Origin of the sequence: Bradyrhizobium sp. USDA 241, from assembly GCF_049739505.1 — a bacterium.
GTDB classification, from domain to species: domain Bacteria; phylum Pseudomonadota; class Alphaproteobacteria; order Rhizobiales; family Xanthobacteraceae; genus Bradyrhizobium; species Bradyrhizobium liaoningense.
This window is the reverse complement of sequence record NZ_JBMGPZ010000005.1, coordinates 965131-1019622: the sequence shown is the minus strand read 5'-3', so window position 1 is coordinate 1019622 and position 54492 is coordinate 965131. Positions and strand designations below refer to the sequence as shown.

General features: G+C 64.3%; 54 protein-coding genes and 5 pseudogenes (2 of these 59 cut by a window edge). 27 read left to right on the top strand and 32 right to left on the bottom strand.

Annotation, left to right across the window (positions count from 1 at the left end; genetic code table 11):
• Positions 1-776 carry the 3' portion of a Ku protein gene (locus ABIF91_RS26730; protein ID WP_028177493.1) on the top strand. 109 nt of this gene lie to the left of the window's left edge, so the window shows 776 of its 885 coding nt (coding positions 110-885); the start codon falls outside the window, past its left edge; the stop codon is at positions 774-776.
• Positions 777-1081: 305 nt separating this feature from the next.
• Here the strand turns inward: ABIF91_RS26730 and ABIF91_RS26725 are convergent, their stop codons facing one another.
• The 7 genes from ABIF91_RS26725 to ABIF91_RS26695 form a co-directional block, all read right to left on the bottom strand.
• Positions 1082-2425, bottom strand: coding sequence for an IS1380-like element ISBdi2 family transposase (locus ABIF91_RS26725; protein WP_208086440.1), 1344 nt, complete (start codon positions 2423-2425; stop codon positions 1082-1084).
• Between the two features lie 91 nt (positions 2426-2516).
• On the bottom strand, positions 2517-3221 hold the full coding sequence (locus tag ABIF91_RS26720; protein ID WP_424579477.1) for a response regulator: 705 nt from the start codon (positions 3219-3221) through the stop codon (positions 2517-2519).
• Entirely contained in the window at positions 3218-5941 is a 2724-nt protein-coding gene (locus ABIF91_RS26715; protein ID WP_424579476.1) for a DUF4118 domain-containing protein, read from the bottom strand. The genes ABIF91_RS26720 and ABIF91_RS26715 overlap by 4 nt, the downstream gene beginning before the upstream one ends.
• A 40-nt stretch (positions 5942-5981) precedes the next feature.
• The gene (locus ABIF91_RS26710) at positions 5982-6587 is read right to left on the bottom strand and encodes a K(+)-transporting ATPase subunit C (RefSeq protein WP_028181272.1); all 606 of its coding nucleotides are present in this window, start codon (positions 6585-6587) and stop codon (positions 5982-5984) included.
• 183 nt (positions 6588-6770) lie between these two features.
• The gene (kdpB, locus tag ABIF91_RS26705; RefSeq protein ID WP_028181271.1) at positions 6771-8888 is read right to left on the bottom strand and encodes a potassium-transporting ATPase subunit KdpB; all 2118 of its coding nucleotides are present in this window, start codon (positions 8886-8888) and stop codon (positions 6771-6773) included.
• Positions 8889-8912: 24 nt separating this feature from the next.
• On the bottom strand, positions 8913-10616 hold the full coding sequence (gene kdpA, locus ABIF91_RS26700; RefSeq protein ID WP_028181270.1) for a potassium-transporting ATPase subunit KdpA: 1704 nt from the start codon (positions 10614-10616) through the stop codon (positions 8913-8915).
• Positions 10617-10729: 113 nt separating this feature from the next.
• Positions 10730-10819, bottom strand: a complete 90-nt coding sequence (locus ABIF91_RS26695; protein ID WP_035677463.1) for a K(+)-transporting ATPase subunit F — start codon at positions 10817-10819, stop codon at positions 10730-10732.
• Between the two features lie 595 nt (positions 10820-11414).
• On the opposite strand from ABIF91_RS26695, the gene ABIF91_RS26690 reads away from it, so the two are divergent.
• The 4 genes from ABIF91_RS26690 to dapA all read left to right on the top strand — a co-directional run bounded on the left by ABIF91_RS26690 (position 11415) and on the right by dapA (position 13532).
• Positions 11415-11894 carry a hypothetical protein gene (locus ABIF91_RS26690; RefSeq protein WP_028181269.1) on the top strand — a complete coding sequence of 160 codons (480 nt, stop codon included), beginning with the start codon at positions 11415-11417 and terminating at the stop codon, positions 11892-11894.
• A gap of 40 nt (positions 11895-11934) precedes the next feature.
• Positions 11935-12231, top strand: a complete 297-nt coding sequence (locus tag ABIF91_RS26685; RefSeq protein WP_424579475.1) for a hypothetical protein — start codon at positions 11935-11937, stop codon at positions 12229-12231.
• A 104-nt stretch (positions 12232-12335) separates the two neighbouring features.
• Positions 12336-12590 (top strand): hypothetical protein, encoded by a 255-nt coding sequence (locus ABIF91_RS26680; RefSeq protein WP_284279097.1) that lies wholly within the window; start codon positions 12336-12338, stop codon positions 12588-12590.
• A 24-nt stretch (positions 12591-12614) separates the two neighbouring features.
• Entirely contained in the window at positions 12615-13532 is a 918-nt protein-coding gene (dapA, locus tag ABIF91_RS26675; protein ID WP_028181266.1) for a 4-hydroxy-tetrahydrodipicolinate synthase, read from the top strand.
• A 114-nt stretch (positions 13533-13646) separates the two neighbouring features.
• Here the strand turns inward: dapA and ABIF91_RS26670 are convergent, their stop codons facing one another.
• Both ABIF91_RS26670 and ABIF91_RS26665 read right to left on the bottom strand, forming a co-directional pair.
• Positions 13647-14711, bottom strand: coding sequence for an IS630-like element ISRj1 family transposase (locus tag ABIF91_RS26670; protein WP_026192128.1), 1065 nt, complete (start codon positions 14709-14711; stop codon positions 13647-13649).
• Between the two features lie 164 nt (positions 14712-14875).
• Positions 14876-16606 (bottom strand): cation:proton antiporter, encoded by a 1731-nt coding sequence (locus ABIF91_RS26665; RefSeq protein WP_028176984.1) that lies wholly within the window; start codon positions 16604-16606, stop codon positions 14876-14878.
• A 143-nt stretch (positions 16607-16749) separates the two neighbouring features.
• Here ABIF91_RS26665 and ABIF91_RS26660 point away from each other — a divergent pair, with 143 nt between their 5' ends.
• The 3 genes and pseudogenes from ABIF91_RS26660 (at position 16750) to ABIF91_RS26650 (ending at position 19802) form a co-directional block, all read left to right on the top strand.
• Entirely contained in the window at positions 16750-17814 is a 1065-nt protein-coding gene (locus tag ABIF91_RS26660; protein ID WP_026192128.1) for an IS630-like element ISRj1 family transposase, read from the top strand.
• A 6-nt stretch (positions 17815-17820) separates the two neighbouring features.
• Positions 17821-18318, top strand: a pseudogene (locus tag ABIF91_RS26655) (DUF3124 domain-containing protein); the annotation flags it as partial.
• 252 nt (positions 18319-18570) lie between these two features.
• A pseudogene (locus ABIF91_RS26650) lies at positions 18571-19802 on the top strand (PLP-dependent aminotransferase family protein).
• Between the two features lie 10 nt (positions 19803-19812).
• On the opposite strand, the gene hpaD reads toward ABIF91_RS26650, so the two are convergent.
• Positions 19813-20619 carry a 3,4-dihydroxyphenylacetate 2,3-dioxygenase gene (gene hpaD, locus ABIF91_RS26645; protein ID WP_245285414.1) on the bottom strand — a complete coding sequence of 269 codons (807 nt, stop codon included), beginning with the start codon at positions 20617-20619 and terminating at the stop codon, positions 19813-19815.
• Positions 20620-20685: 66 nt separating this feature from the next.
• Positions 20686-20958, bottom strand: coding sequence for a helix-turn-helix domain-containing protein (locus ABIF91_RS26640; protein ID WP_028176981.1), 273 nt, complete (start codon positions 20956-20958; stop codon positions 20686-20688).
• 158 nt (positions 20959-21116) lie between these two features.
• On the opposite strand from ABIF91_RS26640, the gene ABIF91_RS26635 reads away from it, so the two are divergent.
• On the top strand, positions 21117-21569 hold the full coding sequence (locus ABIF91_RS26635; RefSeq protein ID WP_035675868.1) for a hypothetical protein: 453 nt from the start codon (positions 21117-21119) through the stop codon (positions 21567-21569).
• Between the two features lie 173 nt (positions 21570-21742).
• A complete protein-coding gene (locus tag ABIF91_RS26630; RefSeq protein ID WP_028176979.1) occupies positions 21743-21973 on the top strand; it encodes a hypothetical protein in 231 nt (76 codons plus the stop codon).
• Between the two features lie 60 nt (positions 21974-22033).
• On the opposite strand, the gene ABIF91_RS26625 is transcribed toward ABIF91_RS26630, so the two are convergent.
• The 5 genes from ABIF91_RS26625 to ABIF91_RS26605 form a co-directional block, all read right to left on the bottom strand.
• Positions 22034-22852, bottom strand: a complete 819-nt coding sequence (locus ABIF91_RS26625) for an aldo/keto reductase (protein ID WP_028176978.1) — start codon at positions 22850-22852, stop codon at positions 22034-22036.
• A 146-nt stretch (positions 22853-22998) separates the two neighbouring features.
• Complete coding sequence (locus ABIF91_RS26620; protein WP_028176977.1) at positions 22999-24564, bottom strand: alkaline phosphatase D family protein; 1566 nt, start codon at positions 24562-24564, stop codon at positions 22999-23001.
• A gap of 118 nt (positions 24565-24682) precedes the next feature.
• A complete protein-coding gene (locus ABIF91_RS26615; RefSeq protein WP_028176976.1) occupies positions 24683-25102 on the bottom strand; it encodes a hypothetical protein in 420 nt (139 codons plus the stop codon).
• 103 nt (positions 25103-25205) lie between these two features.
• A complete protein-coding gene (locus tag ABIF91_RS26610) occupies positions 25206-26207 on the bottom strand; it encodes an NAD(P)H-dependent flavin oxidoreductase (RefSeq protein WP_284281272.1) in 1002 nt (333 codons plus the stop codon).
• Between the two features lie 62 nt (positions 26208-26269).
• Positions 26270-27007 (bottom strand): SDR family oxidoreductase, encoded by a 738-nt coding sequence (locus tag ABIF91_RS26605; protein WP_028176974.1) that lies wholly within the window; start codon positions 27005-27007, stop codon positions 26270-26272.
• 172 nt (positions 27008-27179) lie between these two features.
• Between ABIF91_RS26605 and ABIF91_RS26600 the strand changes: the two are divergent.
• Positions 27180-27645, top strand: a pseudogene (locus tag ABIF91_RS26600) (winged helix-turn-helix transcriptional regulator).
• 132 nt (positions 27646-27777) lie between these two features.
• Here ABIF91_RS26600 and ABIF91_RS26595 read toward each other — a convergent pair.
• Positions 27778-27936, bottom strand: a complete 159-nt coding sequence (locus ABIF91_RS26595) for a hypothetical protein (protein ID WP_018321727.1) — start codon at positions 27934-27936, stop codon at positions 27778-27780.
• 21 nt (positions 27937-27957) lie between these two features.
• Positions 27958-28332, bottom strand: coding sequence for a PRC-barrel domain-containing protein (locus tag ABIF91_RS26590; protein WP_028176972.1), 375 nt, complete (start codon positions 28330-28332; stop codon positions 27958-27960).
• Between the two features lie 145 nt (positions 28333-28477).
• Here ABIF91_RS26590 and ABIF91_RS26585 point away from each other — a divergent pair.
• From ABIF91_RS26585 to ABIF91_RS26550, 8 genes and pseudogenes are all read left to right on the top strand, one after another.
• Positions 28478-30265, top strand: a pseudogene (locus tag ABIF91_RS26585) (thiamine pyrophosphate-requiring protein).
• Between the two features lie 8 nt (positions 30266-30273).
• Positions 30274-30501, top strand: a complete 228-nt coding sequence (locus ABIF91_RS26580) for a hypothetical protein (protein WP_028176971.1) — start codon at positions 30274-30276, stop codon at positions 30499-30501.
• An 86-nt stretch (positions 30502-30587) separates the two neighbouring features.
• Positions 30588-31139, top strand: coding sequence for a DUF4142 domain-containing protein (locus ABIF91_RS26575; RefSeq protein ID WP_028176970.1), 552 nt, complete (start codon positions 30588-30590; stop codon positions 31137-31139).
• 230 nt (positions 31140-31369) lie between these two features.
• Positions 31370-31531: pseudogene (locus tag ABIF91_RS26570) on the top strand (SDR family oxidoreductase); the annotation flags it as partial.
• Positions 31532-31629: 98 nt separating this feature from the next.
• Complete coding sequence (locus ABIF91_RS26565; RefSeq protein ID WP_028176969.1) at positions 31630-32217, top strand: phosphatase PAP2 family protein; 588 nt, start codon at positions 31630-31632, stop codon at positions 32215-32217.
• Entirely contained in the window at positions 32214-32561 is a 348-nt protein-coding gene (locus ABIF91_RS26560) for a DUF3147 family protein (RefSeq protein ID WP_028176968.1), read from the top strand. Before ABIF91_RS26565 ends, ABIF91_RS26560 begins: the two co-directional genes overlap by 4 nt.
• Entirely contained in the window at positions 32561-33043 is a 483-nt protein-coding gene (locus ABIF91_RS26555; protein ID WP_284281283.1) for a hypothetical protein, read from the top strand. Before ABIF91_RS26560 ends, ABIF91_RS26555 begins: the two co-directional genes overlap by 1 nt.
• Positions 33044-33385: 342 nt before the next feature.
• Positions 33386-33634 (top strand): hypothetical protein, encoded by a 249-nt coding sequence (locus ABIF91_RS26550; RefSeq protein WP_028176966.1) that lies wholly within the window; start codon positions 33386-33388, stop codon positions 33632-33634.
• A gap of 132 nt (positions 33635-33766) precedes the next feature.
• Here the strand turns inward: ABIF91_RS26550 and ABIF91_RS26545 are convergent, their stop codons facing one another.
• From ABIF91_RS26545 to ABIF91_RS26535, 3 genes are all read right to left on the bottom strand, one after another.
• On the bottom strand, positions 33767-33970 hold the full coding sequence (locus ABIF91_RS26545) for a hypothetical protein (protein ID WP_028176965.1): 204 nt from the start codon (positions 33968-33970) through the stop codon (positions 33767-33769).
• A 71-nt stretch (positions 33971-34041) separates the two neighbouring features.
• Complete coding sequence (locus ABIF91_RS26540; protein WP_424579474.1) at positions 34042-34266, bottom strand: hypothetical protein; 225 nt, start codon at positions 34264-34266, stop codon at positions 34042-34044.
• Positions 34267-34291: 25 nt separating this feature from the next.
• Positions 34292-34486, bottom strand: a complete 195-nt coding sequence (locus ABIF91_RS26535) for a hypothetical protein (protein WP_424579473.1) — start codon at positions 34484-34486, stop codon at positions 34292-34294.
• Between the two features lie 93 nt (positions 34487-34579).
• On the opposite strand from ABIF91_RS26535, the gene ABIF91_RS26530 reads away from it, so the two are divergent.
• The 3 genes from ABIF91_RS26530 (at position 34580) to ABIF91_RS26520 (ending at position 43382) form a co-directional block, all read left to right on the top strand.
• Positions 34580-35092, top strand: a complete 513-nt coding sequence (locus ABIF91_RS26530) for a DUF4142 domain-containing protein (RefSeq protein WP_028176963.1) — start codon at positions 34580-34582, stop codon at positions 35090-35092.
• 492 nt (positions 35093-35584) lie between these two features.
• On the top strand, positions 35585-41881 hold the full coding sequence (locus tag ABIF91_RS26525) for a HAMP domain-containing protein (RefSeq protein WP_028176962.1): 6297 nt from the start codon (positions 35585-35587) through the stop codon (positions 41879-41881).
• Positions 41882-41894: 13 nt separating this feature from the next.
• The gene (locus ABIF91_RS26520; RefSeq protein WP_028176961.1) at positions 41895-43382 is read left to right on the top strand and encodes an HWE histidine kinase domain-containing protein; all 1488 of its coding nucleotides are present in this window, start codon (positions 41895-41897) and stop codon (positions 43380-43382) included.
• On the opposite strand, the gene ABIF91_RS26515 is transcribed toward ABIF91_RS26520, so the two are convergent.
• Entirely contained in the window at positions 43379-43600 is a 222-nt protein-coding gene (locus ABIF91_RS26515) for a hypothetical protein (protein WP_028176960.1), read from the bottom strand. The two genes, ABIF91_RS26520 and ABIF91_RS26515, sit on opposite strands and share 4 nt — an antisense overlap.
• A gap of 140 nt (positions 43601-43740) precedes the next feature.
• Here ABIF91_RS26515 and ABIF91_RS26510 point away from each other — a divergent pair, with 140 nt between their 5' ends.
• A complete protein-coding gene (locus ABIF91_RS26510) occupies positions 43741-43998 on the top strand; it encodes a hypothetical protein (protein WP_028176959.1) in 258 nt (85 codons plus the stop codon).
• 94 nt (positions 43999-44092) lie between these two features.
• Complete coding sequence (locus tag ABIF91_RS26505; RefSeq protein WP_028176958.1) at positions 44093-44335, top strand: hypothetical protein; 243 nt, start codon at positions 44093-44095, stop codon at positions 44333-44335.
• A 117-nt stretch (positions 44336-44452) separates the two neighbouring features.
• Here ABIF91_RS26505 and ABIF91_RS26500 read toward each other — a convergent pair whose 3' ends face one another.
• Entirely contained in the window at positions 44453-44674 is a 222-nt protein-coding gene (locus ABIF91_RS26500) for a hypothetical protein (RefSeq protein WP_028176957.1), read from the bottom strand.
• A 115-nt stretch (positions 44675-44789) separates the two neighbouring features.
• Here ABIF91_RS26500 and ABIF91_RS26495 point away from each other — a divergent pair, with 115 nt between their 5' ends.
• Positions 44790-44984: a DUF3072 domain-containing protein gene (locus ABIF91_RS26495; protein ID WP_028176956.1), complete on the top strand. Its 195-nt coding sequence runs from the start codon at positions 44790-44792 to the stop codon at positions 44982-44984.
• Between the two features lie 89 nt (positions 44985-45073).
• Complete coding sequence (locus ABIF91_RS26490) at positions 45074-45367, top strand: DUF6496 domain-containing protein (protein WP_028176955.1); 294 nt, start codon at positions 45074-45076, stop codon at positions 45365-45367.
• 11 nt (positions 45368-45378) lie between these two features.
• On the opposite strand, the gene ABIF91_RS26485 is transcribed toward ABIF91_RS26490, so the two are convergent.
• Positions 45379-45741, bottom strand: a complete 363-nt coding sequence (locus ABIF91_RS26485) for a hypothetical protein (RefSeq protein ID WP_028176954.1) — start codon at positions 45739-45741, stop codon at positions 45379-45381.
• Between the two features lie 259 nt (positions 45742-46000).
• Positions 46001-47548 carry a Do family serine endopeptidase gene (locus ABIF91_RS26480; RefSeq protein ID WP_028176953.1) on the bottom strand — a complete coding sequence of 516 codons (1548 nt, stop codon included), beginning with the start codon at positions 47546-47548 and terminating at the stop codon, positions 46001-46003.
• A gap of 206 nt (positions 47549-47754) precedes the next feature.
• Between ABIF91_RS26480 and ABIF91_RS26475 the strand changes: the two genes are divergently transcribed.
• The gene (locus tag ABIF91_RS26475) at positions 47755-48591 is read left to right on the top strand and encodes a universal stress protein (RefSeq protein ID WP_028176952.1); all 837 of its coding nucleotides are present in this window, start codon (positions 47755-47757) and stop codon (positions 48589-48591) included.
• A gap of 20 nt (positions 48592-48611) precedes the next feature.
• Here the strand turns inward: ABIF91_RS26475 and ABIF91_RS26470 are convergent, their stop codons facing one another.
• From ABIF91_RS26470 to tkt, 7 genes are all read right to left on the bottom strand, one after another.
• Positions 48612-48824 carry a hypothetical protein gene (locus ABIF91_RS26470; RefSeq protein WP_028176951.1) on the bottom strand — a complete coding sequence of 71 codons (213 nt, stop codon included), beginning with the start codon at positions 48822-48824 and terminating at the stop codon, positions 48612-48614.
• A gap of 172 nt (positions 48825-48996) precedes the next feature.
• Complete coding sequence (gene rpe / locus ABIF91_RS26465; protein WP_028176950.1) at positions 48997-49734, bottom strand: ribulose-phosphate 3-epimerase; 738 nt, start codon at positions 49732-49734, stop codon at positions 48997-48999.
• Entirely contained in the window at positions 49731-50663 is a 933-nt protein-coding gene (cbbX, locus tag ABIF91_RS26460) for a CbbX protein (protein WP_035675038.1), read from the bottom strand. The genes rpe and cbbX overlap by 4 nt, the downstream gene beginning before the upstream one ends.
• A gap of 96 nt (positions 50664-50759) precedes the next feature.
• On the bottom strand, positions 50760-51167 hold the full coding sequence (locus ABIF91_RS26455) for a ribulose bisphosphate carboxylase small subunit (RefSeq protein WP_028176948.1): 408 nt from the start codon (positions 51165-51167) through the stop codon (positions 50760-50762).
• 11 nt (positions 51168-51178) lie between these two features.
• Positions 51179-52639, bottom strand: a complete 1461-nt coding sequence (locus tag ABIF91_RS26450) for a form I ribulose bisphosphate carboxylase large subunit (RefSeq protein WP_028176947.1) — start codon at positions 52637-52639, stop codon at positions 51179-51181.
• A gap of 30 nt (positions 52640-52669) precedes the next feature.
• On the bottom strand, positions 52670-53755 hold the full coding sequence (fba, locus tag ABIF91_RS26445; protein ID WP_284281303.1) for a class II fructose-bisphosphate aldolase: 1086 nt from the start codon (positions 53753-53755) through the stop codon (positions 52670-52672).
• A 12-nt stretch (positions 53756-53767) separates the two neighbouring features.
• Positions 53768-54492 carry the 3' portion of a transketolase gene (gene tkt, locus ABIF91_RS26440; protein ID WP_028176945.1) on the bottom strand. 1294 nt of this gene lie beyond the right edge of the window, so the window shows 725 of its 2019 coding nt (coding positions 1295-2019); its start codon lies beyond the right edge, outside the window — the gene reads right to left on this strand; its stop codon occupies positions 53768-53770.

Genomic DNA, 54492 nt, shown 5'->3' with positions numbered 1-54492 from the left:
TCAACCGCGAGACCGGAAACCGGCTCAAGCAGCAGATGATCGATTCCGAGACCGGAGACGTCGTCGAGAGCGACCAGAAGGGCCGCGGCTACGAGCTGCGCAAGGGCAAATACGTCGAGATCGAGCCGGAGGAGCTCGAAGCGGTCCAGATCGAGAGCAATCACACCATCGACATCGAGAGCTTCGTGCCGCGCGATGAGATCGATCAGCGCTATCTCAACCATCCCTATTACATCGCACCCGACGGCAAGGCCGCGGTCGACGCCTTCGCCGTGATCCGCGACGCCATGAAGGACGAGGAACGCGTCGCGCTCGCCAAGATCGTGCTGACCAACCGCGAGCATGTGATGGCGATCGAGCCGCTCGGCAAGGGCCTGCTCGGCACCACGCTGCGTTTCCCATACGAGCTGCGCGAGGAGGACCAGTTCTTCGACGACATCAAGAGCCCGAAGATCACCAAGGACATGGTCGAGCTCGCCGGCCATATCCTGCGCACCAAGGCGGCGCATTTCGATCCCGGCAAGTTCAAGGACGAGTACGAGGACGCGCTGAAGGCGCTGGTGAAGCGCAAGGCCAGCGGCAAGAAGATCGAGCTGCCGGAGCCCGAGCAGCGGCCGAGCAACGTCGTCAGCCTGATGGACGCGCTGAAGCAGAGCCTGAAGGGACGCGGCGGGAAGAAGACGGCGACGAAGTCGCATCCGCGGCGTGCGACCGGACGGCATCGCGCCGCAAAGAAGACCCACCGGTCGACGGCGCGGCACAGGAAGGCGGGCTAATCCGACTCGACGTGAGCTCGCGCCTCAACCTCCGTCGTCATGCCCGGGCTTGACCCGGGCATCCACGTCGATCCCGTGCGCTGATGCACGTGGATGGCCGGGACAAGCCCGGCCATGACGGCTCGCTTGACGGTGCTAACCCGTCCTATTCGTGAGAGTGCGGCTTTTGGGCCCGATTGATGCGGCCGCACATCTTGTCTGACGAGGCGCACAGGATTGCCTTCGGCTTTTCGCCGCCTGACGACCGGTACTTTGCAACGCGCTTGAGGGATGGGTTGGGCGAACGGGGGCGGACGCCCCGCCGGTCAAGGACCGAGCGGCAGCAGCGCGCCGGGCAAGCCGCAGATCAGGTCGGCTTCGGGACATGCCGCGGCAAACGCAAGGCGAATGCGGCTCGTGGTCTCGACGACACGGGCGGCGATTTTCAAGAGCCGAAGACGCAGCGTCGCGAACTCGGCAGCGGCCAATTCCCGGGCTTTGGGAATGGCGTCGCGCACGGTCAGCATCAGCCAATAAGCGGCCGTATGGAGCACGAGACGGACCTGGTTGGCGAGCGCCGAACGGCAGCTGGTGCGATCGGAGGCGAGCTGCGTCTTATGCAGCTTGATCAGATTCTCGGCTTGGCCGCGCGCGCAATACAGGCTGTCGTAGATCCACTCGGCCGAGCCGACATCGAGGCTGGTGACGACGAAGCGGATGTCGAGGCCGAGCATCGTCGCCTCAATACGGGCGACAGTGCGCCGTTCGCGATCCCAGGACTTTGCCTTGTGGCGCGTCTCGGTATAGCCACGCAGAACCGGCAGGTTCTCGATGGCGCGTCGCGTGCGGATGTCGTCGGCGACCTCGTCGACTTTTCTGGCGAGAGGCTTGGTGCCGGACAGACCGAAGATGTAGTCGATGCCGTTGGTCTCGCACCACGCCATTGCCTCCGGCCGGGCATAGTGCCCGTCGCCACGGAACGTAATTTGCGTGTTGTGCCATCGCGTCCGGATATGCCGTACCAGGCGGCGCAGATGGGCACGCACCTCGACGCCGCCCGGCGTCTTGCCGGGCCGCAGCACGACGGCCACGGGCCGGCTCTTCTCCGTGTCGTAGACGTGGATCGGCAGGAAGCAGCGTTCGTCATAATGAGCGTTGAACAGCGAGAGCTGCTGATGGCCGTGGACGACGTCGCAGGTATCATCGATGTCGAGCGTGACGGATGCCGGCTCGCGCGGGTAGCTATCCATCCATGCGTCGACCAAAGTGTAGGTCAGCCGGATCACGTCGCGCAGGCGCGGAGCATTCTCCAGCCGCGACAGCGTCGGCTGGGAACACAAATCCCGGCCCGTGTCCGGTAGGCGACCGCAGGCCAGCTTGAATGCCGGATCGGACCTCAGATGATCGAGGTCGTCGGCGTCCTCGTAGCCGCAGCAGATCGCGAACATGCGAGCGCGGAACATATCGACCAGGCTGTGCACGACCCGCGTCGGATCGCGCCGATCCGGGAACACCCGGGCCAGATTGTTGGCCAAACCGAGACGCCGCTCGGCCATCGCCAGAAGCATCACGCCCCCGTTCGAGGTTAGGCGCCCACCATCGAAGGCAGCTGTGACTTTCTTGGCGTGAACGGCTGGAAACGAGAAGGGCGGAATCGTATCGTCGGTCATGGCGGGCGTGGCGTTCGCGGTTGGAGGTGATGGGGTTGGCTTCGCAACCGAATCCTACGCCGCATCAGCGCTTTACCCCTCAGGCGCACTCTTACGAATAAGACGGGCTAATCCCCGCCTTCAGCCTGTACCCGATCCCCGTTTCCGTCAGCACATATTGCGGCCGTTCCGGATCGGCTTCGATCTTCTGCCGGAGCTGGCGGACATAGACGCGCAGATATTGCGCGTCGGTCAGTTCGTCCCACAGCTCTTTCAGCAGGAAGCGGTGGGTGAGCACCTTGCCGGCGTGCTGCACCAGCACGCGCAACAGGTCATACTCCTTCGGCGAGAGCTTCACTTCGCGCTCGCCGACCTTGACGATGCGGCGGACCAGATCGACCGAGAGATCGCCGGTGCGGAACACAGGGCGTTCGCCCTTGACCTGAAGCTGGTGGCGCAGCGCGGCGCGCAGGCGCGCCAAAAGCTCCTCCATGCCGAACGGCTTGGTCAGATAATCGTCGGCGCCGAGATCGAGCGCCTGCACCTTGCCGGCTTCGTCGCCGCGGCTCGACAGCACGACGATCGGCACGGCTTCGTTGCGGGCGCGAATGGTGCGGAGCAGTTCGTGCCCCTGAACGTCGGGAAGGCCGAGATCGAGGATGATCAGCGCCGGCCCCTCGTCAAGCTTCTCCAGCGCAGTCCTGCCGTTCGACGCCTCCAGGATCTCATAGCCCTGCGTGGTCAGCCCCATCCGCAGCAATTTGCGGATCGGCGGCTCGTCGTCGATGACCAGGACCTTGATCGGAGCAGCGCTCATGCGGCGGTATCCAATGCGTGGCTCGCTGCCGGGATGGGCAGGCGAATGGTGAGGATCGCGCCGCTCCGCTCGCTGCGATTGGCAGCGGCGATCGTACCGCGCATCGCCTCGACGAAGCCGCGGGAGATGGCGAGCCCGAGCCCGGTGCCGGGACGGACGTGATCGCCTTTCTGCGCGCGATAGAACTTGTCGAACACGCTCTCGAGCTCGTCAGGCGGAATGCCGGCTCCCTCGTCGGCGATCTCGAGCACGACATGACCGCTCTCGCGCCGGCCGCGGATCGAGATCGTGGTCTCGGACGGCGAATATTTTGCAGCATTGTCGAGCAGATTGAACAGCACCTGCTCGAACAGCACGGCATCGAGCTGAAGCATCGGCAGATCGGCGGCCAGCACCAGCTCGACCTTGTGCGCCTTGAGAATCTTGCTGGCGCGCCGCAGCGCGCTGCCCACGATTTCGCCGAGATCGTGCAGCGCCGTATTGGGCACGATAGCGCCGGATTCGAGCTTGGTCATGTCGAGCAGATTGGCAATGAAGCGGTTGAGCCGCTCGGATTCGTCGATCACGGTGGCGAGCAGGTCGCGCTTCTCGGTGTCGGAGAGGGCGCCGGCGAGATCGCGCATGGTGGAAGCCGCCCCCAACACGGAGGCGAGCGGCGTCTTCAGATCATGCGAGATCGAGGTCAACAGCGCCGAGCGCAGCCGCTCGGACTCGACGGTGCGCTTGACGCGGTCCATGTCCTCGACCAGCAGCACGCGCTCGATCGCGAGCGCGCCCTGGTCGACCAGCGCATCGAGCAACCGGCGCTGGTCCGGCGTCAGCAGCGGGCCGGTGCGATCGTTGTCGATGCCGATGACGCCGATCGGGCCGCGCCCGGTGCGCATCGGCAGGAACAGCCGCTTTGCGCCCGGCAACGTGTCCGAGCCGCGGCCGGCGGGGCGATCGTTGCTCCAGGCCCAATTGGCGGCGGCAAGATCGGCCTGGTCGAGTTCGTCTTCGGGCGGATAGCCGGACTTCACCGTGAGCAGGCCCTCGTCCGGCAGCAGCAGCACCACGCGCACCTTCAGCATCAACGCGATCTGGTAGGCGGTCGCCCACAGCACGTCGTCGAGCGTGGCGGTGCCGGCGAGCTTGCGGCTGAAGGCATGGAGCTGCTCGGTCATCCTGATCCGGCCGATGGCGGTGTCGGCTTGGATGCGCACGCGCGCCGCGACATTGGAGACGATCATCGCCACCACCAGGAACAGCAGGAAGGCGGCGACATTGGTCGGGTCGGTGATCGTGAAGGTGTAGAGTGGCGGCAGGAAGAAGAAATTATAGCACAGGGAAGCCGCGACGGTCGCCAGCAGCGACGGCCACAAGCCATAGCGCACGGCAACCACGACCACCGCCGTCAGCAGTACGAGGTCGACGTTCTCGATGCCGAACCGGGGCTGGATCAGCTCCGCGGCGCCGAGGCCGATCAGCACGATCCCGAGCGCCTTCAGATAGGGCAGCGGGTTGAACGGCTCCGACCGCGCGGCGGTCTGCACCGCGGTCTTGGGCGCGGCCTCGCCGGGCATCTCGTCACCGGCGATGACGTGGACCGTGATGTTGCCGGCGCGGCGCACCAGGTCGTGCACGACGGAGCCGCGCGTCATCTCGAACCAGCGCGAGCGCGTCGACTTGCCGATCACGATCTGGGTGACGTTGTTGCCTTGCGCGAAATTGACGACGTCATCGGCGATACAGCGGCCGACGGCGGGAATGGTCAGCGCTTCGCCGCCGAGAGCTTCCGCCAGCCGCAACGTGTCGGCCAGCCGATCGCGCTCCTCGTCGGACAATTGCAGGGATCGCCGCGTCTCGATCGAAATCGCGGTGAATGGCGCATGCAGCCGGTCGGCCAGCCGCTTGGTGTAACGCACGAGGCCAGCGGCGCGTGGATCCTCGCTGACGCAGACCAGGATGCGCTCACCCGCGGCCCAGGGCCCGGCAATGGCATTGGCCTGCATGTGGGTGAGAAGCTGCTCGTCGACCCGCTCGGCGGTGCGCCGCAGTGCGAGCTCACGCAGCGCGGTGAGATTGCCCGGCGAGAAATAATGCTCCAGTGCCCGCTCGGCCTGCTTGGGCACATAGACCTTGCCCTCCTTCAGCCGCTGGATCAGATCGTCTGGCGTCAGGTCGATCAGCTCGATCGCGTCGGCGCGGTCGAATACCGAATCCGGCACGGTCTCGCGGACCCTGACATGGGTGATCTGGGCAACGACGTCGTTCAGGCTCTCGATGTGCTGGATGTTGACGGCGGTGTAGACGTCGATGCCGTGGGACAGCAGCTCCTCGACGTCGAGATAGCGCTTGGGATGGCGGCAAAGGGGCGTGTTGGTGTGGGCGAGCTCATCGACCAAAGCAATCTGCGGCCGCCGCGCGATCACCGCATCGAGATCCATCTCCTCGACAATCTGGCCGCGGTACTCCAGCCTCTTGCGCGGGACCACTTCGAGGCCGCGCACCAGCGCCTCGGTCTCGGCGCGGCCATGGGTTTCGACGAACCCGACCACGACATCGATGCCGGCCTTGCGCTTGGCATGGGCGCTTTGCAGCATCTCGTAGGTCTTGCCGACGCCGGGAGCGGCGCCGACGAAGATCTTCAGCTTGCCGCTCGCACTCTCCTCCCGGCGCGCGGCTTCCAGCAGCGCTTCGGGAGAGGGACGTTGTTCGGGATCGCGGCGCTCTCGGACCATCTCGCCAATATAATCATCTGCGCGCTGCGAGCCTAGACTGCTACTTCGCGGCCATGCGATCGAGCGCAAGATTCAGCGCCAGAACGTTAACCCTGGGTTCGCCGAGCAGGCCGAGCAGACGGCCTTCGGTGTTGGCGGTCACAAGCTGCTTGACCTGATCCTCAGGCAGATTCCTCGCCTTTGCCACGCGCGGCACCTGGAATTGCGCCGCTTCCGGCGAGATGTTCGGGTCGAGGCCGCTGGCCGAGGTCGTCACCAGATCGACCGGCACGGCCGCGTTCGGATTCTCGCTCCTGAGCTTGTCCACATCTTCCTTGAGCCGGTCGGCCAGCGCCTTGCTGGTCGGGCCGAGGTTGGAGCCGCCCGAATTGGCGGCGTTGTAGGGGGCCGACACCGTCTTGGTCGAATCATTCGGGTCCGGCGCAAGCGTCGCCGAGGGACGGCCATGGAAGTACTTGTCGTCCTTGAACTCCTGCCCGATCAGGGCGGAGCCGATCACCTTGCCGTCCTTCTCGATGAGGCTGCCCTGCGCCTGCACGGGAAACAACGTGCCGGCAATGGCGGTCATCGCGAGCGGATAGGCAAGGCCGGTGATGGCGGTGAGCGCGAGCAAGAGGACGATCGCGGGGCGGATTTCTCTGAGCATGTTGAGTCTCCAATTATTCTGTCACTGCGAGCTGGGAAGCCGGACCCTCACCCTGAGGAGCCGCGCCTGCGCGGCGTCTCGAAGCGCGAGGCCATCAGCCGGGCCTTCATCCTTCGAGACGCGCGTTCCGCGCTCCTCAGGATGAGGGTCTGGCAGAATCGCCTCGTCGCTCGCGATGACATGTCAGGCCAGATGCAAGGCGGTCACCAGGAGGTCGATCGCCTTGATTCCGATGAAGGGGATGACGATTCCGCCCAGGCCATAGATCAAGAGGTTGCGCCGGAGCAACGCACCGGCGCCGACCGCGCGATAGGCGACGCCCTTCAGCGCGAGCGGGATCAGCGCAATGATGATCAACGCGTTGAAGATGATCGCCGACAGGATGGCGCTCTGCGGGCTCGACAGGTTCATGACGTTGAGCACGTTGAGCTGGGGGTAGAACGCCAGGAACATCGCCGGGATGATCGCAAAGTACTTGGCCACGTCGTTGGCGATCGAGAACGTCGTCAGCGCGCCGCGCGTCATCAAGAGCTGCTTGCCGATCTCGACCACCTCGATGAGCTTGGTCGGGTTGGAGTCGAGGTCGACCATGTTGCCGGCCTCGCGGGCGGCCTGGGTGCCGGTGTTCATGGCGACACCGACGTCGGCCTGGGCGAGCGCCGGAGCGTCGTTGGTGCCGTCGCCGCACATGGCGACCAGCTTGCCCTTGGCCTGCTCGTCGCGGATCAGCTTGAGTTTGTCCTCGGGAGTTGCCTGCGCCAGGAAGTCGTCGACGCCGGCCTCGGCCGCGATGGCGGCAGCCGTCATCGGATTGTCGCCGGTGATCATGATGGTGCGGATGCCCATGCGACGCAGCTCCGCGAAGCGCTCGCGAATGCCGCCCTTGACGATGTCCTTGAGCTGGACGATCCCGAGCAGCTTGCCATCCTTGGCGACAGCCAGCGGGGTGCCGCCGGACTTCGACACGTCGTCGGCAATGGCCTGGATCTCGCGGCCGAGCTCGGAAAGAGCGGCAGACTGCATCGCCCGCGCCGTGTTGCCGGAAGCGACCGCGGTCGGAGCGCCGCCGCCGACATAGTTCAGCATGGCATCGACCGCACCCTTGCGCACCGACGAGCCGCCGGCATCGACGCCGCTCATGCGGGTCTGCGCCGTGAACGGGATGAAGGTGGCCCCCAACTCCGCCATGTCGCGGCCGCGGATGCCGTACTTCTCCTTGGCCAGCACGACGATGGAGCGACCTTCCGGGGTCTCGTCCGCCAGCGAGGCAAGCTGGGCGGCGTCGGCCAACTCCTGCTCGGTCACACCGCGCACGGGACGGAACGCGGTCGCCTGCCGGTTGCCGAGCGTGATGGTGCCGGTCTTGTCGAGCAGCAGCGTGTCGACGTCTCCGGCGGCCTCGACCGCGCGGCCAGACATTGCCAGCACGTTGAAGCGGACCAGGCGGTCCATTCCGGCGATGCCGATCGCCGACAGCAGCGCCCCGATCGTGGTCGGGATCAGCGTCACGAACAGCGCCACCAGCACGATGACCGAGATCGAGCCGCCGGCATAGGCCGCGTAGCTCGGGATCGTCACGGTGGCGAACACGAAGATGATGGTGAGGCCGGCGAGCAGAATGTTGAGCGCGATCTCGTTCGGCGTCTTCTGCCGCTCGGCGCCCTCGACCAGCCTGATCATGCGGTCGATGAAGGTCGAGCCCTGGGCTGCCGTGATGCGGACGCGGATCCAGTCCGACAGCACCTGCGTGCCGCCGGTCACCGCCGAACGGTCGCCGCCGGATTCGCGGATCACGGGTGCCGATTCGCCGGTGATGGCGGCTTCGTTGACGGAGGCGACGCCCTCGATCACCTCACCGTCCGAGGGGATCGTGTCGCCCGCCTCGACCAGCACGAGATCGCCGACCTTCAGGCTGGTGCCGGGCACGAGCTTGTAATCGCGGCTCGCGCCGCTCAGGAGCTTGGCCTGGCTCTCGGTGCGGGTCTTGCGCAGCGTCTCGGCCTGCGCCTTGCCCCGGCCCTCGGCCACTGCTTCGGCAAGGTTGGCGAACAGCACGGTGAACCACAGCCAGAGGATGATCTGGAAGGTGAATCCGAGATTTTCCCCGCCGGTCAGGAGATCGCGCAGGAAGATCACGGTGGTGAGCGCGGCAACGATCTCGACCACGAACATGACCGGGTTCTTGATCATGGCGCGTGGATCGAGCTTGGCGAAAGCCGCGCCGATCGCCGGCATCACGATCCTGGGATCCAGCATCGCCGACACCGGCATGCGCTTGTTGGGTTTATGGACGGGTTCCATGGAGGTCACTCCGAAAGAGCTGGATCAGAACAGGTTGCCGGCGTTCATCGCGAGGTGCTCGACGATGGGGCCGAGCGCGAGCGCCGGGAAGAAAGTCAGGCCGCCCATGATCAGGATGACGCCGACGACGAGACCGACGAACAGGCCTCCGGTGGTCGGGAACGTGCCCATCGACGGCGGGATCGATTTCTTCGCCGCGAGCGATCCCGCGATCGCCATCGCCGGCACGATCATGAAGAAGCGGCCGACGAACATCGCGCTGGCGAGCGTGAGATTGTAGAAGAAGGTGTTGCCGGTGAGGCCCGCGAAGGCCGAGCCGTTGTTACCCGTCCCCGAGGTGAAGGCGTACAGCACTTCGGTGAAGCCGTGCGGTCCGGCATTCGCCATGGAGGCGACCGCCGCCGGATAGACCACGCCGACGGCGGTCCAGCCGAGAATCATCAGCGGCAGGACGAGAATGGCGAGCATCGCCATCTTGACCTCGCGCGCCTCGATCTTCTTGCCGACATATTCCGGCGTGCGGCCGACCATCAGGCCCGCGACGAAGATCGCGAGGATGACGAACAGCAGCATGCCGTACATGCCGGCGCCGACGCCGCCGACGATGATCTCGCCGAGCTGCATGTTGATCAGCGGGATCATGCCGCCGAGCGCCGTGAAGCTGTCGTGCATGGCGTTGACGGCACCGCAGGAGGCGGCCGTGGTGATCACGGCGAACAGCGAGGACGCGACGATGCCGAAGCGGACCTCCTTGCCTTCCATGTTGCCGCCGGTCAGGCCCAGCGCATGCATGGTCGAGGTGCCGTTGGCTTCCGCCCAATAGCAGACGCCAACGCCGGCGACGAACAGCACGCCCATCACGGCGAGGATCGCCCAGCCCTGGCGCTGGTTGCCGACCATGCGGCCGAACACGTTGGTCAGCGCCGCGCCGAGCACGAAGATCGACAGCATCTGCACGAAATTCGACAGCGCGGTCGGATTCTCGAAGGGATGCGCGGCGTTGGCATTGAAGAAGCCGCCGCCATTGGTGCCGAGCATCTTGATCGCGACCTGCGAGGCGACCGGGCCGACCGCAATGGTCTGCTTGGCGCCTTCGAGCGTGGTCGCCTCGACATAGGCGCCGAGCGTCTGCGGCATGCCCTGCCAGACCAGGAACAGCGTGTAGACGATGCAGATCGGCAGCAGGACATAGAGCGTGCAGCGGGTCACATCGACCCAGAAATTGCCGACGGTGCGAACCGAGGCGCGGGCAAAGCCGCGGATCAGCGCGACCGCGAGCACGATGCCGGTCGCCGCCGACAGGAAATTCTGGTGCGTGAGGCCGACCATCTGGGTCAGATAGGACAGCGTGCTCTCGCCGCCGTAGTTCTGCCAGTTGGTGTTGGTGATGAAGGAAATCGCGGTGTTGAACGACAGATCTTCGGCGACCGCGGACTGCCCAGCCGGATTGAACGGCAGCATGGCCTGGAGCCGCATCAGGCCGTAGATGATGAGGAAGCCGCCGACATGAAACAACAGCATGGCGACCGTGTAGGTCAGCCAGTGCTGCTCCCGCCTCTCGTCGACACCGGAGATCCAATAGATGCCGGCCTCGATCGGGCGCAGGACGGGCGACAGGAACGTGCGCTCGCCGTTGAACACGCGCGTCATGTACCAGCCGAGCGGCTTGGTCAGCGCGACGACGATCGCACAATAAAGAATGATCTGGAACCAACCGATGACAGTCATGACATCAACCCTTCAGGCTTCGGGTCCGGCGCAATAGCGGCAGGAGCAGCGCAAGCAGGCCCGCGACGAGCGCAGCATCGGCCAGCAGCAATTCGACGAGCAGCAGCACGGCGTCAGAACCGTTCGGGCCGCAGCAGTGCGTAGGTGAGATAGATCAGGAGGCCGAACGAGACGGCGCCGGCGAGCGTATAATCGAAGATCATGGTCCGCTCCGTCACAGCCGTTCGCAGGCGTAGGTGTAGCCGATCGCGAGGGCGAAGAAGCCGAAGCCCAGCGCCAGCATCAGAAGGTCCATCATGACGATACTCCTCGGTTGAGACGTTTTCGGCATAGCCCGTCTCTGGATTCCGGCGGGCCGCTTGCTGCGATCGAACGCGTCGCGGCCGGGAACTTCACCGCGCTGACATGCCACCGCGCACATAGGTTTTCGAGATGAGGCCTATGGCGACGTTATAGGAATCTCATAAAGGCCGGCACGCCATGACCGGCGGCGACGTGACGCCGGCAACGCTTTCCAGGCGGTCGTTCCGGGCCGGCAGCGCAGCGGCGCGGCCCACCATCGCTCTCGCAATCGTGGTTACAGCAAGCCGTGGTCAAGGTCTTTTCAAAAAGCCCTGCTTCTATAAGCCGCCACCTTCGGCGGAGATGACAGTCGAAGATCCGGCGCCTGGACGGAAGACTCCATGCACTTATGAAATCCCTATATCTCTCGCCCGATCCCTATCTCGTTTTCAAATGCCCTCCGGGCCATCTTGGTGAAGCCGGCCGACTGACCGACGCCAACTCCAGGAGGCTGACATGACCGCTGCTCTCCGACGCTACGATCCGCCTTCCCTCAGCCGGCGGCTTCACACTGCACCAGCGGTGACACGGCCGTTGATGCTCGACATCATCGAGCATGCCTGCCGGCGCTTTCCGTCCCTCGAGCAAAGCGAACGCACCGCACGCCTCACGCGCCTGATCGACGCCGAGGCATGGGCGGACGCGGCGCTGCTGCTGATGGAGCTGGAGCTGCCGATCTGGCAGGTCCGCCGCATCGCCTATGACGAGGGCGAGTGGCATTGCGCGCTCTCGCGCGAGCGCGAGCTGCCGGACTGGCTGGATGCCGCGGTCGAGGCGCGCCATGCCGACCTCGCGCTCGCCCTGCTGTCGGCGTTCCTCGATGTGCGGGCGCTGGCGGCGGATGTATCGCGGCCGAGCGTTCCTTCCGTTCGTCCTGCCGTCCGTCCTGTGCCGGATCCGCTCTGCGAGCCGGTGGTCTGCGACAATTTCGGCTAGACTCGCCCGACGGATCGACGCCATGCCGCAAGCTCCGGACATGCCGCGCACGTTGAGCCCGTCGCGCGTGATCGCGCGTTTCGCCGTCCGCCTCGTGCTGCTCATGGGCTTTGCCGCATTCGGCAGCGTCGGCTTCGGCCGGAGCCTTGCCGTCCTGCTCTGGATGTCGATCGTCCTGTGCGCACTCGCCAGCCTCGTCAGGCGGGAGCCGCTGTTCGGGGCTGCGCTCAATCATTGGGACGAAGCCGTCGCGTTCGGCGCGCTGTTCGCGCTGGTATCCACGTCGTCATTGATCCGGCCTGATCGGCACAGTTCCGGCTTTATGACCTTCCTATGAGATCGCGGCTCACCCGCCCTCGAAATCATATTCGCGACTGAGGATATTGAGCACGCCGGCAAGGACCTCGTCCGAAGCCGGCCTCGTTCAGAAGGATCAAACCCGTGAAACTCGTCGAACCTCCCTCGTGCAGCTCGCCCTCGACCATCGTCTTCATCGGCCGCAATCACCGGGGACAATGGGTCGCTCAGGAGCAGAACGGCCTCTATGGCGGCCTGTTCGTCAGCCGCGCCCAGGCGATCAAATATGCGGTGTTCGAGAACGGACAGCATCCCGAAACCATCGTCGAGCTGCCGCGCGAGATCGAGCTCGACATGGGCAGGCGCCCCAACGCCACCGTCGCGCAGCGCGCCGCCTGAGCCAGCGCCAACAGGGGAAAACCAATGCTCATCCCTCCCGCCGCCTGGTTCACCGGATTCATTCCTGACCTGCCGACGCCGTTCGATGCGGCAGATGCGATCGATCTCAAGGCATTTGCCGCTCTGTGCGAGCGACAAGTCGCGGCCGGCGTACCGGCCATCGTGGTCTGCGAGACGGCCGGGGAAGCGCCGACGCTCTCGCCGGCCGAGCAGGAGCTCGTCATTCGCACCGCGGTCGACGTCGCTCGCGGCCGCGTGCGGATCATCGCAGGCGCGGTATCCAACGCAACCAGCCACGCTATCGAGCTTGCGCGGCGCGCGGAGGCGGCCGGCGCCGATGCCGTCATGTCGGTCGTGCCCGCCTACAACAAGCCGATGCAGGAAGGAATGCTCGCGCATTTCCGCACCATCGCCGGTGCGATCGGACTGCCCGTGATCCTGCACGACAATCCCTCCCGCACGCTGCGCCCGCTCGCCGACGAGACGCTTCTGCGTCTGGTCGAGTCCCGCCAGTTCGTCGGCCTGCGCGATGGGAGCGGTAACATCACCCGTCCGATGCGGCTGTCCCGCAACCTGCCGGCAAGTTTTCGCTTTCTCTCCGGCGACGACACCACCGCATTCGGCTTCATCGCGGATGGCGGCGACGGCGCGATCTCGGAAGTCGCCAACATCGCGCCGGATCTTTGTCGCACGATCTTCTCGCATGTCAGGCAAGGCCGGCTGCAATCCGCCCGTTATCTGCACAAGCGCCTGATCCCGCTCATCGCCTGCCTGTCCAGGGAAAGTCCGGCCGCGCTCAAATACGGTCTCAACATCCTTGGCTTGATGTCCGCCGCGACCAGGCTTCCGATCGTGCCGCTGGACGCAGCCGCGCAGAGAGGCGTCGTGCGCGCATTCGCTGCGATCGCCGACGAAGAATTGATCGACAGCGTCGGAGCCTGACGCGCCTATGGCGCGATGAGATCGGGATGAATCGTCACCGCGCTCTAGATTTTTGTTTGAGCATGATCGGAAAACCGCTGCACACCTTTCCGGATCATGCTCTAGTACCCGGAATCAGAGCTGAGTGATACGGCGGCCTTTGAAACGGCGTTGACGGACCTTTTTCTTGGTCCAGACGAAGGGCTCGGCTCTGTCGTTGTATGCGTTGACGTAGGCATCGATGTGTTCCTGAAGCTGCTTGAGGCTCGTGAAGGAGGTGCCGCTGAGCGACTGCCCCTGCAAGATGGAAAACCATACTTCGACCTGATTGAGCCATGACGCACTTGTCGGCGTGAAATGAAATTGCACGTTGGGGTGGGCCTTGAGCCAGTCCTCGTTCTTTTTATGGGTGTTGAGGTTGTCGAGGATGACGTGAAGCTTGCGGTTCGGAAAAGCCGCGGTGACGCTGTTCATGAAATCGAGAAACTCGACGCGGCGCCGGCGTTTTGAATGGGTCGCGATGATCTTTCCGGTGGCGACTTCGAGCGCCGCAAACAATGTTGTGGTGCCATGCCGCTTGTAATCGTGGCTTTGGCCGGTCAAGGCGCGGCCATTGGGCAACTTCAGATAACCCTGCGCTCGCTCCAAAGCCTGGATCGAGGGCTTCTCGTCCACGCACAGCACAATGGCCTTCGCCGGCGGCGCGACATAGAGGCCGACAACATCGGCGGCTTTGGCCGTAAAGTTCGGGTCGTTGCTCTCGCACCAGGACTTGCGAGCCACCAGGTCAATCTTGTGGCTGCGCAGGAACCGCCAGACATATTGGACATCGACATCGCCCAGCGCCTCGGCCAGCAGGGGGCCGGTCCAGCGCGCAAACCCTTGCGGTGGCGGCTTATCCAGCAGCTTCAGAATCCGCTTGTCGGTCGTCTTCGTATAGATCGGCTGCTTGCCAGGCCGCGGCTTGTCTTGCAGCCCTTCAAGGCCATGGTCGGCATAGCGATGCCGCCAAAGGCTGACAATCCGCGGCTGGACCCCAACTTCCTTGGCGATCGACCGGGTGCTGCGCCCATCCGCCGCCAACAGAACTATCCGCGCCCGCTTCAAATCGCGCTGCAACGTCACCGGTGAGCGACAGCACGCCTCAAGCACCTTGCGATCTTTCCTCGAAAGGTGGACTTCTCTTGCTTCGGGTATCATCCCGACCTTGAATCACGACTCACGTTCCAAGAAAAGTGGGTACTAGTGTCCTGAACGCAACCGCATATGCCCCGGGGCAAGCCCGTCCACGCGGTTTCAGGCTTGCACCGAAGATACCAGGGATATAGGCGCGCAGGGCCCGCAAGGAAGGCGGCCGGACGCCGTCAGGGCAGCACCTCGCGCCGCTCGCCGAGCCGCTGATCGAGTTCGGCACGCTTGTCGGCAAGCAGGCCGGCCTGGGCGGCTTCGATCACGGTAAACAACTCATGGGCGTCGCTGAGCCGGGTCACGGTGACGTAGCTGGCGCCGGCCTCGTAGAGCGCCCCGACGTCGGCCAGGAGGTCGGCCGTGGCGACGATCAGCGCGGTCGGATTGAGCGCGCGCACGTGGCGGACCAGCTTCTCGTTGGTGGCGCCCTTCAGCAGCGAATCCGGCACGCTGAGGATGATCATCTCGGACTTGCCGATGCCGGCATGGAGCAGCGTATCGACATTGCTGATGTCGCCGTAGATCACGTGCAGGCCGCGCGAAAGCAGGGTCTGGTACACATTGGGGTTGAAGTCGACCACCGTGATCTGCTCCAGCAGCACCGGCGCCTGCCGCTCGATCTCGGCCAGCAACGCGCTCGCGGCACGGAAAAAGCCGAGTATGACGACGCGGCGGGCTTCGCCATGGCCGCCCTCGTGCCCGTCCTCGGCATGGCCGTTGCCATGGTCGAGGTCGCGCAGGCCGATCCGCTTCAGGGGGCCGATCGCCCAGCGGGTGATCTCGTCGCTGCGGGTCATCACGAAGGTCGAGAGCACCGCCAGCACCACGAAGGCGAAGGAGACGGCATTTGCCGTCTCCGCGGCGATATGGTGGTCGGCGATACCGGTCTGGATCACCACCAGCGAGAACTCGGAGATCTGCGCGAGGTTCAGCGCCGGCAACAGGCTGGCTCGCAGGCCCTGCTTCATCAGGTAGAGCGGGGTGAAGGTGGTGACGAGGCGGCTCACCACGGTGAACGCCGCGATCATCAAGGCAAGTCCGATCACCGAGAGGCCGGGCACGGGGATGGTCATCCCCAGCGCGACGAAGAACAGCGTGATGAAGAAGTCGCGCAGCGTGGTGACCTTGGCGGTCACGTCGAGGGCGTAAGGGAAGGTCGAGAGCGACACGCCGGCAATAAGTGCACCCATCTCGCGCGACAGCGAGAGCCGCTCGGCGGTCTCGGCAACGAGGAAGCACCAGGCCAGCGCGCCGAGCAGGATCAACTCGGGCCGCCGGGCGATCTGGTGGAACAGGCGCGGCAGCACGTAGCGGCTGACCAGAAGCGCGGCCGCAACAAGCACAGCGACGCGGCCGATCGAGAGCAGGATGACGGTGACCTGCAGATTGGCCAGGCTCGGCTGCACTGCCAGGAACAGAATCGCGAAGATGTCCTGGAGCACCAGGACGCCGAGGGTGATGCGGCCCGGCAGCGTATCGAGCTCGCGTTTCTCATAGAGCACCTTGACGATGATGACGGTGCTGGACAGCGCGCAGGCGACGCAGAGATAGACGGCATCGAAATGCCCCCCGCCAAGCGACAGGCCGATGCCGACGAAGAACAGAACTCCGAGCAGACAGCCGCCGAGCAGCTGACTGCCCGCCGCGAACAGGATCACCCGCCCTGCCCGCACGATCTTCTTCAGGTCGATTTCGAGCCCAATCATGAACAGCATGAAAATCAGGCCGAGCTCGGAGATGACGCTGATCGATTCCTGCGAATGGACCCAGCCGGCCCCGAATGGACCTATGCAGAAGCCGGCGATAAGGTAGGCCAGGATCAGCGGTTGCCGGGAGAAATGGGCGAGCAGGCCCAGCATCCAGGCAAACAGGATTGAGAGAGTGATGTCGCGAATGAGTTCGTGCATGCCATATTGGTCCGTTTTGCCGCACCCTAGAGGCGGGTTGCGGTGCGGCAAGCGAGCAATTCGTCACATGCGGAGAGGGCTCGTCGCAGCCATACTGCTAGTACCCACTTTTCTTGGAACGTGAGTCGTGATTCAAGGTCGGGATGATACCCGAAGCAAGAGAAGTCCACCTTTCGAGGAAAGATCGCAAGGTGCTTGAGGCGTGCTGTCGCTCACCGGTGACGTTGCAGCGCGATTTGAAGCGGGCGCGGATAGTTCTGTTGGCGGCGGATGGGCGCAGCACCCGGTCGATCGCCAAGGAAGTTGGGGTCCAGCCGCGGATTGTCAGCCTTTGGCGGCATCGCTATGCCGACCATGGCCTTGAAGGGCTGCAAGACAAGCCGCGGCCTGGCAAGCAGCCGATCTATACGAAGACGACCGACAAGCGGATTCTGAAGCTGCTGGATAAGCCGCCACCGCAAGGGTTTGCGCGCTGGACCGGCCCCCTGCTGGCCGAGGCGCTGGGCGATGTCGATGTCCAATATGTCTGGCGGTTCCTGCGCAGCCACAAGATTGACCTGGTGGCTCGCAAGTCCTGGTGCGAGAGCAACGACCCGAACTTTACGGCCAAAGCCGCCGATGTTGTCGGCCTCTATGTCGCGCCGCCGGCGAAGGCCATTGTGCTGTGCGTGGACGAGAAGCCCTCGATCCAGGCTTTGGAGCGAGCGCAGGGTTATCTGAAGTTGCCCAATGGCCGCGCCTTGACCGGCCAAAGCCACGATTACAAGCGGCATGGCACCACAACATTGTTTGCGGCGCTCGAAGTCGCCACCGGAAAGATCATCGCGACCCATTCAAAACGCCGGCGCCGCGTCGAGTTTCTCGATTTCATGAACAGCGTCACCGCGGCTTTTCCGAACCGCAAGCTTCACGTCATCCTCGACAACCTCAACACCCATAAAAAGAACGAGGACTGGCTCAAGGCCCACCCCAACGTGCAATTTCATTTCACGCCGACAAGTGCGTCATGGCTCAATCAGGTCGAAGTATGGTTTTCCATCTTGCAGGGGCAGTCGCTCAGCGGCACCTCCTTCACGAGCCTCAAGCAGCTTCAGGAACACATCGATGCCTACGTCAACGCATACAACGACAGAGCCGAGCCCTTCGTCTGGACCAAGAAAAAGGTCCGTCAACGCCGTTTCAAAGGCCGCCGTATCACTCAGCTCTGATTCCGGGTACTAGGTCCCCTCGCCTTTGCCGATTCGCTCACAGCGCAATCCAAGGTCAATATCGAACAAAACTTTGCCGATTCGCTCACTGCTCTGCCGAAGGAGGACCTCGCCGTTTCCGGTGGGTTCTACGTGCCCGCATATTCCAGCGTCGCGATGAGCCAGGGCAAGCTGCGCGTCGACTTCTCGGTGACCTTGAGCGTGCACAACGCCTCCGAGACCCAGCCGCTGGTCGTCAAACGCATCGCCTATTTCGACACCGCAGGCAAGCAGGTTGAGAGCTATCTGAAGGCGCCGGTCGCGCTGAAACCGCTCGCCACCATCTCGATCTTCATTCCGACCGATGACGTGCGCGGCGGGACCGGGGCCAACTTCCTGGTCGACTGGGCCGCCACGGGCGAGGTCGCCGAGCCGGTGGTCGAGGCCCTCATGGTTGGCGGCATCGCCAATGCGCATTACGCTTTCATCAGCCAGGGCCGCCCGACCCGGACGGCCGGCAAGTAGGTGAGGCAAACCACAGTGACGCGCCACGCTGCGCAGGTGCTGGCGCGAGCACGGATCGAAAACGCGAAAACAACCCCATGCACAGTAGGCCACATCTGCAAAATCAATGGCTTGTCGAAGACGCGCGATCCGATGCGGATTTTACGAATTCCCTTTGACCCGTCGGGCAAAACACTGGCATGATGTCACGATCGAAATAGCATGGTCGGCGCCAAGGCCGGCCGCCAAAAAAGAACAAAACGAGGAAAGCCCATGACGTCCAGCTTCAGTTTCGCGCCCCTGTTTCCGGCAGGGCTGCCGGCCCCCTCTGCGCGCTGGACGGGGCTTGCCAAGTACAGCTTCGTCGGCGGCAACAATGATTCCGAACAGGTGCCGCTCGACGAGCTGATCGAAGCGACCAACACGGTGCTGCGGCGCGAGGGCCGCTCGCTCGCCACTTACGGTCTGGCACACGGTCCGCAGGGCTACCTCCCATTGCGCGAATTCCTGGTGACGAAACTCAAGCGCGATGCCGGTATCACCTGCACGGTGGACGATCTCTTGATCGTCTCGGGCTCCCTCCAGGCGCTCGATCTCGTCAACGCCACGCTGCTGACGCGCGGCGACACCGTGATCTTCGAGCAGGACAGCTATCAGGGGTCGTTGAACCGCCTGACGCGGCTCGGGGTCAATGTCGTCGGCATTCCCCTCGACAAGGACGGCATGCGCATGGACGTGCTGGCGACGACGCTGGCCGACCTGAAGAGCCGCGGCATCCGCCCGAAATACATCTACACCATCCCGACCGTGCAGAACCCGACCGGCAGCATCATGCCCGAGAGCCGCCGCGCCGAACTGGTGCGGCTCGCGACGGAGTATGGCGTGCCTATCTTCGAAGACGATTGTTACGCCGACCTCGTCTGGTCGGGGCAGCGGCCGCCGGCGATCTACGCCATGAGTCCGAACGGCGGCGTAATCCATATCGGCTCGTTCTCGAAGTCGATCGCGCCGGCGCTGCGCGTCGGCTTCGTCGTGGCGCCCTGGGAGGTGATGTCGCGGATGCTGTCGCTGAAGACCGATGCCGGGTCCGGTGCGCTCGAGCAGATGGTACTCGCCACCTATTGCAAGCCGCATTTCGCAAGCCATGTGCCGGCCCTGACGAAGGCGCTGCGCACCAAGCTCGACACGCTGATGGAAGCGCTCAACGAGCAGTTCGGGACGGCCGCCGAATTCGAGGAGCCCAAGGGCGGCATCTTCCTCTGGGTGAAGCTGCCCGACCAGGTCGATACGCTGAAGCTGTACCAGGCCGCGCTCGCCGCCGGCGTCTCGATCAATCCGGGGCCGGAATGGTCGACCAACAAGGGCCATTCCAGCTCGCGGCTGCGCTGTGCTTTGCGAGCCCCACGCATCAGCAGATCCGCGACGGCATCGCCGTGCTGGCCGAGGTCTGCCGCAAGGAGTTCGGCGTGCCGGCCCGCAGCGCCAATGTGGAGAAGCGGGCCTGAAGCTGCTGCCTCACGCCCCGACGTGAAACTCCACGTTGACCTGGCCGCTCCCGGAGGATGGAAAATAGTCGCAAAGCTGCTCGGCGGTGCCGCAGTAGTCATACCAGCCCAGCGCGGCGAACAGCATGATGGTGTCGGCCATGCCGCCTTCGCCGTTGCACTTGGTGGCATAGTCCGGAAGCATGTCGAGGAATTCGCGATAGCGGCGGCTCTGCCACAGCTCGAGCACGCGCAGGTCGACCTGACGATTGAACTCGCTGGCGACCGACGTCCACGCCTCGGGGCCGAGCTTCTTGTTCGGCCAGAGCCGGTGCGAGAGCGACCCGCTGGCGAGGACTGCGACCCGTTCATCGGATTCATCGATTGCGCGGCGAGTGGCTTCACCGAGGATCCGGCTCTCCTCGAACGAGGTGAACAGGGGCGAGGCGACCGAGACCACCTTCGCAAAACCGTCCGGGTTCATGTAGTGCATCGGCACGATGGTGCCGTATTCGAGCCCGAGGCTGGCCACCTGGTGGGCGGTGACGTTGAGACCCGCGTCTGCCGCCCTGCCCGCGATAGCCTCGGCGAGGCGCGTATCACCCGGCAGATCGTAGCGCAGATCCTGGATCATCTGCGGCGCCTCGTGGCTCGTGAACGAGCCGCGATGCCGCGCATTGGCGTTGACGTGGTAGCCGAAATTGGAGAGCCAGTGGGTATCGAACACCACGAAGCTGGTGACGCCGCGCTCTTTCGCTCGCCGGCGCAGCTCGCGCAAGGAGCTGACCGCCGGCTCTCGCGCGGCACGCAGCGGGCTGCCGGGCTGCTCCGACAACATCAGTGATGGAACATGGGTGACCTTGGCCGCGAGTACGAGCTGCCCCATGGCCGTCACCTCGAAGCGTCAGGCCACCTGTGGCTGACTGCCGTGGATCGCGGAGGCGAGCCTCAGCAACAGGACGATCGAGACGTTGCCCTTGCCAGCCTCGATCTGGGCGATATAGCGCTCGGAGATTCCGGAGCGGCGGGCGAGCTCGCGGCGCGAGAGGTCGCAACGCATGCGCGAGGACCGCAAGCGATCGCCCAGTTCGGTCAGAAACGCCGCCTCCGAGTAAGGCGGTACGGCACAGCTCCCCGGCAGCACTTCGCCCGCAAAATCCACGACTTGATTCAGCATTGGTCTATCCACGTTCGCCTTCGGGAATGCCATCCTACCCTCGAAATGCGCTGCCTCATTGACGCGGATCAAATTCACGAGTGATCGCCGGCCGCCGTGGAACGGCCGCGGGCGCGATGGTACACTTTGGAAGTCTTCGAGGCGGGGTTTTTCAGGACATGATGCGACGTTTGAACCGCTGGATCGCGGCTGTAGTGCTGTGGGTTGCGTTCACCTCCATGGCCGGTGCCGAGACGCTGGCCGCGACCGTCGAGCAATGGGGCCTGCTCGGCTCGTGGGCGGTCGACTGCGCGGCCCGGCCAGACCGCGACAAGGGGGCGCTCCTGACCTACGAGATCAGGAAGGATGGCCGGGTGATGTACCGGCGCAATTTCGGCGAAGCCAAAGACGAGAACGAGGTGGTGTCGGCCACAGTCAATGCCGAGGGCCTGCTCGACGTGATGGTGTTCTTCCCGGCGCTGCATCAGACTCGCGAATTCGGACTCCTACTGCAGAAGGACGGCAGCCTGCGCGCGATCTACAATCGCAGCGAGCGCGGCGAGTACACGATCAAAGACGGCAAGTACGTCGCGACCGGCGCACCAACGCCCGCGCAGCTACGCTGCGATTAGCCGTCATCCCCAAGCATGATCCAATCGGAAACCGCCGCACACTTTGCGCTGACGCGGCTCTTTGAGTCCGGATCATGCTCACCTGAACATCCATTCAGAATTCTCTTCCCGTTGCTCCGGAACGTTCGCGCCGATCTGCGGTTTAGATGTGCATTCGTTTGGAGGAGGACATCATGAAGAAACTTGGTTATGTGGTTGCGGCTCTGGGTGCGCTCGTGATCGCGGCGCCGACGCTGGCAAGCGCAGAGACGGTGGTGATCAAGCGCGGTCATCATCATCACGGTCCGTACGGCGCCCGCGCCGAATATCGCATGCACCATCAGGACCGCGGCTGGCACCGCCACCATCGCGGAGACCGAGTGGTCGTGATCAAGCGCAGCCACCGCCACCATCACTGGGACTAATGCGCAACGCGAATGAAAATGGCCCCTCACGGGGCCATTTCTATTGCCTGAGCACTCGAGCTAATCCCACGCCGGCGCGAAGCCGGGATTGACGCAGCGCCTGTCCTTCGACAGCGCGGCGATTTTCTTGCGGTCGGAATCGTCGAGCGTGATCTTCAGCGCGTCGAGATTGGCCTGTTGGCTCTCGCGGCGCGAGGCCTTCGGGATTGCGGCGACGCCGTCCTGGTCGAGCAGCCATTTCAACGCGACCTGCGCGGCGGTCGCGCCGTGCCTGGCGCCGATCTCGGCCAGCACCGGGTCCGAGGCGATGCGCCCCTGCGCCAGAGGACAATAAGCGACGAGCGGAATCGACTTGGCCTGGAGATAGCCGAGCACCTTCGATTGATCGAGCATGGCATGATATTCGACCTGGTTGCAGGCGATCGGCGCCTTGATGTCCTCGACCGCGACCTTGAGCAGCGCCGTGGTGAAATTGGCAACGCCAATGGCTCGCGTGCGCCCCTCCTCCTTGAGCTTCATCAGGGTCTCGAACACCGCACCCCAGTTCGCAGCCTTCGACGGCCAGTGCACGAGATAGAGATCGACATGGTCGAGCCTGAGCTTCTTCAGGCTGGCATCGAAGGCGCGCCGGATCGCGTCAGGGGCGAGGTTCTCGTGCCAGACTTTTGTGGTGACGTGCAGCTCGTCGCGCGGCACGCGCGACGACGCGACGGCCGAGCCGATCGGCTCCTCATTGGCATACATCTCGGCAGTATCGAGGTGGCGATAGCCGATCGACAGCGCGCTCTCGACTGCGGCGCGGCAGGCATCGCCCTGCATGCGGAAGGTACCGAGGCCGAGCTTGGGCAAGCTGATGCCCTGTGTTTTCAGATGGTCCATGAAACAGGCTCCTGAGAGATCGCAGCCGCCGATGCCCGCGGCAATGCCGCGTGAGCAGACTCTTCGCTGATGGAAACGAGGCGGCGAGAGTAGCGACTATAGCGCGCGAGTCGCCGGCCAGCCAATCATCAAGATCGGGTTCGCAGCTAGGAATGCTGCGCCACCACGGCCGGCCGCCCCTGCGGCTGCGGCACGATATCAACCGACCAGAGGTGACGATTGTCCACATCCTTCAAGGTCACGGTCATCACACCGCTGCGGCCATCGATGTCGACCCTGCCGAAGAACTGCAGTCCGAAACATGGCGCGAGGTTCTCGCCCTGCGCTGCGCTGCAGCCCTGCTGATACATCGCGACCGGGCCAAAGGTGTCGTCGAGCTCGCCAGGCGCCCAGCTGCCGGCATGCAACGGGCCGGAGACGAACTCCCAGAACGGCTCGAAATCCTGGAATTGCGCCTTGTTCGGGTCGTAGTAGTGCGCGGCGGTGTAGTGCATATCGGCGGTGAGCCAGACGATGTTGCGGATGCCGGAGCGCTTGATGGAGGAGAGCAGATCGGCGATCTCGTGCTCGCGCCGATCGGGCGGCCCGTTGCCGAGGGCGACGGCGTCCAGGCTGATCAGGCCGATCGGCAGGTCGGCCGCGATCACCTTCCAGGTTGCGCGCGAGGCGGCGAGCTCCCGCTTGAGCCAGGCGAGCTGCTCGGTTCCGAGGATCCAGCCGCGATGGTCGGCGCCCTTGTTCCAGGTCTCATCGCGAAAGCTGCGCATGTCGATCATGAAGACGTCGAGCAGCGGGCCGTAGGCGATCTTGCGATAGACCCGGCCCTGCCGCGCGCCGATGTCGCGGATCGGCATGAAGTCGAAGAAGGCGCGGCGGGCGCGCGCGACCAGGCGCGGGGTGCCGTCATCGGCGTAACCGGCATCATCATGGCTTCCGATCGGTGACCAGTCGTTGGTGACCTCGTGATCGTCCCATTGCGCGAACATCGGCACCTCAGCGTGGAAGGCACGGAAGTGCTGGTCGAGGTGGTTGTATTTGTAGTTGCCGCGGAACTGCGCCAGGGTATGCGCGACTTCGGACTTTTCTTCGGTCACGACATTGCGCCAGGTCTCGCCGTTCGGCAGTTTCAACTCGGAAGGAATCGGGCAGTCGGCATAGATGTGGTCGCCGGAGTGGATGAAGAAGTCCGGACGGTTGTCGAGCATGGTCCGATAGCTGCGATAGCCGCCGCGCGAGACGTCGATGCCCCAGCCCTGCCCCGCGGTATCGCCGGACCACAGGAACGAAATCGACTGGCCGGCAACCGGCGCGGTGCGGAAATGGCCGAGGCGGCTTTCGCCGGCGAGACCAGTGGCAACGTCGGCGAAGCGCACGCGGTAGAAGACATCCTGGCCCGGTGGCAGATCCGTCAGCAGCAGCTTCGAGGTGAAATCGGCGTCGGGCAGTGCATCGCCGGAAGCCGACGCAATGATCGTTTTGAAGCTCTCGACGGTCGAGCACTCTACCAGCATCCGCGCAGGCCGGTCGGCGCGCGCCCAGATCACGGCCGAGCCGTCCGAGACGTCGCCGGACTGGATTCCGCCCGCGATCTGGGGGCGGTCGGCGGCACGACTGATGGAGGGCTTCGCAAGCGAGGCGATCGCGAGGCTGGAGGCGGAGCGGACGAGGAACTGCCGCCGAGTCCATGCGCGCGGAGCGCGGAGCGTTGCCATTCAGGAAACCTTCGTCGAATCACGACGGAAGGTGCCTGCGCTCCTTGACTCCCAGCTTACGGTTTCTTGACTCCGCGCCTACGGTTTTGCGACGCGGCGATGACGGCCTTGGCCTCGACTAACGCTTCCAGTTGCAGATGCCGCCGGAGCGGCATGGCCAGGTCTGGATGCGGGTATCCATTGCCTGCGCGTCGAGCGGATTGCCGTGGCGGCGCGCAAGCTTCGCACGGGCCGCGCCGCGCGCCTGTGCGCTCCTGGCATGAGCGGCCTTCGGCTCGGCCACACGAACGCGCTCGGCCGCGACCTTCTTCGGCACGTCGACAGGCTCAGCGCGAGCCTGCGCCTCGACGCCCCCGCGCGCTTCGAGTGCGAGCGGCGCGAAGCGCGTCTCCGGCCCGAGACGCTTCGGCGACAGAACGGCCTTGGAGAGATCGAGCCCGAGATATTCGCCGGGCTTGTCGTCGTCAGCGCGCGCAATGCCACCCCCTGCGATCACGAGGGCAAGAGCCATTGCGAAGGGAACGGTTTTCAGGACCACGGACGCCTCCTGAAACTATTAAAGGATAATTTATCCCTATCTAGGAGGCGCCGCGCGCAATTCCAGCGGTCAAATGCCGCCGTGGTTAAGAAGTTTGACGGTGTCAGGCGACCTTTCGCGTCGCTTCCGTCCCGTCCAGGAACCCGATCAGGCGGCTGCGGATGATGGTTTCCGCCTCGCCCATGATGCGATCAATGAGCTCCTTGCAGGATGGGATATCGTGGATCAGGCCTGCGACCATGCCGCAGCTCCAGGCGCCGGCGTCCATCTGGCCGTCCAGCATGATCCTGGGATAGACGCCCGCGACCTGGTCGTGGATGTCGTCGATCGTGAGCTTGTCGCCCTTCGCGCGCTCGATCTCGAGCAGGCGGTCGACATTGGCGTTCTTCAGCACGCGCTCGGTGTTGCGCAAGCTCCGCATGATCAGGCGGGTGTCGAGCTCGGTCGCTGCGACGAGCGCATTCTTCACGTTCTGATGCACCGGCGCTTCCTTGGTGGCGATGAAACGCGTGCCCATGTTCATGCCCGCCGCGCCCAGCGCGAGCGCTGCGACCAGGCTGCGTCCGTCGGCCATGCCGCCTGAGGCGACGAACGGGATCTTCAGCTCTTCCGCCGCGCGCGGCAGCAGGATCATGTTGGGAATGTCGTCCTCGCCGGGATGTCCGCCACACTCGAAACCGTCGACGCTGACGGCATCGCAGCCGATGCGTTCGGCTTTCAGGGAGTGGCGCACCGAGGTGCATTTGTGGATGACCTTGATGCCGGCCGCCTTCAGGGCCGGCATGTAGGCTTCCGGGCTGCGGCCTGCGGTCTCCACCGCCTTGATGCCACCTTCGACAATGGCCGCAATGTATTCCGGGTAGGGCGGCGCCGAGAAGGTCGGCAGGAAGGTGAGGTTCACGCCGAACGGCTTGTCGGTCATGTCGCGGCAGCGCGCGATCTCCTTCGCGAGCAATTCCGGCGTCTTCTGCGTGAGACCGGTGATGATGCCGAGCCCGCCGGCATTGGAGACGGCGGCGGCCAGCTCGGCAAAGCCGACGAAATGCATGCCGCCCTGAATGATGGGGTGCTCGATGCCGAACAGTTCGGTAATCGCGGTCTTCACTTAAGTACCTCCCGGAATTTGCTTGATGTTAAGGTCAGTCTAGCCGGACTATTGCGCCGCGGTCACCATTTCTCTCCGAACGGGCGTATCTCCATCTCGAAGGTCCAGGCGCTCTTCGGCTGCTGGTAGAGCTGCCAATAGGCGTTCGCGACCGACGACGGCGGCATCAGGAGGTCAGGATCGTCCAGTGCATTCGGCCCGAGCGCTTCGAGCCTGCGCTGCCGCACCCATTCGGTGTCGACCCCGGAATCGATGACGAGATGGGCGACGTGGATGTTCTTAGGCCCGAGCTCGCGCGCCATCGCCTGCGCCACCGCGCGCAGGCCGAACTTGGCGCTGGCGAAGGCAGCATAGCCGCTGCCGCCGCGCAAGGAGGCGGTGGCGCCAGTGAAGAAGATGTTGCCGCCGCCGCGCGGCAGCATCAGCCGCGCCGCCTCGCGTCCCGCAAGGAAGCCGGAATAGCAGGCCATCTCCCACACTTTCCGGAACACGCGCTCCGTGGTGTCGAGGATCGGAAAATTGACGTTGGCGCCGACATTGAAGATGCAGACTTCCAACGGCGCGTGCTTGTCGGCGTCGTTGAGGAAGGCGATGACTTCATCCTCCTTCCGCGCATCAAGCGAGCGCGCGTGGATGTCACCGCCGGCAGCTTCGATATCTTGCACCAACGGCGCGAGCTTGTCGCCATTGCGGCGGCCGGCGAAGATCGAGAACCCCTCGGCGGCAAACTTCCTGGCGATTTCGGAGCCGATGAAATCGCCGGCCCCGATGACGGCCGCTGTGGCGTTTCGCTTGGGCAAGGTCGCCTCCTCCGGTGAGCCGCTATAGACATGCGGCGGGCAGTTTACCGAAGACTATAGTTCCGAAATAGAACTGTCAAATTCAGGGGGAGAGTGGTAGCCTTGCTACGAAATTGCGCTGGCTATTCATGTTAGCTCCTTTTTCAGACTGATTGTCGCTGGAGACCGCACCATGAAATGGGACACGCTGGACGAGGAGCCCTGCTCGCTCTCCCGCACCGTCGCCGTTGTCGGCGACCGCTGGACGCGGTCTGATCCTGCGCGAATGCTTCTTGCGGGTGCGCCGGTTCGAGGCATTGCAGTCCTCGCTCCAGATCACGCGTCATCTGCTCTCCGAGCGGCTGAAGAAGCTGGTCCGCTTCGGCATCCTGCGCCGCGTCCCGTATTCCGAGGCACCGAAGCGCTACGAATACATCCTCACTGAGAAGGGGCTCGACCTCTACCCGATCATCATGGCGATGGTGCATTGGGGCAACACCCATATGGGCGACGAGCGCGGCCGACCGCTGCTGCACGAGCACAAGATTTGCGGCAAGCTGTTCGATCCCGTGATCGTATGCTCGGAATGCGGGGAGCCGCTGCACGCCAAGCAGGTGCATGTGCATGCGGGGCCGGGGCGGGACCAGGCGGTGGGGTGAGCTCCGGTGAAATTGCTGGCGCTGCGCCGGCATGGTCTGCGCCAGCGCGCTGTCATTCGTGATTGCACGGCTCAAACGAGCAACGCGGCACCATGGACGCGGGGCTTGCTCAAGATTGCCATGGGCGCACCTTCAGTGCGTCTTCGTCTCGTGCCACTTCTCGAGATCGGGCTTCTCCTCGTCCGATCCCTGCTCCTTCTCGGGATTGCCCTTCCAGGGCTTGTCCGTCTGTCGGTGCGAACCCCAGTCGTTCTGCTGCCGGGGATCGTCATTGGGCCGTTCCTTGCTCATCGAGCTTCCTTTCCTGAAACGTTAAGCGAAGGGGACGCCGTAATAGGAGTTGATACCACGCACGGCGGCGTCATCACTCCAGTTCCAATCGCTTCGTGAGCCATATTTGGGCGCGCCTTCCAGCTCCTTGGTGGTGATGCCGGTGACATAACCGCCAAGCTCGGTGTCGTATTTCAGCGACTGCCAAGGCAACGGATAGTGGTCGTTGCCCAGTCCCAGGAATCCACCAAAGCCGAGGACGGCGTAGGAAACCTGGCCACTGATCTTGTCGATCATCACGCGTTCGATCGAACCGATCCGGTTGCGATCGGCGCCATAGACCAATGTTCCCTCGACCTTGTCGCTGCCGATCAAACGGCCCGTCTCACTGCGATCCAGTTCGTCTTGGTTCAACATCGCAATTCTCCGCTCAGCCACGTGCAAAACCAACCGGATGGGCACGGGATCGTTCCGGTGCATGTTCCGCGAGCGGTCAGGAACATCGCACCAAACGAGCCGTTCTCTGAGTTTCATGCACCTGACAAACCAAGGGCCACACGCAATGTCCCAGACGGTCTCCGACTTCATCGTCCAGCGTCTGCATCAATGGGGCGTGCGCCACATCTTCGGCTATCCCGGCGACGGCATCAACGGCGTGTTCGGTGCGATGAACCGAGCCGACGGCAAGATCGGCTTCGTGCAGGCGCGGCATGAGGAAATGGCAGCGTTCATGGCGACCGCCTACGCAAAATTCTCGGGCGAACTCGGCGTCTGCATTGCAACCTCCGGCCCCGGCGCTTCGCATCTCGTCACCGGGCTCTACGATGCGCTGCTCGATCACCAGCCGGTGCTGGCGATTGTCGGCCAGCAGTCGCGCAACGCCCTCGGCGGGCACTATCAGCAGGAACTCGATCTTGTCTCGATGTTCAAGGACGTTGCCGGCGCCTACGTCATGCAGGCATCCTCGCCTGCGCAAGTGCGGCACCTGATCGACCGCGCGGTGCGGATTGCGCTGGCGCGGCGGACCCCGACCGTGATCATCCTGCCCAACGACCTGCAGGAGGAGCCTTATGCGGATCCGCCCCGTGAACACGGCACGCTGCATTCCGGCATCGGCTACAGCCCACCCAGCATCATGCCACGTGAGGCCGATCTCGACCGCGCCGCGGAAGTGCTCAACGCCGGCAAGAAGGTCGCGATGCTGGTCGGCGCCGGCGCGCTTCACGCCACCGACGAGGTGATCGCGGTTGCCGAGCGGCTGTCGGCCGGCTGCGCCAAGGCACTGCTCGGCAAGGCCGCACTGCCCGACGACCTGCCGTGGGTCACAGGCTCGATCGGCCTGCTCGGCACCGAGCCCAGCTACAACATGATGATGGAGTGCGACACCCTGCTGATGGTCGGCTCGGCCTTTCCCTACGCCGAATTCCTGCCCAAGGAAGGCAGCGCGCGCGGCGTTCAGATCGATATCGACGCCAGCATGCTGTCGATCCGCTTTCCCATGGAGGTCGGCCTCGTCGGCGACGCCGCCGAGACGCTGCGCGCATTGCTGCCGCGGCTTGAGCCCAAAGCCGACGGCGCCTGGCGCCGGGGTATTGAAGACGATGTTGCCGGATGGTGGAAGACACTGGACGAACGCGCGCATCAGCCTGCGGCGCCCGTCAATCCGCAGCTCGTCGCCTAGGAACTGTCCTCGCGCCTGCCCGACCGGGCCATCATCACCAGCGATTCCGGCTCCTGTGCCAACTGGTTCGCGCGGGACCTGAAGATGCGGCGCGGCATGACGGCTTCGCTGTCCGGCGGTCTCGCCTCGATGGGCGCCGCGGTTCCTTATGCGCTCGCCGCGAAATACGCCCAGCCGGACCGGCCGGTGATCGCGCTGGTCGGCGATGGCGCGATGCAAATGAACAACATGGCCGAACTGATCACGGCTGCGAAATACTGGCGCTCGTGGCGGGATCCACGCTTCATCGTCTGCGTCTTCAACAACGAAGATCTAAACCAGGTCACCTGGGAGCAGCGCATCATCAACGGCGATCCCAAATTCGAGGCTTCGCAGCGCATTCCCGATGTCTCCTATTCGCGCTTCGCCGAGCTGATCGGCCTCACCGGCATCTTCGTCGACAGCCCTCAGCTGCTCGGCTCCGCCTGGGAGCAGGCGCTGGCGAGCGAGATGCCGGTCGTGCTGGAGGTGAAAACCGATCCCGAGGTGCCGCCGCTGCCGCCGCACATCACGCTCCAGCAGGCGAAGAATTTCTCGCTCGCCCTGATGAAGGGCGATCCGAACGAAAGCGGGATGATCAAGGGAGCGGCGCGCCAGATGTTCGAATCGATCCTGCCCGGGAAGCAATGAGGTGAACAATGAGTGACTTCCGCGACATCCAGCACGGCGTCAACGATCCGGTCGGAGGCCTCGACGTCAAGCGGCAGATCAACGACAACCGCACGCCGCATGAGCGGGCGCAGCACCACGCGGACGTACGCGCTGATGCGACCCCCACGCCGACGGAGCCTTTCCTTCCGGAGCGGCTGCGGCGAAAGGCGACCGATCCGATCAATCCTCGCAGCGGCAGAAGGCCTACAGACTAACCGTTTGGAACCTCGGGTCAGGCGGCGTGTTGGTCGGCGCAACGTCGCCGGCAAGCCGCCGCGCGACCCATCGGAGGGATTCGACCATGAAACGCACTATCATCGCCCTTGCCTGCATCTTTTTCGCAAGCCCCGCGCTCGCCCAGTCGCTTGGCGAAAAGACCGGCGTTAATTCGGCGCTCGGCGTTGCGCCTACGACCGCCGATTTTGTGAAGCAGGTCGCGATCAGCGACATGTTCGAGATCGAATCAAGCAAGCTCGCCGAGCAGAAGGGCAATGCGGAGGAGAAAACCTTCGCGAAGCAGATGATCACCGATCACACCAAGACCAGCAGCGAGCTCAAAGGTCTGGTCGGCAATGGCAAGGTGCAAGCCACGCTGCCGACGGCACTCGACAGCTCGCATCAGAGCAAGCTCGACAAGCTCAAGAGTGCGAACGGCAAGGACTTCAGCTCGGACTATAACTCTTATCAGGTCAGCGCGCATGAAGATGCAGTGTCGCTGTTCGAGCGTTACGCCAAGGGTGGAGACAATGCCCAACTGAAGGATTGGGCCGGCAAGACGCTCCCCGCGTTGAAGCACCACCTCGACATGGCCAAGAACCTCGGCACGGCACCGAGCGTCGGTCAATCCAAGTAGCGCATTGCTGAAGGACGCCGGCCGGCCCGGCGTCTTCGCTTGGCAACGACAAGCGTCTCCGCGCATTGAGCCTCGACCATCGCGGAGAGCATGATGTCGAACTACAGCAAGAACTGCCCCGCCGGCACGTCGTTCACGCCGCGAGCGGAACGCTCGCGTCGGCTTCGCTGTCGTCCTCGGCAGCGAAAGGAAACGCGCCCATGGCGGATACCGACTTGACCAATCCCGTAGCCCGCTGTCCGAAGCTCGAAAGATTTGGCGGCATGACACCGCTCGGCCGTCCCGGCCAGCCCGTCGAGCTCGCCTCGATCTACGTGCAGCTTGCCGCCGCCGACGCAAGCTATGCGACGGGACAAGTCTATGGCGCCGCCGGTGGCTCCGGGCAACCGTAGTTGCGGCGCCGCGGACTGAGGCCCGGGTAGAACTCAGGAACCTTCTATGCATCCGGGCTTTACAAAATTGTGATGGAGGAAAACTCGCCGGCGGACCGATGGCGCTCGTAACAGTGAAACCCACCCGGATCGATACGGCGATCGCCGACGGGATCGCACGCAATACCAACTCAGGCCTCGAGCATGCCGCCCAGGCGATGACCTGGGGCGCCGATGAGCATGTGCTGCTCGCGCTCGCTGCGGCGGGATGGCTCTACACCTGCATCCGGTATCCGCAGCGGCGTTCCGTTGCCGATCACGTCCTGGTGGTATCGCTGGTGACGGCGATAGTGCCGCATGTCTTGAAATCCGCATTCGACCAGACGAGGCCTGACCGGCTCACGATGAGCGGCCACCGGCACGGTATTCCTTATTCGGGACGCCCCAACGACGCGTTTCCCTCGGGTCACGCCGTGCATATGGGCGCCCTCGCCTCGGCGGCCGGCCTGTTGCCGCCGGCCTCGCGCCGCTTTGCACGCTCACTCGCCGTGGCGTTGTCGCTGACGCGCGTGGCGCTGCTGGCACACTGGATCAGCGACGTGGTGGCAGGCTTCGCGCTCGGCGTCGTCGTCGAGCGACTGTTCAGGCGGTTCACACTGGCGAAATCACCGCAGCAGCGGCCCGAAGCCTCGCGGGTATGGCCATGACGGAATATCTCGTGCGCTTCGTCGCCGGCGGGCTGATCGTATCCGTCTTCGCCATCTTCGCTGACATGCTGCGGCCAAAGAGCTTTGCCGGGCTTCTCGGCGCGGCGCCGTCGGTCGCGCTGGCCACCCTCGGCATCGCCGTGGTCCAGCACGGCCCGCAATATGCTGCGGCCGGAAGCTGGACGATGATATATGGCGCTATCGCGCTCGCCTGCTACTGCCTCGTCGTCTGCCATCTCCTGATGAGGATCCGCCTTGGCGCGCTCCCCGCGACGATCCTTGCCTTTGCCGTATGGCTCGGGGTCGCCTTCGGTCTGCTCGCCGGTTTGGGAGGTGCCGCCTGATGCTGGTGAAGCTGTCGTCATCGGCACTGAAACAGACGCGGTGGTACGAATACGCCGTTCGCTTCGCGCTCGGCGGCTGCGCGACGGTGCTCGCGGGAGTCATCGGCTCGCATTTCGGCGTTGCCGTCGGCGGGCTCTTCCTTGCACTTCCGGCCATCTTCTGTGCCAGCGCGCCCCTGATAGAAAGCCACGAACGTCACGCCAAGGAGAAGGCCGGGCTGAGCGGGCGGCGTCGCGGGCAGAAGGCCGCAGCGCTCGATGCGCCAGGTGCAGCACTCGGCAGCATCGGCCTCGCGGCGTTCGCTGCCGTCTTCCATGCCACCGTCGGCGCAAGCGTCGCGCTCGGTTTCATCGCCGCGTTGACGGTCTGGGCCACCGTTTCCGTGACGGCCTGGTGGCTCAGGCGCAAGCTTCGCATCGTCTCGCTCGGTCGCCGTGCCCACTCGCCATCGGCGAAGGGCTCCCGCTTCGTGAAGCCCTAAACCAGCTCGCTTTCGCCGTCGTCGAAATCTGCGATTGCGACGGCTGGAGCCCCGGGCTGTTGGCCCAGCGCTCGGCCTGATCGACAACTTTCTGGTGGCTTGGCCGCACTGGCTTGGACGCTTCCGGCTCTTCGGAAAGCTTGCGAGTCAACCTGACTTCAGCCGTCATAGCCTCTCCTTCCTTTCGAGAAGAATGCGCCATGGCAGAATACGCTTCAAAATTAACCAGCTGATTTCATTGTGCATTTTTACTCATTGAGAGACTTCATCGCCTCTTGCGGAACTCTCGCCAGCCTTGTTCGTTGAGTAAACTACTCAACTTACTCAATTCGCGTGATCGCCATGAACGACCTTCGCGCCGAGCGCCTTCAGGTCATGCTCTCGCCGGAAGAGCTGGCCGCCATCGACGATTTCCGGTTCAAGCACCGAATGCCGACGCGGGCGGCCGCAGTCCGCGAACTCCTCAGGGTTGGACTGACCGCCGCCGGCGTCGATGCCGCCGTGGGCGTGAAGTCGAGCAGCTTTGGCGTGTTCAGCCGCGGACCTGTCGGACATACTCAGGGGGATCCAGAGAGCGGCACCGGCGGCTGATGAACATAAGCAAACGGCCCCGGCACGGTGGGTGCCAGGGCCGTCCTTGGAGATTGCTTCCGGCGCACCGGGGGCATGACAACCGGAAGCAATCCGTCGACTTTTCCCGCGGGGATTCGTTCCTCGTGAGAATTAACCTGTCGCGTCGCTCGAGCCGTCCGGCATCGCGCCGGAGCCTGGCGTCTTGCTATTGTCGTTCAGCTTGGGATCGCGCGTCGCTTCACGCGAAGGCGAGCCTTTCGGGTTCGTCTTGTGCACGGACTGTGCACGCTCCTTGTCGCGCGGCTGCTCCTCCCCGCGCTTGTCCTTGACGATGCCGTGGTCGGAATGGGCCATGATGGGGCTCTCGCTTGTTCTGGTGTCTCGCAACGCTTACGCACCGCGGCGTCGAATGTTCCGGTGCAGTGCTAACTGCGCACCGCGTGGACCACGGCAGATGCGTTCTCGAGATGCACCTGCCGCAACGTCGTCACCGTCGCGAACGCGACCGAGACGCCAAAGGCGAGAATGAGGGAAAGAAGAGCCAGACGTGGAGCCATCGCCAAAACCTCCTTCTGAAACTGGAAATCAACGCGATCGAATGTTCCCGGATGATCCCAAATCAGTCGCTTGCCTTCCGTGAGCGGTCTCACACGCAGATTCACGAGAACGAGCGGCTCACGCCTTCCGCTTTGGACGAGCGTCGACCGCAACGGGCGGGACTTCGCCGTCGAGCCAATCCTGCTCGTTGGCGAGCGCCGTCCAGGCGTCGGCCATGCGCGAATAGCGCTTATGGGCGGGTTGTCCTTCGGCTCGCTCGGCAAGCTGAAGACAATTATCGGCGTTATCCCTGAAGATGTCGAACTGTTTCATGTAGAGGACGTGGGGACGGAACTCTCGCGCCGCAACCCGCTTACCGGATCGTAATGGTAAGGGAACTTCGCACGCCATTCGTCATTGATACCGATGCGAGTTCTTGCCGTCCTCATCCTGGCGTTCATCAACACTGCGGCGCTTGCCGACAGTACTGGCGAGCGCAAGTCCGGCGAACGGCCACCGACCGCGACTGAGGTTATCAGTGGCGTCTACAACTTCAGCCGATTCCAACAGGGTCTTCTTGAGAATACCGACCTCAAGGGCAATGCAGAGGTCAAGAACCTCGCCGCCCTGCGCGCCGAGGAAGCGGCCGAGCGCGACAAGAGCCTGAAGAGGGTCCAGGAGGCCATTGGTGCAGAGCCGCGCGTCGGCAAGGCAACATCCTCGACCGCGAGCCTGGTCGAGCCCGAGATGTCGGATGGTCCGACCTACGTCAGAAGCTTCTATGCCGCGCAGATTCCCGAGTATGAATCTGTCATCGGACTGCTCGAGCGCTATCTGAAGGCACCCGACAATGCAGCGCTTGCAGCGTTCGCGCGCGAACAACTCCCGATGTTGCGCTCGCAGGTCAGGGACGCCGAGCGTACCATGGCGGACAAGTAGTCGTTTCTACTTGTCGTTGGGATGATGTTGCTGACTCTGCGGCCGCACGGTGCGATCGCTCTCCGGCATCTTGTCCCGGCCGGCATCGCCATTGTCGTCCTTGCCGCCCGAAGACGACGTGCCGCTGCCGCTCGGATTCGACCGGCTGACCGTTCCGGTGGTCGGCGTTTCCGCCCGCGGGCTGGCGGAGCTCGCGGCGGCCGTTCTCCTTGTGTCTCTCTGCGGACTAACCTTGAGGCTCGCGCTCCGTTCCGAAGGATGAATGCCGGGCACGGGACGAGCAAAGTGGCGGCCTCCACGAACCGCATTTCCTTCTGAATAGCGTGGAACCAATTCGGCGGACCCTCGTTAGTTCAGCCGGGCTGAGCAAGGCGGGTTCCATTTCCTCGCGCCACACGTTGGCGCTTGATTTCGAATTTGGCTGACGCTCTATTTCATTTCGACCAAACGCGTCGTGCCGCGGATTCGGCCGACGCCTGCTGGGGAATCAGTATGAGCGACCTCGATCCCGGATCTGCATCACGCTCCGGTCGTCGCGTCCCAAAGCCAAAAACCAACGGTACGTCCGACCCGGATTCCCGGGCGGAACTGTTGCTCGCCTTGCAGGCGATGCGCAGCGGTGACTTTTCGGTGCGCATGAGTGGCGACTACCTCGGTATCGACGGCAAGATCGCCGATACTCTCAACGAAATCATCGCCGCCAACCAGCGCATGGCGCAGCAGCTCGAGCTGGTCGGCCAGGTGGTGGGGCGCGAGGGCAAGACCCGCCAGCGCGTCAAGTTCGGCCTCGCCTCAGGCTCCTGGGCCGACATGGAAGGTTCGGTCAACACGCTGATCGACGACCTGCTGTGGCCGACGCGCGAGGTCACGCGCGCGGTCGCCGCCGTCGCACAAGGTGACCTGCTCCAGACCGTCAAGCTCGACGTCGATGGCCGTCCGCTCGGCGGCGAGTTTTTGCAGTCGGCGAACATCGTCAACACCATGATCAAGCAGCTCGGCGTGTTCACCTCCGAGGTGACGCGCGTGGCGCGCGAGGTCGGCACCGAGGGCAAGCTCGGCGGCCAGGCCCAGGTGCCCGAGGTGACCGGCGTCTGGAAGGACCTGACCGAGAGCGTCAACTCGATGGCGAACAACCTGACCAACCAGGTTCGCAACATCGCCGAGGTGACGATCGCAGTCGCCAACGGCGATTTGTCGAAGAAGATCACGGTCGACGTCCGCGGCGAGATCCTGCAGCTCAAGGAAGCCATCAACACGATGGTTGACCAGCTCCGCTCCTTCGCCTCGGAAGTGACGCGCGTCGCGCGCGAGGTCGGCACCGACGGCAAACTCGGCGGCCAGGCGATCGTGCCGGGCGTCGCCGGCACCTGGAAGGACCTCACCGACTCCGTCAACGCCATGTGCGGCAACCTGACCGCCCAGGTGCGCAACATCGCCAACGTCACCACCGCCGTGGCGCGCGGCGACCTTTCCCGCAAGATCACCGTGGACGTGCGCGGCGAGATCCTGGAGCTGAAGGACACCATCAATACCATGGTGGACCAGCTCAACTCGTTCGCCTCGGAAGTGACGCGCGTCGCGCGCGAGGTCGGCACCGAGGGCAAGCTCGGCGGCCAGGCCCAGGTGCCGGGCGTGGCCGGCACCTGGAAGGACCTCACCGACAACGTCAACTTCATGGCCTCGAACCTGACCGCGCAGGTCCGCAACATCGCCGACGTCGCCACCGCCATCGCGAGCGGCGACCTGTCGAAGAAGATCACGGTGAACGTCTCCGGCGAGATCCTTCAGCTGAAGGAGACGCTCAACACCATGGTCGACCAGCTCAACGCCTTCGCCGGCGAAGTGACGCGCGTCGCCCGCGAGGTCGGCACCGAGGGCCGGCTCGGCGGCCAGGCCAACGTGCTCGGCGTCGCCGGCACCTGGAAGGACCTCACCGAGAGCGTCAACTCGATGGCCTCCAACCTGACGGCCCAGGTCCGCAACATCGCGGAGGTGACGACGGCGGTCGCCGGCGGCGACCTGTCGAAGAAGATCACCGTGGACGTGCGTGGCGAAATTCTGGAGCTGAAAGATACCATCAACACCATGGTGGACCAGCTCAACGCCTTCGCCGGCGAAGTCACGCGCGTCGCCCGCGAGGTCGGCACCGAAGGCAAGCTCGGCGGTCAGGCCGTCGTGCGCGGCGTCGGCGGCACCTGGAAGGATCTCACCGACAGCGTCAACTCGATGGCCTCGAACCTCACCGGCCAGGTCCGCAACATCGCCGAGGTCGCAACTGCGGTCGCCAAGGGCGATCTGTCGAAGAAGATCACGGTGAACGTGTCGGGCGAGATCCTTCAGCTGAAGGAAACGCTGAACACGATGGTCGACCAGCTTAACGCCTTTGCCGGTGAAGTCACGCGCGTCGCGCGCGAGGTCGGCACCGACGGCAAGCTCGGCGGCCAGGCCGACGTGCCCGGCGTTGCCGGCACCTGGAAGGACTTGACCGACAGCGTGAACTCGATGGCGGGCAACCTGACCGCCCAGGTCCGCAACATCGCCGAAGTGGCGACCGCGATCGCCGGCGGCGACCTGTCGCGCAAGATCACCGTCGACGTGCGCGGCGAGATCCTTCAGCTCAAGGACACGCTGAACACGATGGTCGACCAGCTCAATCGCTTCGCGGGCGAGGTGACGCGCGTGGCGCGCGAGGTCGGCACCGAAGGACGCCTCGGCGGTCAGGCCAACGTGCCCGGCGTCGCCGGCACCTGGAAGGATCTCACCGACAGCGTCAATTCGATGGCGGGCAACCTCACCGCCCAGGTTCGCAACATCGCAGAAGTGACGACCGCCGTGGCGCGCGGCGACTTGTCCCGCAAGATCACCGTGGACGTGAAGGGCGAAATCCTCGAGCTCAAGAACACCATCAACACCATGGTGGACCAGCTCAACGCCTTCGCCGGCGAAGTGACACGCGTGGCGCGCGAGGTCGGCACCGAAGGCAAGCTCGGCGGCCAGGCCGAAGTGCCCGGCGTCGCCGGCACCTGGAAGGACCTCACCGACAACGTCAACTTCATGGCCTCGAACCTGACGGCCCAGGTCCGCAACATCGCCGAGGTCGCGACCGCGATCGCCGGCGGCGACCTCTCGAAGAAGATCACGGTGGACGTGCGCGGCGAGATCCTTCTCCTGAAGGACACGCTGAACACCATGGTCGAGCAGCTCCGCTCCTTTGCCGCCGAAGTCACGCGCGTCGCACGCGAGGTCGGTACCGAAGGCCGGCTCGGCGGTCAGGCCGTCGTGCCCGGCGTCGGCGGAACCTGGAAGGATCTCACCGACAACGTCAACCTCTTGGCGGCGAACCTCACCACGCAGGTCCGCAACATCGCCGAAGTGACCACGGCCGTGGCACGCGGCGACCTGTCCCGCAAGATCACCGTCGACGTGAAGGGCGAAATCCTCGAGCTCAAGAACACCATCAACACGATGGTGGACCAGCTCAACGCCTTTGCCGGCGAGGTGACGCGGGTGGCGCGCGAGGTCGGCACCGAGGGCAAGCTCGGCGGCCAGGCGCAGGTGCCTGGTGTCGCCGGCACCTGGAAGGACCTCACCGACACCGTGAACCTGATGGCTGCGAACCTGACCGAGCAGGTGCGCGGCATCGTCAAGGTGGTGACTGCGGTCGCCAACGGCGATCTCAAGCAGAACCTGACGATGAAATCGCGCGGCGAGGTCGCCGCTCTCGCCGACACCATCAACAACATGACCGAGACGCTCGCGACCTTCGCCGACCAGGTGACGTCGGTTGCGCGCGAGGTCGGCGTCGAAGGCCGGCTCGGCGGCCAGGCCAACGTGCCGGGTGCTGCCGGCACCTGGAAGGATCTCACCGGCAACGTGAACCTTCTGGCTGCCAACCTAACCTCGCAGGTGCGCGCGATCGCGGAAGTGGCGACCGCCGTGACCAAGGGCGACCTGACGCGATCAATCCAGGTCGACGCCCGCGGCGAAGTCGCGGAGCTGAAAGACAACATCAACACGATGATCACGAATCTCCGTCTGACGACGGACGTGAACACCGAGCAGGACTGGCTGAAGACCAACCTCGCCAAGTTCACCAACATGCTCCAGGGCCAGCGCGATCTCACCACCGTCGGCCGGCTGCTGCTCACCGAGCTGTCGCCGCTGGTGAACGCCCATACCGGCGTGATCTACCAGGTCGAGAACGAGGACAATTCCCAGCTGCTTCTGCTCGCGTCCTACGCCAGCGACGGTATCTATCCCTATCAGCGCGTGCTCCAGTTCGGCGAAGGCCTGATCGGCCAGTGCGCCCTCGACAAGCGGCCGCGCATGGTCTCCGACATTCCGTCCGACGTGGTGCCGATCAACTCGGCGCTGTTCCGCGTCGCACCGAAAAACCTCGTCGTGCTGCCTGTCCTGTTCGAAGGTCAGGTCAAGGCCGTGATCGAGCTCGCCTCCCTCGTCTCCTTCACGACCTCGCAAATGACGTTCCTGGAACAGCTTACCGACTCCATCGGCATCGTTCTGAACTCGATCGAGGCGACGATGCAGACCGAAGGCCTGCTCAAGCAGTCGCAGCAGCTCGCCGGCGAGCTGCAGACCCAGCAGCGCGAATTGCAGCAGACCAACGACCAGCTCGAGCAGAAGGCGCAGCAGCTCGCCGAACGCAACGTCGAGGTGGAACGCAAGAACCAGGAGATCGAGCAGGCCCGCCGCGCGCTCGAGGAAAAGGCGACCGAGCTCGCGCTGACCTCGAAGTACAAATCCGAATTCCTCGCCAATATGAGCCACGAGCTGCGCACGCCGCTGAACTCGATCCTGATCCTCGGACAGCAGCTCACCGACAATCCTGACGGCAACCTCTCGGCCAAGCAGGTGGAGTTCGCCCGCACCATCCATGGCGCCGGCACCGACCTGCTCAACCTCATCAGCGACATTCTCGATCTCTCCAAGATCGAATCCGGCACGGTAACGGTCGACGCCGAAGAGATCCTGACCGCAAACCTGCTCGAGACCGTCGGCCGCCCGTTCCGGCACGAGGCGGACAACCGCAATCTGTCGTTCAAGATCGACGTCGATCCGAACCTGCCGCGCAGCATCGTCACCGACTCCAAGCGCCTGCAACAGGTCCTGAAGAACCTGCTCTCCAACGCCTTCAAGTTCACCGCCGAAGGTGAAGTGCGCCTGAAGGTCGCCGGCGCGATCGGGGGCTGGGGGACGGATCACCCGGTGCTGAACTCCGCGCCGGCCGTGATCGCGTTCGAAGTGTCCGATACCGGCATCGGCATTCCCCTGGAGAAGCAGAAGCTGATCTTCGAGGCGTTCCAGCAGGCGGATGCCGGCACCAGCCGGAAATACGGCGGCACCGGCCTCGGACTCGCGATCAGCCGCGAACTCGCGAGCCTGCTCGGAGGCGAGATCCATCTCCGCAGCACACCGGGCAAGGGCTCGTCCTTCACGCTTTATCTGCCTTTGAAATATTCCGGCCCGACGCTCGCGCCGCGGGCCGCGCCGGCGCCGCAGCAATACAGCCAGCCGCCTGCGCTGCAGCCGGCCGCGCCGGAGCAGCAGCGCGTCATCGAGCAGCTTCCCGACGACCGCTTGAACCTCGAGCCTGGCGACAGCATCCTCCTGATCGTCGAGGACGACCCGCATTACGCGCGTGTGCTGGTCGACCTCGCGCGCGACAAGGGATTCAAGGTTCTGGTCGCCGCGCGGGGCGCGGAGGCGCTGGAGCTCGCCAAGCAGTATCAGCCGAGAGCAGTCTCGCTCGACGTGTTCCTGCCCGACATGCTCGGCTGGACCGTGCTGAGCCAGCTCAAGCACAATCCGTTGACCCGCCACATCCCCGTGCAGATCATCACGCTCGACGAAGACCGCCAGCATGCGATGGCGCGGGGCGCGTTCTCATTCGTCAACAAGCCGACCACGCCTGAAGGCGTCTCAGCCGCGCTGACGCAAATCAAGGAATATGCGCGGCCGCGGCGCAAGCGGCTGCTGATCGTCGAGGACAACGAGGCCGAGCAGCTTTCGATCCGCGAGCTGCTGTACCACGACGACATCGAGATCGTGTCGACGGCCACCGGCGCGGAGGCACTTTTGACGCTGCGCGAGCAGCCGTGTGACTGCGTGGTACTCGATCTCCGGCTGCCCGACATGAGCGGCTTCGAGGTGCTGGACCAGATCCGCAACGACGAGCGACTGTCGAACATCCCTGTCGTGGTCTTCACCGGCCGCGAGCTTTCGGCGGAGGAGGACGCGGAACTCCACACCATGGCGCGCAGCATCGTGGTCAAGGGCGTGGAATCGCCGGAACGCCTGCTCGACGAAACCGCGCTGTTCCTGCACCGCGTGATCACGGAGCTGCCGATCGAGAAGCAGCGTATGCTGGAGAAGTTGAACAGCTCCGACGAGGACTTGATCGGCAAGACCGCCCTGCTCGTCGACGACGACGCCCGCAACATATTTGCCCTGTCGAGCGTGCTAGAACGACGCGGCATGAAAGTGCTGACGGCGACGACCGGCAGCGAAGCTATTACACTGGTCGAATCCAATCCGGAGATCGCGATCGTGCTGATGGACATCATGATGCCGCAGATGGATGGCTATCAGACCATCGGCGTGATCCGCGAGAACCCGGCCTTCGCCCGTCTTCCGATCATCGCGCTGACCGCCAAGGCGATGAAGGGCGACCGGGAGAAATGCCTCGAAGCCGGCGCGTCCGATTACCTCGCCAAGCCGGTCAACACCGACCAATTGCTGCTTGCGATCCGCATGTGGCTGCACCGCTGAGTTGGGCCCGCATATGGACCAGGAAAAGGTCAACATCCTGCTCGTCGACGATCAGCCGGCCAAGCTGCTCGCCTATGAGGTGATCCTGAAGGATCTCGGCGAGAACCTCGTGATCGCCTCCTCGGGGCGAGAGGCGCTGGAGGTGCTGCTCAAGACCGAGATCGCGGTGATCCTGGTCGACGTCTGCATGCCCGAACTCGACGGCTTCGAGCTCGCCGCGATGATCCGCGAGCATCCGCGTTTCCAGAAGACCGCCATGATCTTCATCTCGGCCATCCAGGTCAGCGACATCGACCGGTTGCGCGGCTATGAGATGGGCGCGGTCGACTACGTGCCGGTGCCGGTCGTGCCGGAGGTGCTGCGCGCCAAGATCAAGGTGTTTGCCGAGCTCTACCGCAAGACGCGCGAGCTCGAACGGCTGAACCACGAGCTCGAGGACCGCGTCCGCGCACGCACCGCGGAACTGGAGAGCTCCACCGCGAAGCTGCGCGAGAGCGAGCAGCGGCGCAGCATGGCGATCGCTGCCGGCAAGATGGGGTCCTGGGACTGGGACTGGGTCAGCGGCGATTGGATGTGGGACGAGGGGCAATACCGCATCTTCGGCGTCAGCGCGGAGCGTTTCGAGGTCAATCCGGCCAACGTCCAGGCGCTTTTGCATCCCGATGACGTCGATCAGTTGCGCAAGGCGATCGCCGAATTCAACAAGGGCACGCGCGCCTATGAAACAGAGTTCCGCATTGTGCGGCCCGACGGCGAGGTGCGCTGGTGCGTCGGCACGGCGGCGGCGACGGTCGACGAGAGCGGGCGCGTGGTGCGCGTCAGCGGCGTCACCGTCGATATCACCGAACGCAAACGCGCCGAGGAGCGGCAGAATCTCCTGGCGCGGGAAGTCGATCATCGCGCCAAGAACGCGCTGGCGCTGGCGCAGTCGATCGTGCGCCTCACCCGGGCGGACGAGGTCAAGGACTACGTCAACGCCGTCGAGGGACGCATCAATGCACTGGCGCGCGTGCACACCATCCTGTCGCTGTCGAGCTGGCAGGGCGCCGAGCTCTCCAGGCTGATCGACGAGGAGCTTGCGCCCTATTCGCTCGGCGACCAGATCAGATTGGCAGGTCCCGAGGTTCAGTTGCTGCCGGCGACGGCCCAGACGCTGGCGCTCGCGCTGCACGAGCTCTTCACCAACTCGGCGAAGTATGGCGCACTCTCGACTCGATCTGGGCGGCTCGCGATCGATTGGCGGGTCGAGGACGAGCTGCTCACGCTGAGCTGGGAGGAATCCGGCGGTCCGCTGGTCATGGCACCGAAATCTCGCGGCTTCGGAACGCGAAGCCTGCTTGCGAGCGTGGAGTCCCAGCTTGGCGGACAGGCGCAGTTCGATTGGCGCGCCGAAGGCCTGTTGTGCCGCCTGGAGGTGCCGCTGACGCGCAGGACAGCCACCGCCGGACCCGGCAAGTTCGACACCAGCGGCTCCGCAGAGTTGCAGCGCGCGTCCGGCTAGCCGGAGGCCGCGGTCGTCATGCGCTGGGCCATCCGCGGTTCGCGCGGGACCCGCCCTTCCAGCCAGGCTTCCGTTCGGGCGAGATCGCGCAGGGCCCTGGCGTAGCGACGCGCCGCGCTTCGCTCTGCTCCGCGCGGTAGCCTGCGGGCCTTGCGCAGGATGTCCGCAGCCGCGTTGCGATAGGCCAGCGAGCGGTAAAGAAAGACTACCTTACCCATATCCATGTTCCCGTTTTGATGGCGCTCATCCTCGCAAGCCCGGCATGAACGTCGGATGAAGCGGGCGATGACAATTATTTCAACCGAATGGAACCAGGCAATCACGCGGGTGTTTGCATGCCAATTCGGGATGCACTCCCATGCGCACGAAGAAGTCGTCTGAGCTGATCTCCGCCAGCGGACTTATCAAGCTGATGACGCATGCAATGATGGGCGCGGCCCTCGGCCTCACCTTCAGCCTCATGCTCGTCCTGTCCAATCCAGCCGTGGCCAACCTGCTCAATAACGGCGGAAGCCAGGCCATTCTGGTCTTCACTCTCACCTTGGTGACGACGTTCGCGATCGGTGCGACGCTCACCGGCGTCGTCTTCATCATTGATGAGGACAAGCAATCTTGAAGCGCGCGTGACCCGCGGGAGATGCTTTGTCGGGAACTCCTGCGGCGAAGAGCGGTTGGCTGCCTGCGTCAAATTAACTCAGGGAGTTTCCCGCATGAAGACGACCAAGCTCGCTCTCGCCGTAATGTTGGCAACCGGCCTTGCCGCCGCGCCGTTCGCCGTGCAGGCCAAGTCACACAAGGCCAAGCATGGATCCTCGATGTCATCGTCGCAGACCACCGGCGCCAACACCAAATCCTCCAAGGGCGCTGATCCTTCCGGCCAAGGCGGTTCCGGCCCCGGCTCCGATCAGGGCGGCACCATGACGAACAAGGGCGGCATGACCAACACCAAATAGGCCACTCCCTGGAATCCATCGAGGGCTCCGCCCATTGCGGGGCCCTTTCTCTTGGGACTCGGGCGCAGTTTCAAATCCGGTACACGCCCGGATGCTCCTCCACCGCCCGCTGCCTGATCAGCGGGGCCCGCTCGCGCGCACGGGATTGCCGCCCGCCTTCGCGGGACGAAGGCGCACCCGGTCGCGAACGTCAGGCAGAACGTCGCTGCCACCAGCTGCCTTCCATTCGCCGATCAGGAGGTTGATTCTCCGGCGCAGATCCATCTGCGCCAGGGCCCTTTCCGTGCAGTCGCAGCCGCGCTCGACGAGACCGCGCACCGACGCCTCGACGTCGGCCATTTCGAGCCTCAAGACTCTGATTTTACGTCGAATTTCATTAATTCTGTTGTCCATGGCTTGTTAGAACAAAATAAGAACATATAGTCAAGTCACGATTTCAGAACGGAGAATGCAGATGCAGGTTCAAGGTAAATACGACGCCAGGGTTTTTCTCGGCGAGCAGATGACGCGGGCGCAGGGTCTCAGGCTGAAGCGGCTGAGCGAAGAGGCCTATCAACCCGCCCAATTTGCACGGGACCTGTCCTTCGGTGAGGCCGCACGGCGCATCCAGGCGCTGGAGGCGGAGATCGAGCTGGCGAACTCCTTCTAGACTGGCTGCGTCACGCGCCTGCACGTTGCGTACGCGCTGCCGGAACCATGGCTGAGCCGAATGGTTCTCCTCGCCAAGGGAGAGCATGCATGGCACGCAAGGCAAAGAAACGTCGCTACTCACGCAGCTCCGGCAGCGATGTCGAAAGCGAGATGCGGCGCTACAAAAAGGGTACCGCGAAGAGCGGGCGCGGGGGACGCGGCGGCCGCGTGAAGAGCCGCAAGCAGGCAATCGCGATCGGACTGTCGAAGGCGCGCAAGAAGGGCAAGAAGGTCCCGAAGAAGGCATCGAAGCGGAAGAGTGCCAAGAAGACGTCGAGAAAATCGTCTAAGTCAAGCAAGTCGTCTAAGAAGTCGTCGAAGCGCAAATCCAGCAAGCGCTGACGCTGACCGCCTCAGATCATGCTGCCCGGCATGAAGCAGCGGATCGAAATCCCGAACGCCGTCTTCACCGGCCACACCATGGTGCGGCCGGCCCGGTTCGGCTCGGTGATGACGGCTTCGTCCGGCACATCTATCCACTGCCCGTCCAGACGCACGCGGTAACGACCGTTGTGCGACTCCCAGTCGGGATCGGCGACGGCAAATCCATCAGCATCCGAGCAGCACGGGCCGAGCTGGCTGCGCAGACCGTCGAACCATGGTTTCAGGGGGGAGTTCGCGTAGCGGCCGTCGTCACGCCCGAGCGCGTATCCGCCCCAGAGCACCAATGACGCTACGAGCAGTGCACTCCTCCGCGAGAGCTTCAATCGAACCATGTCGGCACCGATCAAATGCGAACCGCCAAAAGCGGCGGCAGGCTCGAAGTTCCACGACTGCAACCCACCTTTGCGGCTTCCTTGCCGCAGCGGTGTTGGAACTGTGATGAACGAACACGGCTTTTTCGGACGAACTGCGTCACCATTCCTGTGGTTAACGAGAATATTATCAATAACCCAACGGGATCTTCGAGGCTGAACAGGAAAGGCGGCCCCGAGGGCCGCCTTTTTTGACGTGGGTCGCTCGACGCGCGCGGCTCTACGCGAGCGGAACTGCGACGAATCTTGTCGCCTCTGCGCTTCTGACCTGCAACAGCACGCTGCGCTTGCCCGAAGATTTGGCCTGCGCCAGTTCCGAACGGACCTCGCCGACATTGGCGACCGCCTTGCCGCCGACATTGAGGATGACGTCGCCGGTCTGAATGCCGCGCTGTGCCGCCGGCCCTTGCGGATCGACCTCGGTGACGACGACACCCTTCTGGCCCGCACCCTGGACGTCACCTGCCGGCGCCAGGCTGAGGCCGAGGCGCGGCGTGCCGGCATTCGGCTGCCCCCTGCCCTCGTCGGCATTGCCATTTCCTTTGGCTTGCCGCTCGTTCGGCAGCTCGCCGAGCGCGAGGGTCACCGTTTTGCTGTCGCCCTTGCGGAAGACATCGAGCTTCACGGACGTGCCCGGCGCCAGGGTGGCGATGGTGCGCGCGAGATCGCGGGAGTCCTTGATCGTGGTGCCGTTGACGGCGGTGATGACGGTCCCCGCCTCGATGCCGGCCTTCGCCGCCGGGCTGCCATCCTGCGGATTGTCGACGATCGCGCCGCGCGCCTCCTTGAGGCCGAGGCTGTCGGCAATATCAGACGTCACGGGCTGCACCTGCACGCCGAGCCAGCCTCGGGTGACCACGCCCTTGTCCTTCAATTGTGCGACGACGAGCTTGGCGGTCGAGGCGGGAATGTCGAAGCCGATGCCGACCGAGCCGCCCGAGGGCGAGAAGATCGCAGTGTTCACGCCGATCACGTTGCCGTTCATGTCGAAGGCCGGGCCGCCGGAATTGCCCTTGTTGATGGGCGCATCGATCTGGATGAAATCGTCATAGGGACCATTGCCGATATCCCGGCCGCTGGCCGAGACGATGCCGGCGGTCACAGTGCCGCCAAGACCGAAGGGATTGCCGACCGCGACCACCCAGTCGCCGATACGCGGCTTCTGGTCGGAGAATTTGACGAACGGAAAGTCCTTCTTGCCATCGACCTTGATCAGCGCGAGATCGGTCTTCGGATCGGTCCCGACGACTTTCGCAGTGTAGGTCGTGCCGTCATCCATCGTCACCTGCACGGACTCGGCGTGGTCGACGACGTGGTTGTTGGTCACGGCATAGCCGTCGGGGGAAATGAAGAAGCCGGACCCTTCGCCCGTGATCATCTGATGGCGCTGGCGAGGCGTGCCGTTCATGCCGCCCGGGAAGCGGAAGCCGAACTGTCGCGAGAACTGGTCGAACGGCGTATCCTCGTCCGAATCCATCCGGTTCTGCTGCAGCATCGCGGTCTTGTCGTTGTCCTGGTCGATCTTCACCCGCACCGAGATCACCGCGGGTTTGACCTTGCTGACCAGATCGCCGAAGCCCGGCGGCGTCGCGGCGGCTTCCGCAGCCTGAGCCGGCGCAATGAAGGAGTTCGTACCGAACGGCGCGGAGCCTGGCGCCATTGACAGGGCGGCCACGCCCAGCGCGGCCACGGTGCCGAGCAGCGCGAGCCGGCGCGGCCTCAAGATCTTGCGGGACGTGGTGGTGTCGGAATTGACGCGATCGTTCATGTCGAAATATCCATGTTGAGCTGGTGTCGCCTTGCCCTCAACATGGTCGCTGCCACCTTACGGCGTCCCGTCCATTCGATTAAATCTCGGCAAAGAACGGGAGGGCGGGCGCAGCCGGCAAATCGTCGCCGCCCATTTGATGCAGCTCAACACGGGCGCTTCGCGCAGTGAAAAACTGCGCCCATGAGGTCCACCGGAGGCGCGCCATGTACAAAGACATTCTCGTCCACATTCCCACCGAACGTCCCATGCGGTCTGCGATCGAGGGCTCGATCTCGCTCGCGTCGTACCTCAACGCTCATCTCGACGCGGTCGCGGTCGGCTATGTCGCAACCAGTGCAGCTTACGTGATGGAGGGCGGCGCGGCGGTGGCGGCCGTGTTCGAACTGGAGCGCGAGCGGGCCGTGGAGCGGGCCGAGGCCGCGCTCGCGGTGTTCAGGAGCGAAGCGGCAAACGCCGGCATCTCCTACACTTGCCACGCGCTCGGCGCGATCCCGGCGGATGCGGCCGTCTCGCTCGGCGAGATGGCGCGACTGCGCGACCTCAGCATCGTGGTCCAGCCGGATCCGACGCAGGGCGCGTTTGACAACGACGTGCCGGGCGAGATCCTGTTTCAGGCAGGCGGCCCGGTGCTGTTCCTGCCCTACACCTTCCGTGGCGCCTTCAAGGCGAACCGGATCGGCATCTGCTGGGACGGCAGCCGCCTCGCTGCCCGCGCCGTGCGCGACGCAGCGACGTTCCTGGCGCGCGCCGCAGAGATCGTGATCATCACCATCAACGAGGCCGAGGCCGTCTCCGGCGAGGCTTCAGCGAGCAGTCTGGCAAAACATCTCGGCCGGCGCGGACTGCCGACCCGCACGGTCAGCCTGTCGGCGGCGCGCGCCGACATTCAGCCGACCATCCTGTCGCTGGCGGCCGACGAAAGCCTCGATCTCCTGGTGATGGGCGGCTACGGCCATTCGCGGTTGCAGGAGCGCGTTCTCGGCGGCGTCAGCCGTGCCATGCTGGAAGCCATGACAGTGCCGACGCTGATGTCGCATTGAGTCGAGCCGACTTGGCGCCATTACGCCGCGACGGGAGCCTCCCATGGCGGGGGCGCGGTAGCGTCCCCGTCGCGTTGCACATTGCACGCGTCGAAATGCGCCTTGAGTTCGACTTCGGCGAGGTGTTCGAAATGTTCTGCCTGGCCGAGGAGTTCCCAGGTCTGGAGCGGCCGGTAGGCCGCCTGCTGACGACAGAGGGACGCCAGCGCCCGGTAGCGACGTACGTTCTCCATGAGACCCTCCCTCGCATCTGCCGAGGTTATCGCCTTAATTTACGTCAGGCCGATGGCGATTGTGCAAAAGATTCGCTGCGCCCACCTTCGCCTGATCTCGGCTCGTTCCTGGGAAATGCGTACTCGGGTCAAAGTTCCAAATGGCGCCAAGGAGCGCTCGGCCTCCTGTAGCCTACAGGTGACAGCCTCCATCGCTTACACGCATCCGCTGCGCAGAACTGTTTTGCAGGTGCGGAACTCGGCCGGCCTCGGCGGCGGCACGAATGGCCGCAATATTGGCGGCATATTCGGCCGCGCCCCTGCCGCGAAACACGGCGGAACCCGCGACCAGCGTATCGGCGCCCGCTGCGGCCACGGCAGCGGCATTGTCGCGCGTGACGCCGCCATCGACTTCGAGACGGATCGGCCGCTCGCCGATCATGGTCCTGATCCGCTCGATCTTCTCGATCTGCGACCCGATGAAAGATTGGCCACCAAAGCCCGGATTGACCGTCATCACCAGCACGAGATCGATGCGGTCGAGCACGTATTCGATTGTCGCCTCCGGCGTCGACGGACAAAGGCTGACGCCAGCCTTCCTGCCGAGCGAGCGGATCGCCTGGAGTGAGCGGTCGAGATGCGGGCCGGCTTCGGCGTGCACCGTGATGAGGTCCGCTCCGGCTTTCGCGAATGCCTCAAGATAGGCATCGGTCGGCGCGATCATCAAATGCACGTCGAAAACCTTGTTCGTCATCGGCCGGATCGCCTTGATGACGTCAGCACCGAAGCTGATGTTCGGCACGAAATGCCCGTCCATGACGTCGCAATGGATCCAGTCGGCCCCGGCCGCATCGATCGCCGCGACCTCCTCGCCGAGACGGGCGAAATCCGCGGCCAGGATCGAGGGGGCGATGAGGATGTCTCCGCTCATGGCTTTGCACTCCGCGCGTCGACGCCGCCGCTGAAGACGCGGCTCGCAAGGACGTCCGCGGGATCAATGGTTTCGAGGTCGGCGACATCGAGCATGCGGTCGAGATCGGACACCAGGCGATCGGCCTGCCGCAGACGAATGCGGTCGACGGCGTTGCGGATCGAGCGGGCGTTGGAGAAAAACGGCTGGGCCCGGCGAAATTCAATGTATTTCTCGAAAGCCTCGCGCGCGGCCGCCGAGAAGCGATAGCCGCGCTCCTTCAGCATCAGCTCGGCGATCACGAGCAGCTCGGCTTCCGCATAGTCAGGAAATTCGATGTGGTGCGCGATGCGCGAGCGGAAGCCGGGATTGGAGGCGAAGAAGCTCGTCATCCGCTCGCCATAGCCGGCAAGGATCACGACGAGGTCTTCGCGCTGGTTCTCCATCACCTGGAGCAGGATCTCGATCGATTCCTGGCCATAGTCGCGCTCGTTGTCGGGACGATGCAGGTAATAGGCCTCGTCGATGAACAACACGCCTCCCATCGCCTTCTTCAGGATCTCCTTGGTCTTCGGCGCGGTGTGGCCGATATACTGGCCGACGAGGTCGTCGCGCGTCACCGAAATCACCTGCCCGCGCCGCACGAAGCCGAGGCCGTGCAGGATCTTGGCCATGCGTAGCGCCACCGTGGTCTTGCCGGTGCCGGGATTGCCCGTGAACGACATGTGCAGCGTCGGCGGCGCGGAGGCCAGTCCGGCCCGCTGCCGGATACGTTCGACCAGCAGCAGCGAGGCGATCTGGCGCACGCGGTCCTTCACCGGCTTGAGCCCGATCAGCTCCTGATCGAGCTGTTGCAGCGTATCGGTGATCCCGGCCGCTTCGGCCTCCTTGCGGAGATCGAAACGAGTCTCGTTCTGTTCGGTCGTCGTTGCATGGGGAACATCGAGCATCGGCACCTCGAAGAAAAGAGCTTCGCCGCTGAGAGCGGCGAAGCAGTGGTCCGCCAAGGATGCGGAGCAGGGAGAGCTCCGCGCGGAGGAGAATGGCTATTGAGAGGCGTGGGCCGGGGGCTTTCGCACGGTGGTGTAGCGGATCGCGCGTCCGGCCACTTCCTGCCGCACCAGTTCGAACTCCGCCTCTTGCTTCGGCCGGTTGACGAGGAAAGAGATGCGCACCGATTCCCAGCCGTGGCTGGAATCGAAACCACTGATGCGGATGTAGCGGTCGCCGTACACCCTGCGACACTCGGCGAGCTCCATCATCACGCCGGCGGCGTCCTGCAGATCGAACATCGGCAGGCCCCACATCTCCCAATAGGTATTGCGAGGATGCGGATCGTCGGTGAACTCGATGTTCACCGCCCAGCCGTTGGCAAGGCAATACTGCACCTGGCTGGTGATCTGCTCGTCGGTCAGATCGGGCAGGAACGAGAAGCAGCCCTGAGTTAGTTTCATCTCAAATCTCCTCAGACGGTTTCCAGCACTGTCGGCACGAAGTCCGGCGTGTCGGTGGATTGATAGTTGAAGGTGACGTCCTTCCAGACCTCGAGCGCGGCCTTCAGCGGCGTACAGGTCTGGGCCGCCCTGGCGAGGATCTCCGGCCCTTCGTGGACGTAGTCGCGGCCCTCATTGCGGGCGAGGATCATCGCTTCCAGCGCCACGCGATTGGCGGTCGCGCCGGCCGCAATGCCCATGGGATGGCCGATGGTGCCGCCGCCGAACTGCAGCACGACATCCTCACCCAGCAGATCCAGCAATTGATGCATCTGGCCGGCATGAATCCCGCCGGAGGCGACCGGCATCATCTTGTTGAGGCTCGCCCAGGACTGGTCGAAGAACAGGCCGTGCTCGAGCTTGGTCGGGTTGAAGTCCTCGCGGCAGACATCGTAGTAGCCGCGCGTGGTGTTGGGATCGCCTTCGAGCTTGCCGACCACCGTGCCGGCATGGATGTGGTCGACACCGGCGAGCCGCATCCATTTGGCGATGACGCGGAACGACACGCCATGGCTCTTCTGCCGCGTATAGGTCGAGTGACCGGCGCGATGCAGATGCAGGATCATGTCGTTGCGCCGCGCCCATTTGGACATCGACTGGATCGCGGTGTAGCCGATCACGAGGTCGATCATGACGATGCACGACCCGAGCTCCTTCGCGAACTCCGCGCGCTCGTACATGTCCTCCATCGTGCCCGCGGTGATGTTCAGGTAGGTGCCCTTAACCTCGCCGGAGGCGGCCTGCGCGCGGTTCACCGCCTCCATGCAGTAGAGGAAGCGGTCGCGCCAGTGCATGAAGGGCTGCGAGTTGATGTTCTCGTCGTCCTTGGTGAAGTCGAGCCCGCCCTTCAGCGCCTCGTAGACCACGCGGCCATAGTTGCGCCCGGACAGACCGAGCTTCGGCTTCACCGTTGCGCCCAGCAGCGGCCGGCCGAACTTGTCGAGGCGTTCGCGCTCGACCACGATGCCGGTCGCCGGCCCCTGGAACGTCTTCACATAGGCGACGGGGAAGCGCATGTCCTCCAGGCGCAGCGCCTTGAGCGGCTTGAAGCCGAACACGTTGCCGATGATCGAGGCCGAGAGGTTCGCGATCGACCCCGGCTCGAACAGGTCGAGGTCATAGGCGATGTAGGCGAAGTACGAGCCCGGCGTGCCGGGCACCGGATCGACGCGGTAGCACTTTGCACGATACTTCTCCGCCGCGGTCAGGCGATCGGTCCACACCACCGTCCAGGTCGCGGTCGAGGATTCACCGGCAACGGCAGCGGATGCCTCGATCGGGTCGACACCTTCCTGCGGAGTCACGCGGAACAGTGCGATGACGTCGGTGTCTTTCGGCGTGTACTCGGGCTCCCAATAGCCCATGCGTGCGTATTCCATCGTGCCCGATCGATAGCGCTCTTTGCCGCGGACGGTTCCTGCATGTGCATTCATGGCTCTCTCCTGCTCTTCTCTCTGAATTGATTAGGCCGCGACCGGCTCACGCGTGCCAATGCGCGGATCGAGCTCACCGGCGCGATAGCGCCGCGCCATCTCGCTCATCGGAATCACCTTGATCTTGCTGGCATGACCCGCAGCGCCGAACTGCTCGAAGCGGTCGCGGCAGAGCTCGCGCATCGCATCCATCGCGGGCTTGAGGAACTTGCGCGGATCGAACTCGGAGCGCGTTTGCGCGGCCACCTTCCGGAACACCGCGGTCATCGCCAACCGGCAATCCGTGTCGATATTGACCTTGCGCACGCCGCTCTTGATGCCGCGGACGATCTCGTCCACCGGCACGCCCCAGGTCTGCGGCATCTCGCCGCCGAACTGGTTGAACATGTCCTGGAGCGACTGCGGCACCGAGGACGAGCCGTGCATGACGAGATGCGTGTTTGGCAGCCGGCGGTGGATCTCCTCGACCACCCGCATCGCCAGGATGTCGCCATCGGGCTTGCGGCTGAACTTGTAGGCGCCGTGCGAGGTGCCCATCGCGATCGCCAGGGCGTCGACCTTCGTTGCGCGGACGAAATCGACGGCCTGGTCAGGATCCGTCAAGAGCTGATCGTGACTGACCTTGCCCTCGACGCCATGGCCATCTTCCTGCTCGCCGCCGCCATGCTCGAGCGAGCCGAGCACGCCGAGTTCGCCTTCGACGGACGCGCCGACCCAATGCGCGAGATCGACGACGCGGCGGGTGATGGCGACGTTGTAGTCGTAGTCCGCCGCGGTCTTGGCGTCGGCTTTCAGTGAGCCGTCCATCATGACCGAGGTGAAGCCGTGGGCGATGGCCGAGGCGCAGGTCGCTTCGTCATTGCCGTGGTCCTGGTGCATGCAGAGCGGGATGTCCGGATAGGTCCGCTCCAGGGCGTCGATCATGTGCGAGAGCATGAGATCGCCGGCATAGCTGCGCGCGCCGCGCGAGGCCTGGATGATGACGGGCGCGTCGACCTCGGCCGCCGCCTGCATGATCGCGATGCCCTGCTCCATGTTGTTGATGTTGAACGCCGGCACGGCATAGCCGTGGCTGGCGGCATGATCGAGCAGCTGGCGAAGTGTGATACGGGCCACGGGACGTCCTCCTTATCGGCTCTTGCGGGCGATCGCCCGGCGGGCCGCTTCCGCAATGCTTTGCGGTGTGATGCCGAATTCGCGGTACAGCACCGGCGCCGGGGCCGAGGCGCCGAAGCCACGCATGCCGACGAACTCGCCGTCGGCGCCGATCCAGCGATGCCAGTCGCCGGCGACGGCGGCCTCGACACCGACACGCGGCGCGGTGCCGAGCACGGCGGCGCGGTAGTCTTCCGGCTGCTCCTCGAACAGCGCGAAGCAGGGTGCGGAGACGACGGCCGCGCGGATGTGCTCGGTCGCGAGCAGGCGGGCTGCTTCCAGCGCGATCGAGACTTCCGAGCCGGTTGCCATCAATGTCACGTCGCGGCCGCCGTCCGGGGAGACAACGAGGTAGGCACCGCGCGCGACGCGGTTCTTGCCGCGCGCATCGCTGCGGAAGGTCGGCAAAGCCTGCCGCGACAGGCACAACACGGACGGACGATGCTCCGCCGAAAGCGCACAGTCCCAGGCCTCCAGCGTCTCCACGGCATCAGCCGGCCGGAACACGAGCAAGTTGGGAATGACGCGCAGCGCCGCGAGATGCTCGACCGGCTGGTGCGTCGGGCCATCCTCTCCGAGTCCGATGGAGTCGTGCGTCATCACATGGATCACGCGCAGCCGCATCAGGGCCGCAAGCCGGATCGCCGGCCTGCTGTAGTCGGAGAACGCGAGGAACGTGCCGCCATACGGGATGAAGC

What these genes read in the sequence shown, in the direction of transcription:
- ABIF91_RS26485 (WP_028176954.1), bottom strand. Translation starts at nt 45,741, where the DNA reads ATGGTTCGATTGAAGCTCTCGCGGAGGAGTGCACTGCTCGTAGCGTCA.
- ABIF91_RS26475 (WP_028176952.1), top strand. Translation starts at nt 47,755, where the DNA reads ATGTACAAAGACATTCTCGTCCACATTCCCACCGAACGTCCCATGCGG.
- ABIF91_RS26720 (WP_424579477.1), bottom strand. Translation starts at nt 3,221, where the DNA reads ATGAGCGCTGCTCCGATCAAGGTCCTGGTCATCGACGACGAGCCGCCG.
- ABIF91_RS26625 (WP_028176978.1), bottom strand. Translation starts at nt 22,852, where the DNA reads ATGGACCATCTGAAAACACAGGGCATCAGCTTGCCCAAGCTCGGCCTC.
- ABIF91_RS26710 (WP_028181272.1), bottom strand. Translation starts at nt 6,587, where the DNA reads ATGCTCAGAGAAATCCGCCCCGCGATCGTCCTCTTGCTCGCGCTCACC.
- ABIF91_RS26665 (WP_028176984.1), bottom strand. Translation starts at nt 16,606, where the DNA reads ATGCACGAACTCATTCGCGACATCACTCTCTCAATCCTGTTTGCCTGG.
- ABIF91_RS26470 (WP_028176951.1), bottom strand. Translation starts at nt 48,824, where the DNA reads ATGGAGAACGTACGTCGCTACCGGGCGCTGGCGTCCCTCTGTCGTCAG.
- ABIF91_RS26520 (WP_028176961.1), top strand. Translation starts at nt 41,895, where the DNA reads ATGGACCAGGAAAAGGTCAACATCCTGCTCGTCGACGATCAGCCGGCC.
- ABIF91_RS26495 (WP_028176956.1), top strand. Translation starts at nt 44,790, where the DNA reads ATGCAGGTTCAAGGTAAATACGACGCCAGGGTTTTTCTCGGCGAGCAG.
- ABIF91_RS26510 (WP_028176959.1), top strand. Translation starts at nt 43,741, where the DNA reads ATGCGCACGAAGAAGTCGTCTGAGCTGATCTCCGCCAGCGGACTTATC.
- ABIF91_RS26595 (WP_018321727.1), bottom strand. Translation starts at nt 27,936, where the DNA reads ATGAGCAAGGAACGGCCCAATGACGATCCCCGGCAGCAGAACGACTGG.
- ABIF91_RS26575 (WP_028176970.1), top strand. Translation starts at nt 30,588, where the DNA reads ATGAAACGCACTATCATCGCCCTTGCCTGCATCTTTTTCGCAAGCCCC.
- ABIF91_RS26685 (WP_424579475.1), top strand. Translation starts at nt 11,935, where the DNA reads ATGCCGCGCACGTTGAGCCCGTCGCGCGTGATCGCGCGTTTCGCCGTC.
- ABIF91_RS26725 (WP_208086440.1), bottom strand. Translation starts at nt 2,425, where the DNA reads ATGACCGACGATACGATTCCGCCCTTCTCGTTTCCAGCCGTTCACGCC.
- kdpB (WP_028181271.1), bottom strand. Translation starts at nt 8,888, where the DNA reads ATGGAACCCGTCCATAAACCCAACAAGCGCATGCCGGTGTCGGCGATG.
- ABIF91_RS26545 (WP_028176965.1), bottom strand. Translation starts at nt 33,970, where the DNA reads ATGGCCCATTCCGACCACGGCATCGTCAAGGACAAGCGCGGGGAGGAG.
- ABIF91_RS26530 (WP_028176963.1), top strand. Translation starts at nt 34,580, where the DNA reads ATGCGAGTTCTTGCCGTCCTCATCCTGGCGTTCATCAACACTGCGGCG.
- ABIF91_RS26715 (WP_424579476.1), bottom strand. Translation starts at nt 5,941, where the DNA reads ATGGTCCGAGAGCGCCGCGATCCCGAACAACGTCCCTCTCCCGAAGCG.
- ABIF91_RS26640 (WP_028176981.1), bottom strand. Translation starts at nt 20,958, where the DNA reads ATGCTGAATCAAGTCGTGGATTTTGCGGGCGAAGTGCTGCCGGGGAGC.
- ABIF91_RS26450 (WP_028176947.1), bottom strand. Translation starts at nt 52,639, where the DNA reads ATGAATGCACATGCAGGAACCGTCCGCGGCAAAGAGCGCTATCGATCG.
- ABIF91_RS26560 (WP_028176968.1), top strand. Translation starts at nt 32,214, where the DNA reads ATGACGGAATATCTCGTGCGCTTCGTCGCCGGCGGGCTGATCGTATCC.
- ABIF91_RS26515 (WP_028176960.1), bottom strand. Translation starts at nt 43,600, where the DNA reads ATGGGTAAGGTAGTCTTTCTTTACCGCTCGCTGGCCTATCGCAACGCG.
- ABIF91_RS26635 (WP_035675868.1), top strand. Translation starts at nt 21,117, where the DNA reads ATGATGCGACGTTTGAACCGCTGGATCGCGGCTGTAGTGCTGTGGGTT.
- ABIF91_RS26525 (WP_028176962.1), top strand. Translation starts at nt 35,585, where the DNA reads ATGAGCGACCTCGATCCCGGATCTGCATCACGCTCCGGTCGTCGCGTC.
- ABIF91_RS26500 (WP_028176957.1), bottom strand. Translation starts at nt 44,674, where the DNA reads ATGGCCGACGTCGAGGCGTCGGTGCGCGGTCTCGTCGAGCGCGGCTGC.
- ABIF91_RS26490 (WP_028176955.1), top strand. Translation starts at nt 45,074, where the DNA reads ATGGCACGCAAGGCAAAGAAACGTCGCTACTCACGCAGCTCCGGCAGC.
- cbbX (WP_035675038.1), bottom strand. Translation starts at nt 50,663, where the DNA reads ATGCTCGATGTTCCCCATGCAACGACGACCGAACAGAACGAGACTCGT.
- ABIF91_RS26695 (WP_035677463.1), bottom strand. Translation starts at nt 10,819, where the DNA reads ATGATCTTCGATTATACGCTCGCCGGCGCCGTCTCGTTCGGCCTCCTG.
- ABIF91_RS26535 (WP_424579473.1), bottom strand. Translation starts at nt 34,486, where the DNA reads ATGAAACAGTTCGACATCTTCAGGGATAACGCCGATAATTGTCTTCAG.
- ABIF91_RS26580 (WP_028176971.1), top strand. Translation starts at nt 30,274, where the DNA reads ATGAGTGACTTCCGCGACATCCAGCACGGCGTCAACGATCCGGTCGGA.
- ABIF91_RS26480 (WP_028176953.1), bottom strand. Translation starts at nt 47,548, where the DNA reads ATGAACGATCGCGTCAATTCCGACACCACCACGTCCCGCAAGATCTTG.
- ABIF91_RS26670 (WP_026192128.1), bottom strand. Translation starts at nt 14,711, where the DNA reads ATGATACCCGAAGCAAGAGAAGTCCACCTTTCGAGGAAAGATCGCAAG.
- ABIF91_RS26455 (WP_028176948.1), bottom strand. Translation starts at nt 51,167, where the DNA reads ATGAAACTAACTCAGGGCTGCTTCTCGTTCCTGCCCGATCTGACCGAC.
- ABIF91_RS26690 (WP_028181269.1), top strand. Translation starts at nt 11,415, where the DNA reads ATGACCGCTGCTCTCCGACGCTACGATCCGCCTTCCCTCAGCCGGCGG.
- ABIF91_RS26590 (WP_028176972.1), bottom strand. Translation starts at nt 28,332, where the DNA reads ATGTTGAACCAAGACGAACTGGATCGCAGTGAGACGGGCCGTTTGATC.
- ABIF91_RS26505 (WP_028176958.1), top strand. Translation starts at nt 44,093, where the DNA reads ATGAAGACGACCAAGCTCGCTCTCGCCGTAATGTTGGCAACCGGCCTT.
- rpe (WP_028176950.1), bottom strand. Translation starts at nt 49,734, where the DNA reads ATGAGCGGAGACATCCTCATCGCCCCCTCGATCCTGGCCGCGGATTTC.
- ABIF91_RS26555 (WP_284281283.1), top strand. Translation starts at nt 32,561, where the DNA reads ATGCTGGTGAAGCTGTCGTCATCGGCACTGAAACAGACGCGGTGGTAC.
- hpaD (WP_245285414.1), bottom strand. Translation starts at nt 20,619, where the DNA reads ATGTTGTCGGAGCAGCCCGGCAGCCCGCTGCGTGCCGCGCGAGAGCCG.
- ABIF91_RS26630 (WP_028176979.1), top strand. Translation starts at nt 21,743, where the DNA reads ATGAAGAAACTTGGTTATGTGGTTGCGGCTCTGGGTGCGCTCGTGATC.
- ABIF91_RS26550 (WP_028176966.1), top strand. Translation starts at nt 33,386, where the DNA reads ATGAACGACCTTCGCGCCGAGCGCCTTCAGGTCATGCTCTCGCCGGAA.
- ABIF91_RS26620 (WP_028176977.1), bottom strand. Translation starts at nt 24,564, where the DNA reads ATGGCAACGCTCCGCGCTCCGCGCGCATGGACTCGGCGGCAGTTCCTC.
- ABIF91_RS26565 (WP_028176969.1), top strand. Translation starts at nt 31,630, where the DNA reads ATGGCGCTCGTAACAGTGAAACCCACCCGGATCGATACGGCGATCGCC.
- ABIF91_RS26660 (WP_026192128.1), top strand. Translation starts at nt 16,750, where the DNA reads ATGATACCCGAAGCAAGAGAAGTCCACCTTTCGAGGAAAGATCGCAAG.
- kdpA (WP_028181270.1), bottom strand. Translation starts at nt 10,616, where the DNA reads ATGACTGTCATCGGTTGGTTCCAGATCATTCTTTATTGTGCGATCGTC.
- dapA (WP_028181266.1), top strand. Translation starts at nt 12,615, where the DNA reads ATGCTCATCCCTCCCGCCGCCTGGTTCACCGGATTCATTCCTGACCTG.